Genomic DNA, 55,019 nt, shown 5'->3' with positions numbered 1-55,019 from the left:
ACCTCGTCGAGGCCGGCCACACGTTCGCCGAGGCCGCCGACATCCTGGGCGTCAGCCGCCAGGCCGTCGGCCAGCGGCTGACGGTCGCGCTCTGGCAGCAGGAACGCGACGCCCGGCCGGTCGTGGCTCGGCTGCTCCGGGAGGCCGTGTGACCGTCGCCGCGGTCGTCCTGCTCACCCTAGTCGGGGCTCTGGCGGCAGGACGCACGGCCGGGTCGTGGCTCGGTGGCCACAGGAGGCGGCATGACCGTCGTCGCGTCGTCGTGGTCGCCGCCGCGGGCCCGGCACTCAGCCGGGTCCTGACAGCAGAACCCTCGGCCCACCGGGATGCGGGCATCCCAGGAGGCCGCATGACGGTCGTCGCGAGCGCACGGCTCGCCCTGGCGGGCGTCGCCTGGCACACTGCTGCGCGCCAGCGGCAGATCGCTCGACCCGTCCTACTCCTGGAGGCCGCATGACCGTCGCCGCGGTCGTCCTGCTCGCCGTCGCGGGCGTGGCCGGAGCCGTCGCCTGGTACGCCGTCGAACACCGCCGGCCGGGGGCGTCGACCGCCGTGTGGCTGGCAGCGGCCGCCGTTCCGGTCGTGCTGGCGGGGACGGCGACGTTGTTCGGTCTACGCGGCTCGCCGGCCGGCGAGGGACTCCTGAACGTCGCGCGGGCGGCGGCGGTCGTCGCCGCGGTGACCGGCGGCAGCCTGGTCGCGACGGCGCTACTGCGGGTCGCCGACCGCGGCACCGGCGTCACCAGCGACGACGACACGACCGGCGACGCGTCGGAGGCCGTGTCCGATCCGCGGACGCTGCGCGGCGGCACGTCGATCGGGGCGCTGGAGCGGATCGCCGTCGCCGTCACGCTATTGGCCGGCTGGCCGGAAGGGCTCGCGCTCGTCCTCGGTGTGAAGGGGCTCGGCCGGTATCCGGAGCTGCGCCGGCCGGCCGCCGCGGAGCGGTTCATCATCGGGACGCTGGCCAGCGTGCTGTGGGCGGTCGCCGCGTTCGGGGTCGTCGTCGCCGTGCAGACGTGACGCTGCGCTGCCGGCGCCGTCGGCGCCGGCCGGAGCGGCGGCCGCGTGCCCGCGTGGACAATGTCGTACCGGACCGGGCATTATTCTTGGCAGTCGAGGGTTGAGAGTGCTAAGAGCCGTCGACCTCCGACGGCGACCCGGGAGGATCCACGCGTGCCCACCTACCAGTACGTCTGCACTGACTGCGGCGAGCCCTTGGAGGCAGTGCAGAAGTTCAGCGACGACGCCCTGACCGAGTGCCCCGCGTGCGGCGGCCGCCTGCGCAAGGTGTTCTCCGCGGTCGGCGTCGTGTTCAAGGGCTCGGGCTTCTACCGCAACGACAGCCGCTCCACCACGACGTCCAGCACGCCGGCGAGCAACGGCAACGGCTCGTCGTCGTCCTCCTCGTCGTCGAGCGACTCGGGCAAGAGCAGCGGCGACTCGGCGTCGAAGACCTCGAAGGACTCCTCCAGCACGAAGGCGTCCTCCCCCGCCGCCTGATCTGTCCACAGTCCGGTCTGTCCACAGCCGGGGCCGGCCCGAATCGGCCCTGTGGACAACCGGTTCGGCGGGTTCCGGAGCACCTAGCGTCGTCGGCATGGACGACCTCCGCTCCGCCCTTCAGCGCCTGCTCCGCACGGCCGGCTGGCATCGTCGGCTGCTCGCCGCCGGGCTGGCCGCTGCTGCCGTCGCGTTCGCGATCCAGGCCGCGTCGCCGGCGCCGCCCCGCACGGTCGACGTGGTCGTCGCGGCCCGCGACCTGCCCGGCGGCGTCGTCCTCGCCGACGACCAGGTGACGATGGCCGCGTTCCCGCCCGGCGCCGTGCCGGACGGGGTGGTGGAGCGGTCTCAGGCTCTAGGTGCGCTGCTGGCGGCGCCGGTGCGAGCCGGCGAGCCGATCACCGACCGGCGATTACTCGGGCCCGGCCTGCTGGCCGGGTGGGGTACGGATGTCGTCGCGGCGCCGGTACGGGTGGCCGACGCCGGCGCTGTCGGGTTGCTGCGTCCCGGCGACCGCATCGACCTGCTCGCGACCTCGGTCGACGGCGCCGGGGGTACTGACGTCGTCGCGGCGGGTGTGCCGGTGCTGGCGGTGCCGTCCGCCGGCGAGGCGATGCTCGCCGAGGGCGCGCTGGTGCTCGTCGCGGCGACGCCCGATCAGGCCGCCGGGCTGGCCGCTGCCGCCGTCACCTCACGCCTGTCGTTTACCGTCGGTGTGTCGTGATTTCCCCTGATCACGACGGTTCAGCGGCTAAGGTGTCCCGGGCCAGGCGTCCGTACACGGGAGAGAAGGGACAGCGGATGGTCAAGGGCTTCAGGGACTTCGTCAGCAGGGGGAACGTCGTCGACCTCGCGGTCGCGGTCGTGATCGGCGCGGCGTTCACCGCCATCGTGAACGCGATCGTCGAAGGCTTCATCAACCCGCTGATCGCGGCCATCTTCGGTGAGCCGAACCTCGCGGCCGTCGGCAACTTCACCATCAACGAGGGCGAGTTCTCGATCGGCCTGATCCTCGCCGCGGTCTTCAACTTCCTCTGCGTCGCAGCGGCCGTCTACTTCTTCATCGTCGTGCCGATCAACAAGATGCGGGAGATGCGGGCGAAGGAGCCCGAGTCCGAGGAGGAGTCCGTGCCGCCGGAGGAGATCCTGCTGCTCCGCGAGATCCGCGACTCGCTGCGCGACCGCGTCTGAGCCTTCGCGCACGTCAGGGGCGTCGTCCGCGGTGCGGGCGGCGCCCCTTCGCGGCGGTCACCAGTGCGGGCGGCGCCCCCTCGCCGCGGCGGTCACCAGTGCGGCGGGCGCTCCTCGAGCAGCCGCGCGTCATTGGTGGCGTCGTCGTCGCCCCAACCGGTGGGGCGTTCGTCGGTCGTGGTGTCGGGCAGGACCTCGAGGTCGTCCTCCCACCCGGATGCGCTGCTCATGACTGGTTCCTCCCCGTTGCTGGAGATCGCCCGGCCGGCCGCGCTGCCGGCCGCTCGATCAGGCGCTCAGTCCAGGTCGCCGGCCTCGACGCGGGCGAGACGGCGCTGCCGGACCAGGTTGTCGACGTCGATCTCCGGCACACCGGTCTGGTACCAGAGCGCCGCGAACACGCCGATGACGTCTCGCTGGCTGAGGATCCCGGCCAGCTTTCCATTCTCCACGATCGGCAGGTGCCGGATCCAGTGCTGCGCCATCAGCCGCGCCGCGTCGCGCACGTGTGTGTCCGGCTCGACGGTGATGACGTCGCGGGTCATGACCTCGGCGATCGGTGCCTGGTCCGGATCGGCGCCGCGGCCGACCGCCCGCATGACGTCGCGCTCGGTGACGATGCCCACGATCGCGTCGCCTTCGACGATGACCACCGACCCGGTCTGCTGCTTCCACATCTGCTCAGCTGCGCTGCGCAGCGTCCCGCTGGTCGAGTCGGTGATGGTGGCACTGGTCATGATCTCGGCGACGCGCACGGCTCTCTGCTCCCCCTGAACTTGCTCACTGCTGGAAGATCACCAGCGTAGAACACCCACCTGTGCGGCGGGCGATGGATTTCCCGGATCCACCGGCAGGGGCGTGGGCGCCCGTGGCTTGCCTCGGCGCGGGGCGGCGCGCCGAGGCTCGGCGTCGGGTGTCGTCGAGCGGCTCAGGTGGCCGGCGAACCGGCGCGGGCGACCCGGACGGCGTGACGCAGGACGTCGGCGGTGCGGGCGTCGTCGAGGTCGAGGGAAAGGTCGGTGGCGAGCAGCCCCACCACGTCGTCCACGCGGCGGGCGATGCCGTCGGACTCGGTCCAGCGGGCGAGGGCGGCCAGTTCGCGGCCCGTGTAGTCGCTGACCGGGCGGCCGCTGACGATCAGCGGACGGTTGCCCTGGCGCACCGGCTCGGGCTCCGCTTCGGCTGCGTCGATGGCGGTTGGTCCGCCCGAGGCCGGGCCGGACGTGGAATCGGCGGCGCCGGAAGCGGCGGTTCCCGGCGAACCCGCCGCAGAGCCGCCGGTCGACGGCGACCCACTCGAAGCGCCGGAGCCGGATGAGCCGGAGACCGAAGCCTGGCCGGACGCGGTGGACGATCCGCCGGCAGCGGACGCGGCCGAATCGGAGGCCGTGGATGGTCCTGCGGCGGACGCACCTGTGCCGGATCCCGCCGAACCGGACCCAGCGGACGCACCATCGGCAGCGGATCCGGCCGAGCCCGAACCCGATACCGCGGACGACCCACTGGCCGCGCCGGACGCCGGGTCCTGTGAGGCCGACGATCCGCCGCCCGAACCAGGCGAGCTGGATGCCGCCGCGCCGGCCGAACCGGCCGCAGTGCCGGCCGAAGCTGCCGTGGACCTGCCGGAACCAGCCGAGCCGGACGCCGGGCCTTGCGACGTCGACGATCCGCCGGCCGAACCAACCACGGGGCCGCTCGAACCGGCCACGGACCCGCCCGAACCAGCCGAGCCGGACGCCGAGTCCTGGGAGGCCGACGATCCGCCGGCCGAACCAGCCGCAGGGCCGCTCGAGCCGGCCGCGGACCCGCCGGAACCAGCCGAGCCGGATGCCGGGGCTTGCGAGGTCGACGTTCCGTCGGCCGAGCCGGACGCGGGTCCGGCCGAGTCAGTCGTCGCTCCGGCCGAACCGGAACCACGTCCGCCCGCGCCGGACGCCGCGGCCGCACCCCGCGCGCCCGCGCCCGCGCCGTTGGTGTCCGCCTCTCCGCCACCAGCCGATGCCCGGCTGTCGACCGTCCGGCGGCCGACCGGCGGGCGCTGACCAACCGACGGCCGCGGCGACGCGGCCGCGCCGCTGCCCTGCGCCGGCAGCGGCTCGTCCTCCGGCATGCCGGCCACGATGTCCGCCTCGGCCGCCGCGACCGCCCAGTCGTAGGCGTCGGCATCCTTGACCGCCTGCTCGTACGCCGCGAGCAACCGCTCGGTCTCCGCGTCCGGATCGGCCGCCCACGCCGCCGACCAGATGCGATGTACCGCCCAGCCCAGCCGCGTCAACTGCTCCTGCCGCAGCCGCTCCCGCTCGCGCGCGTTGCGCCGCGCCGCGTACGTCTCACCGTCGGTCTCGATCGCCAGCACGAACCGCGACCGCCGCGTCGGGTGCCGGACGGCGACGGCGACACCGCCGGGCCCGCCGTGGCCGAGCACGATCTCCGCAGCGACGCCGGCCTCCTGCAGCCGCTCGGCGACGGTCTCGGCCAGGACGCCGGAGCGGCCGGGCGCCGGCGTCGGGCCCTCGACCCAGTCCGGCTGCGGACCCTGCTGCACGTACGCCAGGAACTGCCCGAGCGCCTGCGCGCCCGGCGTCGTCAGCCGCCGCGGGCTGAGGTCGTCGGCGCCGAAGGTGGCGACGACGGTGAGCCGCTCGCGCGAGCACAGCGTCGCCGCGCTGAGCCGCCGCTCGCCGCCCGGCCGGCCCAACGCGCCGAACCGGTAGAGGATGCGTCCGTCGACCGACCGGCCGTAGCCGAGCGTGAGGATGATCGCGTCGCGCACGTCGCCGGAGACCCGCTCGACGTCCTTGATGAAGAAGGGCTCGACGCGGTCGCCGCGCAGGTGAGGGGCGACCTCGGGGGCTCGGATGAGCGCGTGCCGCAGCGCGACGTCCAGCCGCTCGGCGTGCCGCGGGCCGAGGGTCACGACGCCGAGGCTCTCGTGCGGGCGGGTGCGGACGTGGTCGAGGACCAGCTCGACGACGCGGTTGACCTCGTCGGACGAGCTGTCGACGGGGTCGTCGGCGATCGGGTCGGAGTCGACGATCTGCATGGTGACGCGGTCGGCGCCGCCCACGCCGGGGACGGTGGTGAGCCGGCCGGCGTGCGTCGTGCGGGCGGCGAACCCGACGAGACGGTCGTCGCGGACCCGGTGCTGCCCGGTGAGCTGCCGCTCCGGCAGCGCACCTCGCAGCAGGTCGACGACGGAGGGCGGCGGGTCCTGCGCCCACGGACCTTCCTGCGAGTCGGGGTCCGGCGCGGGCTCGACGGCGGTCGTGAACGGCGGCCGCGCGACGTCGTCGTCGCCGACGAGGACGACGCGTGCGCCGCGGGCCACGGCGGCGATCGCCTCGGCGACGGCGAGCCGCCCGGCGTCCTCGACCACGACCACGTCGAACAGCGGCCGCGGCGGCAGCAGTTCGGCGACGGTGAGCGGCGACGCCACCCAGCACGGCACCGCCGCCAGCGCCAGCTCAGGCGCCTCCTCGACGAGCGCCCGCGGCGACGCCGGCAGCGCGCTCTCCGGCGACTCCGTCAGCACCGCTGTCTGGCCCTCGTGCTGCTCGGCGATGTCGGCGAACCGGGCCCGCCGGGCCTCCAGCACCCGGCCGGCGGCCGCCCGCACCTCGACCATGTCGGCGGCGCGGAACTCCTCCAGCCGCCGTTCGTGCGCGTACCGGTCGAACCGGCCGAGCGCGGGATCGGTGGAGCGCCACAGGTCCAGCAGCGACGAGTACCACGCGTAGTCGAAGACCGCCTCGACCTGGTCGGCGCCGATGCCGCGACGGCGCAGCTCGGCGATGAGGTCGTCCAGCCCGGCCGCGGACAGCTCGGCCTGCAGCTCGTACAGCCGCGGCAGCGCCCGCAGGTGCCCGCTGTCGGCGATCAGCTCGTCCAGCCGCTTCGCGACGTCGGCGAAGGACAGGTCCTCCAGGTCCGCGGTGCGCGGGTTGCCGTCGGCCAGCGTGGCCAGCGCGTGCCGGACGCCCTTCGCGGCGTCGACGGCGTTGGCCAGGTGCGGGCCGGTGCGCGGCGGCTTGCCGTCACGGGACCGCTCCCGCCAGATGGTCAGCTGCCGCTCCGCGGCGATCAGGCCCTCGTGCTGACGCGAACGGTCCGGCCGGCCGGCCTTGCCGGTCAGGTCGGCGAGCCGTTTGCGCAGCTTGCGACGGGCGAGGAAGCCGGCACCGGCGCCGTGCGCGGACCGGTAGGCGCGGTCGCCGGTCGCGACCGCCAGCTCGCCGAGCGGCTCGTCCCAGATCTGCGCGCCGAGCGTCTCGACGGTGCGCCCGACCGACGCCAGCAGGTCGACCGTCTCCAGGCACTCGGCGACGGTGTTCGGCCCGGCGAGGCCGACCTCGACGGCGGCCCGGGTGGCGGCGTTCTTCAGCCGGGGCAGCGCCCTTTCGCGCAGCTCGGTGACGGTGCCGAGGAGCGCGTCGGCGGCCCGGATGTCGGGGACGTCGGAGCCGAACCACGGCGAGCCCGACTCCGTCAGCGTCAGGCCCTCGATGTTGGCGAAGTCGCGCAGCTGCAGCCGGACGTGCGCCGTGCTGCCGGCCCGGGCGAGCACGTCCGGGTCGACCCGCGCGGGCGTCCGGGCGAACTCCTGCGCGGTCGCGACCAGCACCATCGCCTCGTGCGCCGTCGAACCCCACGGCTGTCGGATCGCGTGGATCGCGTCGCGGTAGGCGTCCAGCTCGGCCGCCAGTGCGGCCGCGGTGCCGGGCGTGATGTGCTCGAACTCGCCGGGCCGGGCCTGCCGCAGCCGGCGGGCGGTCCCGGCGATCTGCTGGACGGCGGCGACGGCGGGCGTGCGCCCCGCGTCGAGGACGACGTCGCGCAGGCCGACGGAGTCCAGCCGCGTCACGAGGTCGTCGAGGACGGCGCGCTTCTCGCCCACCACGAGCACCCGCTGACCCCGTCCGACCAGCTCGGCGACCAGCGCGGCGACGGTCTGCGTGCGGCCGGTGCCGGGCGCGGCGGAGACCCGCAGGTGGCCGTCGCCGACGGCCGCGGCGACGACGTCGTCCTGCTCGCCGTCGGTGTCGAGGACGCGATAGCGCAGCTCGGCCGGGCTGCCGGACCGCGCCACGGCCGCCAGCGCGCCCGGATCGCCGGCCAGCGCGGCGACGACGTCGTGCCCCTGCAGGTCCACGCCGAGCGCGGCGAGGTCGCGACTCAGCGCCAGCGGGACCGTGGTGAACGTGGCGAGCACCGCCCGGTGCGCGATCGCGAATCCGTCGACGACGTGCGGCGGGGCGAACTCCCGCAGCCGCTCGACCACCGTCGCGTACCGCAGCCGGCCGGCCGGGTCGCGCAGGTCGTCGGTCGCGAACCGCAGGCCGAGCTGGGTGTCCAGCGCCCACAGCAGCACCGGGTTGACGAACGGGTCGTCGGCGATCGTGATCGTGAAGTCGGTCTCAGCCGGGTCGCGCGCCTCGACGACCGCCGGCCGGAGCATGACCGGCGCCGTCGGCCGGCGCGCGGCGAACGGGTTCGCCCAGGTCGCGATGCCGACGGCCAGGTGGCAGACGGCGAGCCCCCGCTCCTCGGCCAGCTCGCGGGACTTGTCGCGGATGGCCCGCACCGAGCGCAGCGCCGACGTGCGCAGCGGCTCGTACGGGAACAGCTTGGAGACCAGGACCGGCTCGCCCTCGAGCAGCTGCTTGCGCGCCTCGGGCTCGGCGGCCGCGAGATCGAGCGTCCCCACCTTGAGATCGCGGTAGGACAGCAGCGGGTCGCGCCCGCCGAGTGCGGCGAGCTCGCCGCTCCACCGCTCGACGGCGTCCGCGACCAGCTCCGCACGGGTCGGAGCCGGGCCGGCGACGGCGTCGCTGCGCATCGCGCTCACGGGCGCGGGAGCTGGGGAACCGGATGCCTCACACCCCGGAGGTTAGTTCCCGAAACCCGCGCAGGTGTGGAGGCGAGCCGAATCCGGCGTGGTGGTTTAGCCGCAGGCTGTTCGCGGTCGGCCGGCCGGATGCCACGCGCGGATCGGGGTATGTGGCGTACCGGACCCGCGCCATGGCCTAGAGTGGCGCCGGTCCACGGGGGGCGAGGGTTCCGGCACGACAACCGCTCGGAACCAGGTCAGGCTCGAAAGGTGTGAGTCGTGAAACTGCTCGAGGACGTCCCCTCGGCCGTTGCCCACCGTCCGCCCCCGCGTCGCACCAAGCTCACCCTCGCGGTGGCCGCGGCGTTCATGCTGGTCGCCGCCGTCGCCGGCGTCGTGCTGGTCGCGTCCAGCGGCGGCTCCTCGGACTCCGCGGCCGACCAGGATCCCCGTCCGTCCGGGACGCTCGCCGACTGGGCCGCCGGCGTCACCGACGCGTGCACGACGGTGGCGGCGGAGCAGCCGATCATGGCGCAAGGTCCGGAGGTCCGGCTGGACGCCGCCAACCTCGGCGCCGTTCAGGCAGGGACGGCCGCGCTGGTCGCGTCCGTGCATGACGTGCCGCTGCCGGCCGACGAGGCCGAGCAGGCGCAGGCCGGCGCCGTCGTCGCCGTCGGGGACCAGGCCGGACAGGCGTGGACGGCGCTGACCGACGGCTCCGCCGAGCCGACCCCGGAGCAGCTCGCGCAGGCCGCCGAGCTGACCGCCGGCTTCGTCAGCGGGATGACGCAGCTCGGGGTGAACTGCGCGCCGATCGGCTGACGCCGGCGCGGTAGGGTGGAGGGGTGAAGTCCCTCGTGCTGGTGTGGTGGCTGCCCTCGTAGGCGGCCCTGCTCAGCATGCTCATCGGCCGCCGCGACGGCGGCCGATCAGGTGACAGCTCTCGCGGTGGCCCGTCCACCGAACGGAGAGCGTCATGACCCTCACCCTCGAGACCCCGCTGCTGGCCGATCCGGCCCAGGTGGCGGCCGATCCGTCCCGCTACCGGGTGCTCACCGGCGACCGGCCGACCGGTCCGCTGCACCTCGGCCACTACTTCGGCACGCTGCTCAACCGGGTCCGGCTGCAGCGTCAGGGCGTCGAGACCTTCCTCGTCGTCGCCGACTACCAGGTGATCACCGACCGGCTGTCGCCCGGCGAGATCGCCGCGAACGTGCGCGAGGTGGTGCTGGACAACCTCGCCGCCGGCATCGACCCGTCGTCGACGACGGTGTTCGCGCACAGCTCGGTGCCGGCGCTGAACCAGCTGCTGCTGCCGTTCCTCTCACTGACGACGGTGGCGGAGCTGCAACGCAACCCGACGGTGAAGGACGAGGCCGCCGCGTCCGGTCTGGGGTCGGTCAGCGGGCTGCTGCTGACCTACCCGGTTCACCAGGCCGCGGACATCCTGTTCTGCCACGGCAACCTGGTCCCCGTCGGCGACGACCAGTTGCCGCACGTCGAGCAGACCCGGCTGGTCGCACGCCGGTTCAACGAGCGCTACGCCGGCGGGCGCGCGGTCTTCGGCGAGCCGCAGGCGCTGCTGTCGCCGGCGCCGCGGCTGCTCGGCGTCGACGGGCGGAAGATGAGCAAGAGCCGAGGGAACGCGATCGCGCTGAAGGCGACGGCGGACGAGACGGCCCGGCTGATCCGGCGGTCCGTGACCGACGCTCGTCGCGACATCAGCTACGACCCGGCCGGGCGGCCCGGCGTGTCGTCGCTGGTGGAGATCGCCGCGCTGTGTCTCGGCGTGGCGCCGGAGGAGGTCGCGGCGCAGGTCGGCGGGGGCGGGTCGGCGCTGCTGAAGGCGCTGGTCACCGACGTCGTGAACGAGGAGCTGCGGCCGGTGCGGGAGCGGCGGGCGGCGTTCGCGGCCGAGCCGGGGCTGGTGTCGTCGCTGCTGCGCGACGGCGCCGAGCGGGCGACGGCGATCGCGGAGGCGACGCTGGCCGACGTGCAGGACGTGCTGGGGATGTCCGCCTATTGAAGAGCCCAACGGGGCGCGTCCGGTGAGGGTGGGATCACCGGACGCACCCCAGAGCGGCCGACAGAACGTCAGGGCCGCTGTTCACCGAGCTGGGGCAGCTCGGTGGGCTGCCGATCCTCCGCTCCGGACGGAGGATCGGCGGGGTCGGCCGGCCGCTCGTCGGGGGAGACGGGCGGGTCGGCCGGATCGGTGGGCTGCTGCTCCGGCGCGGTCGGGTCCGCGCCCGGAAGGTCGTCGGGGCGGCCCGGGTCGTCCGGGCGGTGCTCGCCGGGCGTCGTCGGGACGGGGGTCGGCAGCGGGGGCAGCTCCGGGTCGCGGCCCGGGTCGTCGGGCCGGTTGCCCAGCTCCTGGGCGTCCTCGCTGACCTCCTGGCCGTCGACGCCGCCGTCCTGGGCGTCCTCGGCGACGTCCTGCCCGAAGTCGTTGGCCTCGTCGGGCGCGTCGAAGGTGATGGGGGTCACCGCCTCGACGACCGACTCGACGCGCTGCTGCGCGGCGTCGGGAAGGGCGCCGGCAGCGGCCACGCCGGTGAATCCGGTGAAGATCGTCGCCAGGACGGCGATCGCGCGGGTCCGCATGCTCATCGCCGCCACCCGCCTGCGGAATCGGGCCCGGACGGTGTGACCGTGGGCCGGCGGTGCCGGCGTGATGCCGGCGAAGTCGCCGAGAGCGATCCGGCGACGGAGCTCAGCCGTGGGGGGAACGGCCTCATCTGCGCTCCTTCGAATGGCTTCGACCGCGTCCGCCAGTGCCGCAAGGCCCTGCGGATCGTGGCCGCCCGGCGGCAGCACACCGCGCAGGATCGCCTCAGCCGTTGCGTCGTCAGGCACTGTTGTCTGGGTCATGTCAGTCCTGCCATCGCCGGCGCCGCTCATCTGGATACGCCTACCCGGTCGAGTTGTCGCCGCAACGCGTTCAGTCCCCGGCGCTGCAGCGCCTTGACCGCTCCGGCGGTCTTGCCCACGATGTGGGCCACGTCCTCGACCGCCAGGTCACCGATGACGCGCAGCAGGATCACCTCGCGCTGGTCGTCCGACAGGCCTGCGCACAGCTCGTGGACGCGGCGCTCGCCGAGCAGGTCGAGCGCGTCCTGCTCGGCGTCACCGCCCAGCAGCTCGACGATCTCCAGGTCGGCGTCCATGGTCACCGGGCGCCGGGACCGCCGGCGGCGCTCGTCGGTCACCCGCCGGTACGCGATCGTGAAGATCCAGGACCGGAACTGCTGCTCAGAGCCGGTGAACGAGGACAGGCCGGCGAAGACGCCCAGGAACACCTCGCTGGTGATGTCCTCGGGTTCCTGCGATCCCTGCAGGCGCGCGTAGCCGCCGACGACCGGCGCGAGATCGGCGTACAGGCGCTCGAAGGCCCACGGCGCGCCCGCGCGCGCCGCGGCGAGGATGCCGTCGAACTCCGCTCCGATGGTCAGGTGCCCCTCCCCATGTGCGCCACGCCTCACAGGCGTCATCGCACGAAGGGGCCGGAAGGGTACGGCTTTTGCGCTACGGCCGGCGCGGCGCCGGGCGGCGGCGACGCGGGGTGAGGCGCAGCGGCGGTAGCGGCGGCGCCGGGATCCTGGCCCCGTCGTGCCCGGCGACGGTGCCGAAGCGGTGCTGGTCCGGCCGCTCCCACTCCTCCCGCGCGGCGACGATGTCCTCATGGCTGCGGCCGACGAAGTTCCACCACATCACCAGGTCGTCGGGGAACGGCTCGCCGCCGAGCAGGAACAGCGTCGTGTCGTCGTCGTGCGCCTGCAGCGTCAGCTCGGTGCGTCCGGTGCCGAGGTAGAGCAGCGGTCCCGGCGCCAGCTCTGTGCCGGCCACGGTCGCGCGTCCCGTCAGCACGAGGACGGCGTGCTCGAAGTCGGCGCGCAGCGGCAGCGTCGCGGTGTCGTCGACGTCCAGCTGGGCGCCGAGCAGCGGACTGTACGCCGTCGCCGGCGACGTCGCCCCGGCGAGCTCGCCGACCACGACCGTCGCGCGCACCCCGTCGCCGTCGTACACCGGGAGGTCGGTGTGCTGCTCGAAGCCCGGTCTCGCGTCGGCGCCCTCCGGGAGCGCGACCCACAGTTGCAGGCCGTGCAGCATCGGCGCCTCGCCGAGCGAGATCTCCGAGTGCGCGATACCGGGCCCGCTCGTCATCAGGTTCAGCTGCCCCGGCCTCACGACGACGTCGCTGCCGACACTGTCGCGGTGGTGGATCTCGCCCCGGAGCGGCCAGGTGACCGTCTGCAGCCCGGTGTGCGGGTGTGGCAGCACCATCATGTCGGTGCGCTGCGGCCCGAACTGGTCCAGGAAGCACCACGCGCCGACGGTGGGCACCTCGCGGTGCGGCAGTGTGCGCGCCACCCGCATCGCCCGGATCCCGCCCAACGGCACGTCACGAGGCTCCAGCAGCACCGCCGCCGGGCCCGCGTGCTCGCCCGTCCGGCACCGCGTCTCCGCCGGGCGCGCATCGAGGTTGCTCACGCTGTCGAGCGTAGACGCCTACCGGCAGCGGCGGCCGGTCCGCGGCCGATAGAATGGCGCAGCCCGCCCTCGTAGCTCAGGGGATAGAGCATCCGCCTCCTAAGCGGAGGGTCGCAGGTTCGAATCCTGCCGGGGGCACCACACAACCTGGGCAACCGCCTGGAGCGCCGCGACGCTCGCCGCCCTCAGCCATGGCCGCGAGCTCGACGTGGGCGCGGCGCGAGACTTTCGCGCGCCGAAGGTAGCCTTGATAGTGAGATGACTGACTTAGACCCACGTCCAGGGAAGCGGGAGCGCCTCGTCGCCGGTGCCGCGGACCTCCTGCATCGGCAGGGTGTGCAGCGCACGACCCTGGCGCAGATCGCCCAGCACGCCGACGTCCCGCAGGGCAACGTCTACTACTACTTCAAGAGTCGCGACGAGCTCGTCGACGCGGTCATCGAGCACCGGCGGGCCATGGTCCGGGCCGAACTGGCGAGGCTCGACAAGCGACGGACGCCGAAGTCCCGGCTCAAGGGGCTGGCCGAGACGTGGACGCAGTCCAGCGACACGATCACCTCGCACGGCTGTCCACTGGGCGGCCTGTCCTATGAGCTCAACAAGTCCCACGACGGCCTCGCCGAGCATGCGGCGACGGTACTGCGCGAGATCCTCCACTGGGCCGAGGCCCAGTTCCGCGAACTGGGACGACGGGACGCGGCCGCGCTGGCCGTCGAGTTGCTCTCCGGCATCCAGGGCGCCGTGTTGCTGGCCAACACCTTCGGCGACGAGGCGCTGTTGATCTCGCAGGTGCGCCGCATCGAGCGCTGGCTCGACAGCCTCGGCTGATCCCCGGACTCAGGACCACCCCTCGAGAGCAGCCGCCGGCGGTGGCGGATCCGGTCGGGCGCCGGGCCCGCCACCCGCGACCAGGTGCGGTCAGTCGTCGGCGTGCTCGGCGACGGGTACCAACGGGGGTTGGTCCGGGCTGGGGACCGGTGGGCGCCGAAGCAGCAGCAGCGCGGACAGGATGCCGATGCCGGCCAGGATCGTCGCGGCGAGGAACCCGGCCTGGTGGCCTTCGACGAGCGCGACGATCGGCTCGCCGCCTCCGGCGACCACGTCGTCGGTCCGTGAGACCGCGACCGTCGACACGATGGCCACCCCGACCGCCGCGCCGATCTGGAACGTGGTGTTGCTCAGCCCCGACGCCAGACCCGCTTCGCGTTCGTCGACCCCGGCCAGGGCGGCGATCGAGCAGGTGACGAACGTGAGGCCGACGCCGAGCCCGCTGACGAGCAGGCCCAGGAAGATGTCACCGAAGTAGCTGCCACCGGCCGATACCTGGGTCAGGTAGAGGCATCCGATACCCAGCAGAGTCAGGCCCGCGGTGGCGACGAGCCGGAAGCCGGCCTTGAGGACCAGGCCCTGGCCGACGATGGCGGCGACCGTGACCGCAAGCGGGAACACGATCGAGCTGAGGCCGAACTCGACGGCCGAGTAGCCGAGCACCTGCTGGGCATACAGGGTGAGGATGAACGGCATCCCGAAAGCGATCGTGGAGAACACCAGCATCGTCACGTTCGCACCGACCAGCGTCCACGACCGCAGGATCCGCAGCGGGAGCAGCGGCTGCGCGACACGCGACTCGATCACCGTGAACAGGACGAACATCGCCAACGACGCGGCCAGCAGGCCGACCGTCTGCGCGCCGGTCCATCCGGCCTGCGGCGCTTCCACGACGGCGTAGACCATCAGCACCAGGGCCGCCGTCGCCGACAGCGCGCCGAGCGGGTCGAAGCCGCGGCGCTGCCCCTGGGCCCGGCTCTCGCGCAGCAGCCGCGGCGCCAGCGCCAGAGCCGTTACCCCGATGGGAAGGTTGATCAGGAAGATCCACTCCCAGCTGATGTCGGTGAGGGGACCGCCGATCAGCCAGCCGGCCGTCCCGCCGACCCCGCCCAACGCGCCCCAGATGCCCAGCGCCTTGTTCCGCTCCGGTCCCTCCTCGAACGTCGTCGTCACGATCGACAGCGCCGTCGGTGTCAAGACCGCGGCGCCCACCCCCTGGAACGCGCGCGCGGCGATCAGCGCCGCCGGCGACCACGCCAGGGCACACAGCAACGACGCCGCCGTGAACAGCGCCAGCCCGACCATGAACATCCGGCGCCGGCCCAGCAGGTCGGCCGAGCGGCCGCCGAGAAGCAACAAGCCGCCGAACGTCAGTGCATACGCGCTCAGCACCCACTGCAGATCACTCGGCGCGAAACCCAGATCGATCTCGATCGACGGCAGCGCGACGACGACGATCGCCGAATCGAGGATGACCATGAAGAACGCGCCGCACAGCAACGCCAGCGCCTTCCAGCGCCGCGGGTCGGGGACGGCCTGGACCATGAGAGACTCCAAGTAGCTTGATGAGTTAGTTGGCTAACTAACTCATCAAGCTACGCGTCCTCGCAAGCTCTGTTCACCAGAAGCTGAAGGGGCCGGCGGCGCGCCGGTGAGGGTCAGCGCGGAGTCAGGCACGGCGAGCAGTCACGCGCGTGCCATCTCTGGGCTGACGACATCACCTCGGCGTCACCCCTTCTGGCCCGTCATCGTGATGCCCTCGGTGAAGTAGCGCTGGCCGACGAGGTAGGCCATGAAGATGGGGACGAAGGCCACCACCGACCCGGCCAGGACGACGCTGAGCGGGACCTGCTCCGCGTTGAGCGACGCGAGCCCGGTGGTCAGCGTCCGCATCTCCTGCGCCTGGCCGACGATCAGGGGCCAGAGGAAGTCGTTCCAGTGCCAGAGGAAGACGAAGACGCCGAGGGTGGCGAGGATGGGCTTGATGAGGGGCAGCACGATCGAGCGGTAGATGCGCCACTCCGAGCAGCCGTCGATGGTCGCCGCCTCGAACAGCGAGTCGGGCAGGGAGCGGACGAACTGGCGGATGAGGAAGACGGCCTGGGCGTTGGCCGGCGTCGGCAGGATCTGGCACCAGTACGTGTTGACCCCGCCGGCCTGGGAGACGAGGAAGAGCACGCCCACCACCGAGACCACCGAGTAGACGAGCGTGTTCAGCGCCCAGCGCAGCACGTCGCGCACGCCGAGGATCTGGCCGAACGCCTCCGTGGTGAGCCCGGTCGGCGCGAGGCTCCCGGGGAATGTGACGGGGCCTACCGGCTTGAGCGACAGCACGACCATCACGTAGAAGGGGAAAAGGGTGACGATCGCGGCGAGCAGCAGCAGGGCGGCGCGGACGACACGGCCGGCGCGGCCGGGCCGGAACGTCTCGTAGGGGCGGCGCCCCGCGCGCCGAGGCTCGCCGCCGCCGGCGACCGGGGACGTCTCCGGGATCACCGCGGTCATCGGTCCCTCCCCACGGTGAGACGCTGGATGACGGCGACGGCCAGCGTCATGACGAAGAGGGCGACGCCGATCGCGCTGGCGTAGCCGAAGTCGAAGTACCGGAACGCCTGGTCGTAGATCTGGAAGACGACCATGTAGCTCGCGTTGGCCGGCCCGCCGCCGGTCATGACGTAGACGGTGTCGAAGACCTGGAACGAGACGGTCGTCTCGATGACGGCCAGGAAGAAGATCGCCCCGCGCAGCTCCGGCAGGACGACGTGGCGGAAGCGCTGCCACGGGCCGGCGCCGTCGGTCAGCGCGGCCTCCTCCAGCTCGCGCGGGATGTCCTGCAGGCGGGCCAGCAGGATGAGCATGCCGTAGCCGAACCTCGTCCACACGGCGACGACGACGAGCGCGGGAATGACCAGTGCCGGATCGGACAGCCACGACTGACCCGCAGCCCGGCGGCGCCCATCAACGACGACCACGGCCCGTGCGGCGCGAAGATCCAGGTGAAGACGATGCCGGCGAGGACCGGGCTGGTCACCACCGGGAGGAAGCAGATCGACCGGAACAGCCGCACGCCGCGAAAGGCCCGGCGCACGAGCAGCGCCATCGCCAGCGCGGCGAGGATCGACAACGGCACCGCGAGGACGGAGTACAGCAGCGTCGTCCGCAGCGCCCGCCAGAACAGCGGGTCGTCGGCCATGCGCCGGAAGTTCTCCAGCCCGGTCCAGCTGGTCTCCGCGCCGGGCTGGTAGTCGGTGAACCCCAGGAGCGCGCCGGCGATCGCCGGGCCGAACCGGAAGGCGACGAAGAACAGCAGGCACGGGAGCACGAACAGCAGGCCGACGCGGGCCTCGCGCCACGACACCCGCCGTCGCGACGCCGGGCTCGCCGGCGTCGCGACAGGCATCACCGTCCGAGTCGGCACGGGCATCGGCCTCCTTCGCCGGTGCGGGGAGGACCGCCCGCCGCGGTCTGCTGCCGGCGGCCCTCCGTATCCCTCAGCGCAGCAGCGGCTGCGCCGCCTCGGCGGCGTCGTCGAGAGCCTGCCGCGGTTCCTTGTCCCCGATGAGGACACTCTGGATCTCCGGTCCCAGCACGCCCATCACCTCGCGAGCGGACTCGACGAGAGGTCCGACGGTCGCGAACTCGGTGTACTTCTCCGACTCGCCGAAGATCGGGTCACCCTCGTAGAGCGCGCCGACGGACTCCTTGGTGGAGAAGAAGCTCGCCGCCGTGTCGTACTCGGCGGCGTTCTCGGCGTCGGTCACGAACTCGATCCAGGCGCCGGCCGCCTCCTTGTCCTCCGCGCTGCGCGGCATGGACAACGACCCCACGGTGCCGTAGGCCACCTGTTCGCTCTCGGTCAGCGGGGCAGCACCACCGTGTTCTCCTCGCCCCAGAACGCGGTGAGGTGCTGCGGCTCGACGTGCATCGTGCACGCGACCCGGCCCTGCGCGAACTGCGTCTGCTCCAGCGGCGGCTCGGTGACCAGCCGGTCCTCGGGCACGAAGCCGTTCTCGACGAGCTCGCGCACGAACTCCGGCGCCCGCACGCCCTCGTCGCTGTTGAACGCGACCTCGGTGCCGTCGTCGTCGTAGACGTCGCCACCGGCCTGCCAGAGCAGCGGGTAGAAGGAGAGGTTGAGCGAGCCGGCGGCATCGCCGCCGTAGGTGGTGACGTAGTAGCCCGCGTCCTTGAACACCGGCCCGAGCTCGAGGATGTCGTCCCACGTCGACGGGTACTCGGTGACGCCGACGGCGTCGAGCACCTGCTTGTTGCAGACGAGCGGGATCACCGAGGACAGGATGGGCGCACCCATCAGCTGCCCGTCGATGCTCACGGACTCGACGGCGTTGTCGAGGTAGTCGCTCCTGGCCTCCTCGCTGAGGTAGTCGTCGATCGGCTCGATGTTGCGGGCGTAGCCCGCGAGCTGGTCCGGGATCAGGTAGACGACGTCCGGCGCGCTGTTGCCGGCGATCGCCGTGGTCAGCGACACCTCCCCGAGCCGTCGCCTGAGCCGGCGCCGGAGTCGGAGTCGTCGCCGCCACAGGCCGCGACCAACGCCGTGGACAACGCGACGGCGGTCACCGCGGCGAGCTGCCGCCCTCTCATGGCGCCTCCTCCGACGGGTACCAGAGACTCTCGACCAGGCGGTTGTTGCCCTGGAGGAAGTACTTCGGGCCGACGCCGGTGGGCGGCGCCGCGAACAGGCTCGGCTGGGCCCGGACGTCGGGTGCGGTGTTGACCAGCGTGTCGCGGTCGATGCGCACGAACCTGCTCACGACGGTGCCGTAGAGGAAACCGTCGTGCGGGTCGAACACCAGGTTGACCGCCCGCGGCTGGAACCCGACCGTCGGCGGCCAGTTGTACGCGACGTACTCGGCCGAGCGGGTCACCTGGCGCGTGGCCAGGTCGAGCTCGAAGCTCTTGCCAGCGGTCAGGCCGAACAGCCGGCCCTGGTCGTCGAACGCCAGCCCGTTGACGCCGTGCTCACCCGGCATCGGGACGGTCTCCCAGAGCTTCTGGCCCGTCGCCGCGTCGAGCGCGAACACCCGGCCGTCCTGCTTCGACGGGCAGCAGCCCAGCGAACCGCCGTACACGATGCCGTCGCGGTAGGTCAGGGCACTGATCTCCTGCGGCCCGGCGATCCCCTTGAAGACGCGGTACGTGCCGTCGTCGGGGTCGTAGAGGGCGAGCGCCCCCTCGGTCTCGCTGTTCTTCGGCGACGTGCCGACGGCCAGGTAGTCGCCCGCGGAGACCAGCGTCCACGGCCGTTCCTGCCCGTAGGCCTTGAGGTCGAAGACCAGCTTCGGGTTGGTGTCGCTGAACGGAAGGGCCGGGTCGTAGGCGTAGATCTCGGCGTTCGGGTACACGCCCAGGTAGAGGATGCCGTTGTGCGTGGCCATGCCCTCGATCTGGTGGTGGAACTGGTACACCGACCACTCGGTGGTTCCCGGGTCCCACGCGACCAGGCCGCCGGAGAAGTAGCCGCCGCCGTAGACCCGGTCGTCCGGCCCGACGGCGAGCGAGCGGGGCGCCGTCGGCGTGCCGGTCAGCCCGTCGACGGGGCCGATCGAGCCCTCCCCGGTCTCGAGGTCGTACTGGAAGATCACGCCGGTGGGCTGCCCGCCGACGATCATCTCGTGGCCGGTGGCCGGATCGACCACCCGCTCGATGCCCTTGGCCGCGCTGAGCCCGCCGAGGTCCGGATTGCCCACGAACCCGGTCGGCCGGAACCGCCCGCCGTGCGGCTGGTACGCCGTCAGCTCACCGCCGCGCACCATGTACACCTCACCGTTGCGGGCCGCGCTGGTCACGGACTGGCCGGCGTAGGCGCCCAGGCTGCCGTGCCGGCTCCACTGCTGACGTGCGACGTCGTAGACCCAGCCGACGGCCGGCTCGATGCCACCGGCGAACAGCACGTAGAGGAATCCGCCCGCGTCGTCGAGCTGATAGGTGTACTTGTCGCCGGACACGCCGGGTGGCAGGGCGATCTCCGTCTTGGCGCCCGTCACCGGGTCGACGCGGTAGAACGCGGTGAACGGCCCGACACCGACGTAGAGCTGCCCGTCGACGTACTCGACCGAGCGGACGTAGGTGTACCGGTCGCCGAACGTGCCGTAGTCGCGGTACTGCCGGGTGTCCGGGTCCCAGCTCACCAGGTGCGCCGGCGGCAGTCCGCCGGTGGCGTACCCGTGATACGTGCCGATGTAGTACGTCCCGTTCTCGTCGGTGTCACCCTCCCAGAGGAAGCTCACGTCGGGCAGCGGCCGGCCGAGGTTCTCGATCGCGCCGCTCCCCCACGGCAGCCGGAACAGGTCGCCGTTGACGCTGGTGGCGACGTACACGTCGCCGTTGTCGGCGACCGAGACGCCCCACGCGCCGGACGCGTTCTCCATGGGGTACTTGTTCACCACCGTCCGGGTGAACGGGTCGATCTCGGCCAGGTAGGCCGGCACGCCGGCGGCGGGCAGGCCGGTCACGGCGAGCCAGGTCCGGTACGTGCCGTCGGGCATGCGGGCCGTCTCGCCGCCCGAGGTCGTCGTGGCTGTCAGCGGCACGGTGCCGCGGTCGGTGTACTGCGGGTAGGTGGTCTCCGCGGTGGCGGCCGTGACGGGGGCCAGGGCGGTGGCGGCGATCAGCGCCGAGACCGCCAGGAGCCACGAGGGTCGTTTCCGGAGGCGCATGCGCGTGCACCCTTCCTGTAGGGGGTTCAGGACGGCAGGACGAAAGCGTGGCTCATGTGGGAGTCGTGCGTGCCGCTCGAGCCGCGGGAGTCGACGAGGTCGGTCGCCGTGCCCTGGATCCCCGCCAGCTGACCGCCCAGCCATTCGGCCTTGACGTAGGCGTTGAACCGCGGGATGCAGCCCGGCGCGTCGCTGACCGCGAAGTCGGGCTTGTTCAGCGGCACGTACTTGTGATGCACCCAGTACGGCACGTCGTGCGTGATCTGGACGCTGCTGTCGGTCTTGCACAGCGTGCCGTCGGACCGCCACTGGTTGATGAACAGCGTGAACTTCACCTGCGAGGAGCCGTACTTGTCGCAGGACGTGCTCGGGTAGCAGATCATCAGCACGGAGTCGGCGACGACGTTGAGATTCGTGACGCCGGCCGGCATGGTGAAGTAGTCCAGCGCGGGCAGCCGCACCTCCCGGTGGGTGGCGTTCATGCCGTACACCCCCGCGCTGACGCCGGACTGCACCGGCTCGCCGAGCGCGTCGTTGACGACCGAGGTGTCGGCGAACTGGAGGTAGCCGCTCACGAGGTCGTAGGTGGCGTCGTCGTTGCTGAGCGAGTTGCCCCGGACGTTCGCGGTGCAGGTGACCGTGCCGGCGACCCCGGGGTGGACGAGGAACCGGGTGTAGAGCGTCACGTCCTGGTTCGGCGAGCCGGAGGTCCGGTCGTAGACGTTCTGGCCGATCACCATGTTCTCGGTCCAGCCGCCCGGCCCCGAGCAGACGACCTCGTTGTCGAACAGGCTGCGGATGGTCGCGTTGTTGACCCGCATCTTCGCGACGACGTAGGCGGTCTGCGACGCGGTCATGGTGAGCGAGATCGTGCCGACGGGCGTCACGTTCTGGTCGACGCCGCCGCCCTCCTCCTCGGTCGGCAGGCCGGGCGCGAGGATCGTGCGCGGCGTGAAGGACACGAACGTGGCCGCCTGGGCGGCCACGGGTTGGAGCAGACCGGCGGCCAGCGCGAGTACTGACGCCGCGGCCAGCGTGCGAACGTTCATGACGGCCTCCAACGGTGAGTGGATTCCGGTCTAGACCGCTAAGTTAGACGGTGACCGACCCGCTGACAAGGCCTGGGGCGACGTTCGGTGGCGATGACGGCGACGAGGCAGGGCGCCGGGATCACGGCGCGCGCGACCGCCCGTGGCGCACCACGGGCGTCGCTGCCACCGTCCACGCGGCGGCGGCGCTACGGCGCGACGGTCACCGGCTCACGCGCGGCCGGCAGCGCGTCGGCCAGGCGCGTGACCTGGTCGAGGCCGGCGTCGCAGGGGTAGAGGACCACGTCGGTGACGCCGGCGTCGTCGAGCCGGGCCAGCTCGTCGTGCAGCTCGCCGGCGCTGGTCGCGGTGTCGGCGCGGGCCGCCGTCCAGTACTCGCCGTAGTAGTGCCGCAGGTAGTGGTCGGCGACCGCCCCGCCGCCGCTGCCCAGGCTGACGTAGCGCCCGGTGACGATGCGCGGCTCGCCCGGGCGCGCGGCCCGCTCCCACGCCGTCCGGACCGCGCCGGCGCCGCGCACCAGGGTCTCGAGGCCGAACAGCGGCGCCACCCAGCCGTCGCCGAGGGTCGCGGCGCGGACGAACGCCGCCGGCACCAGGCCGCCGAACAGCAGCGCGGGACGCCCGGCCGGCAGCCGCCGCATGGGCCCGCCCTGGCCGGTCGGCTGCCCCGACCAGACGGCCCGCAGGGTCGCCACCGCCGCGTCCAGACGAGCGCCGCGGCCGCGCTCCGGCACGCCGCTGACCTCGTAGTCCTCCGGCCAGCCGCCCAGCCCGAGCCCGGCGGTGAGCCGTCCGCCCGAGAGCAGCTCGACCGAGGCCAGCTGCTTGCCGAGCAGGACCGGGTCGGCCCGCCAGCCGACGTTGAGCACCGTCGTGACCAGCTCGACCCGCGACGTGGTCGCGGCCGCCGCGGCCAGCGCGGTGAGCGGTTCGAGATTGTCGTAGACGAGCCGGTCGATGACGCCGAGCGAGGCGAACCCGGCCTGCTCGGCGGCCGCGGCCCACGGGCCGATGACGCGGGCGTCCACGCCCGGCACGGCCGCGGGCAGTCCGATGCCGATCCTCATGCCGTCCTCCTTCGTCAGAGCGGGAACGTGACCCGGAACGTGCCGTCCGGGTCGTACCGGTCCTTGAGCCGCCGCAGCCGGGCGAGGTCGTCCGGGCCGAAGCGGCGGCCGGCGCTCTCGGCGGTCGCGTCCTCGACGCCGCTGAAGTTCGGGTAGCTGCCGCCGGTGGACCAGGGCGCCATCGCGTCGAGCACCTGATCACGCGCGACACGGTGGGCGGCGTCGGGACCGGCGATCGCCAGCAGCGAGAACGCGGCGTCGCGCCCGGCGACGGCGTTGGGGACCGCCGGCGGTCGCGACAGCGCGCCGCCCCACGCGCGCAACTCGGCCAGGAACGGCGCGCCCGAGTCCGGCCCGGCGAGCTTGGCCAGCACGTCCACCGCGTCGTCGTCGAGCTCGCCCAGCAGGACGTTCCGGTCGAACGCGGCGACCGGCGTGGCCGTCGGCTCGTGGTGGATCGTGCCGACGTCGGCGTAGGGCATCGGCCGCACCGTGTCGACCAGCCGCGGCCCGACGGCGCGCAACCGGCCGGCCAGTTCCTCGCCGGCCGCGGGATCGGCGTCGCTGTAGGCCAGCCGCACGTGGGTCACGTGCCGGCCGCGCAGCCGCGGCGGCACCGCCGGGTCGTCCGGGTAGCGCAGCAACAGCACCGACGACGCCATGGTCTCGGGGACGGTCTGCGCCCACGCGACGTAGGCGTGCAGCGCGTCCTCACCGGCCTCCGGGCCGAAGCACAGCTCGCCGCCGTACAGCGTCGCGACGGGGAACAGGTCGATCTCCATCGCGGTGACGACGCCGAAGTTGCCGCCGGCGCCGCGCAGCGCCCAGAACAGGTCCGCGTCGTGGCCGGCGTCGACGCGCCGGAGCCGGCCGTCGGCGTTGACGACGTCCATCCAGCGCACGTGGTCGGCGGCGAACCCGTACCGCCGGGCCAGCAGGCCGACGCCGCCACCGAGCGTGTACCCGACGGCGCCGACGTCGGGGCTGGTGCCGTTGAGCGGCGCGAGCCCGTGCCGTGCCGCGGCCGCGATGACGGCGCGCCAGCGCACGCCGGCCTCGACCCGAGCCGTCCGGCGTATGGGATCGACGTCGACCCGGCTCAGCCGGCCGGTGCGGATCAGCACCGCGTCGTCGGCCGGCAGCGACGGGCCGTGCCCGGTGTTCATGACGCCCACCGGGCGGCTCTCGCGCACCGCCGCCGCGACCGCGCCGGCCACGTCGTCCGCGCTCCCGGCCTCGACGATCGCCGCCGGACGATGCGTCACGGCGAGGTTGAAGCCGGCCCGCAGTTCCTCGTAGCGGCCCATGCCGGGCCGCACACCCTCGATAGCCATACCTCCATCGTCCGAACGCGCCACGGCCGCGTCTTGAAGGTTTCGGACCTCAGGCGCGGGCGGAAGATCGGTTCGGACGGGCTCCGGCGAGGGCCGCCGCCAGGGCGAGGACGCCGCACGTGACACCGATCGCGGCGAGCGGAAGCCACGGGATGGTCATGGCCGGTTCGACGCCGGTGCCGGCGAGGTCGGCGGAGATGGCGCGGCGCGTGAGGATCCCGAGGAGGAGCGTGGTGAGCCCGCCGAGGGCGAGCCCGGCGCCGGTGATCAGCACCGCCTGCCAGATCGCGGTGCGGCGGAGCTGGTCGCCGGTCGCTCCCAGCAGGGCGAGCGTGCGGTGCTGGCGACGTCGTTGGGTCGCACCGATCAGGGTGGCGTTGACGACGGCGATGGCGGCGTAGAAGCCGGCCGGGCCCAGCAGGATCGTGAGGCCGAGGCTGTTGGCCCGCCGGGTCTCGGCGGTGACGGCGTCGATCCACTCGTCGGCGGTGCGGACCTGGCTGCCGGCGCCGGCCAGCTGCTCGGCCAGTCGCGCGCGCACCGCGGCCGGGTCGGCACCGGGCTCGAGGACGACGAACAGCTCGCTCGGACTGGTCCCGGCCAGCTGCCCGGCAACGAGATCCGTGGGCACGAGGAGCTCGCCGTAGAGGCCGGGGGCGTCGTGGACGACGGCGACGATGCGCAGGTCGACAGGGCTGCCGTCGATGCGAGCGGGCAGGTGGTCCCCGAGGTCCTGGCCGGAGTCGCTCACCCAGGTCTCGGTCACCGCGACGGTGGCGCCGTGCAGGTCGTCGAGGCTGCCGTCGACCGCCTCCAGCCCGCGGGCGACCGTGGCGGTGGCGACGTCGACGGCGTCGACCTCCTCGTCGCCGTCCGCGAGGGCGATGGCGGTGATGCGACGGGGGTCGGCCAGCCGCACGTCCGGGTCGGCGGCGATGGTGGTGACGGCCTCCTGCGCGTGCGCCGGGTCGGTCTGGACGACCAGCGGGGCATCGAGCCGGGCGCGGTCCTGTGCGGAGGTCCAGTCGGCGGTGAAGCTGAGCGAGAGGATCATCGAGCCGGCGATGGCGGAGATCGCGAGGACGGGCGCGGCGACCGAGGTGGTGGTGCGCACGGCGGCGCGCAGCTCGTCGCGGGCGATCCGGGCCGCGACGTCGCGGTGGACGAACGGCCGGCCGAGCAGGGCGGCGAGGCGCGGGATCAGGAGCGAGCCGAAGCACATGATCCCGATCACGACGACCTCGGGCAGCAGCATCGAGGCGACCAGCATGAACAGCGGGTCGCTGCGCTGGGCGAGAAGTGCGGCCGCGACCACCCCGGCCAGGCAGATCGTGCCGACGATCCACTGCGGCAGGCTGGGGCGGCCACGCTCGATCGATGCCTCTCGCAGCGCGGCGCTGGGCGAGACCTTGGCGGCGCGCCGCGACGAGCGCCAGGCGCCGAGCAGCGCCACGACCAGGCCGGTCGGCGCCGCGATGGCCCAGGCCAGCGACGGCGACGGCGCGATGAGGTGCTGGTCGGTGACCCCGACGTGCCGCACCAGCGCCAGGATCGGCGGGACCAGCGGGGTGGCGACCAGGCAGCCGGCGACGGAGGCGGCGAGCGCGACCGCCAGCGACTCCCCGAGGACGAGGCGTCGCACCTGCCTGCCCGTCGCGCCGACGAGGCGGAGCAGTCCGAGCTCACGGCGCCGGGTGGCGATCACGAACCCGAAGGTCGACCCGACCACGAACAGCGCCATGAACATCGAGACCCCGGACATGATGCCGAACATCGACGTCAAGCCGTCGAGCTGCTCGCGTTGCTCCTGGGTCGCGGCCGGGCCGAGGTGGGCCAGGGTGGCGTCGACGGAGGCGATCAGGTTCACGGTGGTCGCGATCAGGACCACGCCGCTGGCCAGGGCGACGAACGCGCCGAGGTAGGCCGCCCAGGACGTGCGGACGGTCTGCCGGGCCAGCCGGCTCATCGGACCGGTGACGGGGCTGGTGAGCGTGCCGGCGATGCTCATCGCTGCTCCAGTTCGCTCATGCGCTGCGCGATCGCGGTGGCGTCGGCATGCCGGAGCCGTCCGACGATCTGGCCGTCGGCGAGGAACAGCGTCTCGTCGGCGTACGAGGCGGCGAGGGGGTCGTGGGTCACCATGACCACGGTCTGCCCGCCGTCGGCCAGCGATCGGAGCAGGTCGAGGACGTCGCGGCCGGTGGTGCGGTCCAGCGCGCCGGTGGGCTCGTCGGCGAAGAGCACATCGGGTCGTCCGTAGAGAGCGCGGGCGATGGCGACGCGCTGTTGCTGACCGCCGGACAGCTCGGTTGGGCGCCGCCGGGCCAGGTCCCGCAGCCCGACCTGGTCCAGGGCGTCGTGGACGGCCCGGCGGTCGATCCGCTGGCCGGCGAGGCGGGCGGGAAGGGCGACGTTCTCGAAGGCGGAGAGCGCGTCGAGGAGGTTGTAGGACTGGAACACGAAGGCCATGGCGGTGCGCCGGAACTTCGTCAGCGCGTTCTGGCCGAGCCGGCCGAGGTCGGTGCCGCTGATGCTGACCTGCCCGCGCGTGGGCGTGTCCAGCCCGGCCGCGAGCTGCAGCAGCGTCGACTTCCCGGAGCCCGAGGGGCCCATGATCGCGGTGTAGGTGCCGGTGGCGAACGCATGGGTGACGCCGCGCAGGGCGTGGACGCTCTCGGCGCGCGACTTGTAGGTGCGGGTCACGTCGTCGAGGGCGACCGCCGGCGCCGCCACGGGCGGCCGAGGTGGCGTGGTGATCGTCGATGTCGTCATGCATCCAGTCCAGCCGCCGCGTCGCCGGGACACCCGGGCCCGCACGCGACATCACCGGTAGCGCCGGCGCTACCGCCGGCACCCCGGCCAGCCTTCTACGCTGGCCCCGTGACCCGCCCCGCGACGTACCCCGACGCATGGTCCGCCCTGCGCGGGCGGCCGTGGCGGTTCCTGACGTCGGTCTGGCCGTGGCGCTGCCTGGCCTACCTGGTGTCGACCGTCCCGGTGGGGCTGGTCGTGCTGGTGGCGCTCGCCGCGGTGATCGGGCTCGGTGCGCTGACCGCGGTCATCGTGGTCGGGCTGCTGCTCCTGACCAGCGTGCCGCTGATCACGACCGTCGTGGCCGAGGTCGAGCGGGCCAGGCTCCGCCTCGTCCTGCCCCAGGCGCACGCCACGACACCGGCCGGCGGGCCGGCGACCACGCCGCGGGAACGGCTGCGCGCCTGGCGGACGCTGCCGATGTCGTGGTCGGAGCTCGGGTACGCCGTCCTGCTCGCCACCGTGTTCTGGGTCGTCGACGGCCTCGTGCTGATCCTGGCGCTGGCCGTGCCGGGCGTGCTGATCCTGGCGCCGCTGCTGGTCCGGGTCGACACGATGGACGTCGCCGGGTGGCAGATCGACACCGCGGCCGAGGCCTGGCCGGCGTTCGGCATCGGCCTGGTCGCCGCGGCGACGGTGGCCTATCTGATCACCGCGCTGGCGTGTGGCCAGGCCGCACTCGCCAGGGTCCTGCTCGATCCCCTCGAAGCCCGGCTGGTCGACGCCGTCAACCAGCTGCGGCGGTCCCGGGCCGGGCTCGTGGACGCGTTCGCGGCCGAGCGCCGCCGCATCGAGCGCGACCTGCACGACGGCGCGCAGCAGCGTCTCGTGGCCCTCACCATGACGCTCGGCCAGGCCGAGCTGGAGCTCGACCGAGGACCCGGGCTGGACCTGGTCACGAAGGCGCACGGACTGGCGGAGGAGGCGCTGGCGGAGCTGCGCGCCACCGTCCGCGGCATCCACCCCCAGGTGCTGACCGACCATGGCCTGGCGGCGGCGATCCACGAGCTCGCCGGCCGCTCCCCGGTCCCGGTGGACACCGACCTCCACCTCGACGGGCGCCTGCCCGCACCGGTCGAGACGGCCGCGTACTTCGTGGTCAGCGAGGCGCTCACCAACACCGCCCGGCACTCGGGCGCCACGCGGGCACAGGTCCACGCCTGGGTGACCGGCCAGACGCTGACCGTGACGGTCATCGACGACGGCCGTGGCGGCGCCGAGCCGGCCGACGGGAGCGGCCTCGCCGGCCTCGCCGCGCGGCTCGAGGCGATCGACGGCACCCTGGAGGTCACGAGCCCGCCCGGCGGCCCCACCACCGTGAGGATGACATGCCCGACGACCTGACCGCCCCGGCCGCGCCCGGCCGGACCGCGCTGCGGATCGTGCTCGCCGAGGACTCTGCCCTGCTGCGCGAGGGGCTCGCCGGCATCCTGGAGAAGGCCGGTCACCAGCTGCTCGCCGCGGTGGCCGACGCCGACGCCCTGCTGGCCTACACCGCGCGGCACGAGCCCGACGTCGTCGTCACCGACATCAGGATGCCGCCCACGCACACCGACGAGGGGCTCCGGGCCGCGGTCGCCATCCGCGCGCGGCACCCGGGCATCGCGATCGTGCTGCTCTCGGCCTACATCGCCGAGGCCTACGTGGCCGACCTGCTCGACTCGACGGCCGCCACCAGCCAGGCCGGCATCGGCTACCTCCTCAAGGACCGCGTCGGGCACGTCCGCGAGTTCCTCGACAGCCTCGACCGGGTCGCCCAGGGCGGCACCGTCGTCGACCCCGACGTCGTGCGCCACCTGCTGGCCCGGCGGCGCAACGACGGGCCACTGACCGCGCTGACCGAACGCGAGCACGAGGTCCTCGCCCTGATGGCCGAGGGCTACACCAACCCCACCATCGCCGCGCGCCTGTTCGTCAGCGAGGCCGCGGTGCGCAAACACGTCGGGAACATCTTCGCCAAGCTCCACCTCGATCCCGACTCCGACCGTCGCGTGACGGCGGTCCTGACCTACCTGCGCGGAAGTTCCTGAGCCACGAGCTCGCCTGCTCGCGTCATCCCGCGCGGCACGTTGCATCCGGCGGGGAGCCGGCCGGACTGACCTCGGCTCGCGGTGGCGCCGGGCGCGCGCGTCCCGGCGCCACCGCACGCCGTCAGGACGCCTGGAGCAGCTCCTCCATCCGCGTGATCTCCGCCTGCTGCGCGTCGACGATCGTCTGCGCGAGCGCCTGCGCCTCCGCGTCGGCGCCGTCGGCCAGCTCGGTCCCGGCCATCGCGATGGCGCCCTCGTGGTGCTCGATCATCATGGTGAGCCACAGCCGCTCGAACTCCGCGCCGGTGGCCGCGGCGAGGGCGTCCATGTCCTCGGCGGACATCATGCCCTCCATGCCGGCTGTGTCGCCGCCGCCGTGACCGGCGTGGCCGCCACCGCCGCCTCCCGTCGGGGCGGCGTCCGCGCCCCAGCGGTCGAGCATGGCGGTCAGCTGGTCGATCTCGGGCTGCTGGGCCGCCTCGACGGCGGCGGCGAGCTCGGTCAGCTCGGCGCTGACGCCGTTGGCGGGCACCATCCGGGCCATCTCGACGGCCTGGGTGTGGTGCACGATCATGGCCTGCGCGAACTCGACGTCGGCCGCGTTCGACGACGCCGTCGTCGCGCTGTCGCCGGGCGCGACGGTGCCGCCGCCGGTGTCGTCGCCGGAGTCGCTGCCGCAGCCGGCCAGCACGGCGCCGGCCAGCGCGATCGCGACGATGGGCAGGGTGAAGCGCTTGCGGTGCATCGGGTGTTCCCTTCAGTGACGTGAACCTGCGAACCTGCGGGTCGGACGGATCCGACCGGCTAGGTCCGCATCACGCACAGGGACACCAGGAGCGCCGAGCCGTGCGGCCGCGGCGGGCCTCGCTCGGCCCGCCGCCACGCGCCCGGCCGCCACTCGCGGGGCAGGACGGCGATCGGGCGGGTGGCCAGCAGCAGCCACCCGGCCAGCGCCGCCGCGGCGGCCGTCAGCACCGCCAGGCACAGGTGCAGCAGGCCGTGACCGGACGGCTGGTCGTGGTCGCCCGCGCCGGGCGGGCAGTCGCAGCCGGGGTCGGCCTGCGGGCTCATGCTCATGCTCATGCTCATGCTCATGCTCGTGCTCATGCCGGCGGACGGCTGTTCGCTCGCGGCCGCCTCGTGCCCGGACCGGGCGACGTGGTGCATCAGCACGATGCCGAGGACCAGGGCAGCGACGGCCAGCAGCCGTATCGCGTGCCGTCGGATCCTCACCGGACCCACCCTAACCGGCCACCGTGTGGGCCCGGCTCTGCCGTGCTCCTGTGACGGAAGCGACCCCTGGGGAACCGGCGGTACCCGCGAAACCGGCGGATGCGCGCCACACAGCCAGGCTCCTGGCCCGCGTCGGTTTGTGTCCGGCGGTTTCGCGGGCATCGGCCGTCATCGCGGGTACCGGCGCCCGGTGTGGGATCGCTGTCATAGGCCGCCCGGTCACATCACCCGGGTCAGGGCGCGGCCGGTGACCAGCGGGGCGTCCGGGCGCTGACAGCCGCAGTCGTCGCCGGCGTCGAGGTGGGCGGCGACGCGGGCGGCCTCGGGGAGGGAGGCGGCCCGGTAGCGCTCGCCGGCGCGGGCCCACAGCTCGCGGGCCGCGGCACGGTCGCCGCGGGCGCAGGCGACGGCGGCGAGCCCCTCGTCCGCAGCCGCCACACCGAGCTGGTCGGACAGCTCGGTGGCGACGGCCCGGGCGGTGGTGAACGCCTGCTCCGCGTCGTCGAGGTCGCCGCGGTAGCGGGCGGCCACGCCGGTGGTGTGGTGGACGTGCATCTCCAGCCCACGGTCGCCGAGCTCACGGGCCAGCGCGAGGGCGGCCAGGCGCCGGCCGGCGGCCGCGTCGAACTCGCCCGACGCCGTCAGCGCCTCGGTCAGGCTCTGCTCGAGGTACGCCTCGCCGACGCGGTCGCCGAGCCGGCGGCACAGCACCAGCCCCCGCTCGGAGTGCTCGCGGGCCGCGGCGAAGCGGCCGAGCTGCAGGCAGGCGGACGCCGCGTTGGTGAGCGCCCACGTCTCGCGGTCGTGCTCGCCGTTCTCCCGGCAGGTGGCGATCTCCCGCTCGAAGTGGGCCAGCCCCTCGGCCAGCTCGCCGGCCTGGACCTGGGTCAGGGCCAGGTTGTTCGCGATCACCCGCACCTGCCGGTCAATGCCGTGCCGGCGGAAGATCTCCTGGGCGGCCCGGAACCCGTCGGCGGCCTTGTGCAGGTCGCCGGACTCGGCGTCGATGATCGCCAGCGAGCTGACCGCCTGGGCCACGCCCAGCTCGTGATCGGTCTCGGCGAACCGGGCGGCCGCCTCGGTGAGGTGCCGGCGGGCGGCGGCCAGATCGCCGATCCGCAGCCAGGTCCCGCCGAGCTGACGTTCGGTCAGCGCGATCACGACGGGATCGCCGTGCCGCTCGGCGGCGTCCCGCGCCCGCAACTGCAGATCGAGCACGACCTGCAGATCCGCCCGCAGCCGCAGGTACGGCGCGAGCGTCAGCACCAGCGCCACGGTCGCCTCGGCGTGCGAGGCGGCGGCCTCGCTCTGGATCAGCGCGACCAGCGTCGCCGCCTTGGCGTCCAGCCACGCCAGGGCCGCGGCTCGGTCGGCCGGCGCGGGCGCGACGGGATCCGCCGGGTCGCGCGCCAGCAGCGGCAGCCCGACCGAGTCCGGATCCGGCAAGCCGAGCTCGGCGGCCATGGGCGCGGCCGCGTGCCGGTAGTGGGCGAGCAGCCGGGCCACCGCCGCCGACCGGTCCGACGGCCGATCCTCGTCGACGGACAGCGCGATGAGCTGCGCCCGGACGAGGTCGTGCAGGTCGTAGGTGCCGGGTCCGCTGCGCCGCAGCAGGTAACGGCCGGCGAGGAACGCCAGCCGGTCGACCGCCTCGGCAACCGGCACATTGGCCAGCGCGGCGGCCGCCGGCGCGTCCAGCAGGTGCGCGGGATGAAGCGCGAGCAGCCGGAGGAACCGCTGGTCGTCGCCGGACAGCGCCCGGTACGACAGCGCCAGCGACGCCTCGACGTCCGGCTCCAGCCGCAGCCCGGCGAGCCGCTGCCGCAGCTGCTCGGCGACCTCGGCCAGCGTCCAGTCGGCGCGCTCGGCGATCCGCCGGGCCGTGATGCCCAGCGACAGCGGCAGCCGGCCGTTGGCCCGGACGATCTCCAGCGCCGGCTCAGGCTCGGTGTCGATCCGCTCCGCACCGGCCAGCCGCCGGAACAGCTCCAGCGCCTCGTCGTCGGTGAACGGCTCGAGTTCGACCCGCTGCACCGGCCTGCGCGCGCCGGCGCCGCCGCCCGGCAGCGTCAGCCGGCTCGTCACCAGGACCCGGGCGGGCGTCGTGGCAGCCAGCAGCGGCGCCAGTTGCCGCTCGTCGCCGGCGTTGTCGAGGACGACCAGGGCGGGCCGGTCCGCGAGCCGGCGCCGGCACTGCGCGACCAGCTCGTCCAGGTCGCCGGCCTGCCAGCGATGGTCCGGCTCGCCGAGCAGCCGCAGGACGCTCACCAGCACCGCGCCCGGTGCGAGCGGCGCGGCGCCGTCGGGCTCGAAGCCGCGCAGGTTGACGTGCAGGACGCTCCGGCCGGGCCGCAGCACAGCGGCCGACCGGAGCGCCAGCTCGGTCTTGCCGACCCCGGCCATCCCCGTGATCACCGTCGCGGTGGTCGGCGGCGCGGACCTGATCGCGGCCAGCTCCGGCCCACGTCCGGTGAACTCCGGCACCGCGTCGGTCAGCGTCTCGGCGACGAGCGCCAACTGGTCCGGCGCCGAGCCCATCGCCCGGCCGGCGGCCAGCCGCCAGGTCAGCGCCTCCGCCTCCGGCAGCCCGAGTGCCGCGACGATGTCGCCGACCAGCTCGGCGTCGACCCGGCGCCGGCCCGGCTGGAAGGCGTCATAGACGGTGACGCGGCCGGGACGCGCGGCCGCGGCGGGCACCCCACGGGCATCCCGCAGCTCGCCGATCCGCCGGGTGATCTGCGCATACGACGGCGAGCCGGCCCAGACCCGGAGCCGGGTCAGCCCGGCCGCGAGGTCGTCGAGGCTCCACAACCCAACCGCCTGCGGGCGGTCCTCCCCCATCGACGCTCCCTCGGTTGTTCGGGGTCGTTCGGACTCCGTCCACGGCGGGCGGTCCGGCGGCCGATCGCGGTTAGCGTGCCAGTGGTCATTGTCCACTGTCTGGAAGTACGGAGCGTGATGGCATGCGTCGAGTGATCGTGAGCGCCCTGGTGGGTATCGGCCTCGTGGGGGCGGGAGTCGTCGCGGCGGCGCCCGCGAACGCCGTGCAGGCGGGCACCTGCGTCGGACACCACTACTTCTTCATCGACACCGAGACCGGCGGCTACGGCACCTGGTACAACTCCGACCGCTGCGACTACTGGCCCTGATCGGGCAGCACCTGCGCGCCGTAGCGCGAGTGTGAGGGCCGCGTGGTGGCTCGGCCGCCACGCGGCCCACGGCGACGCCGGCATGGTCGGCGTCAGCCCTCACGGGGAACGTCGCCGCGCCAGGCGCCGGAGGCGAGGCCGCGCGACTCGATGAACTCCTTGAAGTTCGCCATGTCCCGCTCGGCGGCCATCGAGACCAGGCCGGTCTTCTCGCCGACGGTCTCCGCCACGCCCTCGGGCTCCATCTCCAGCTGCAGCGTCACCCGCGTCGTCTCGGCATCCAGCTTGTGGAACGTCACGACGCCGGACTGGTCTACCCCGGTGGTGGCGCGCCAGGCGATCCGCTCGTCGGGGTGCTGCTCGGTGATCTCGGCGTCGAACTCGCGCTCGACCCCGGCGATCTTCACCGTCCAGTGCAGGTGCCGGTCGTCGAGCTGGCGGACCGTCTCGACACCGTCCATGAACTGCGGGAACTCCTCGAACTGGGTCCACTGGTTGTAGGCGGTCGTGATCGGGACGTGCACGTCGACGAACTTCGTAGCCGTGGCCATCGGGTGCTCCTCTCATCGGTCGGTTGTGCGGTCTCTCGGCCCGTACCCGGCTGCCCAGCCCGGTAACAACGTGTGCGGCCGGCCCGGATCGGGTACGAACGGCCAGCACGAAGGGGAGGGGTGGATGCGGCTGCGACGATGGGACCCCGCCGGGCCGGCGATCCGGCGGCGCCGCCACGGCAGTGGCTTCGGCTACCTCGACGTCGACGGCGAGGCGCTGCGCGACGAGGCGACACTGGCCCGCATCCGGGCCCTGGTGATCCCACCGGCCTGGGCCGACGTCCGGATCTGCCCGTGGCCGCACGGTCACCTGCAGGCCGTCGGCACCGACGACGCCGGCCGCAAGCAGTACCTGTACCACGAGGCCTGGCGCGTGCAGCGGGACCGCGAGAAGTTCGCCCGCGTCCGCGAGTTCGGCCGGACGCTGCCGAAGGCCCGCGCCCGCATCGCCGCCGACCTCGCGACGCGCGGGCTGAACCGGCGCCGCGTCCTGGCGACGGCCGCCCGGCTGCTCGACATCGGGTTCTTCCGGATCGGCGGCGAGGCCTACGCACAGGAGAACGGCTCGCACGGCTTGGCCACCGTGCTCCGCTCGCACGTCGGCCTCGCCCGCGGTGGGTCGGTCGTGTTCGAGTACCCGGCGAAGTCCGGCCAGGAGCGCGTCCAGGCGGTCGCCGACGCCGACGTGGTCGCGGTGGTGCGGGCGCTGCTGCGCCGGCGCGCGCCGGAGGAGCGGCTGCTCGCCTACTACGAGGGCCGGTCCTGGCACGACGTCCACTCGGCCGACGTCAACGAGTACCTGCACGAGATCTGCGGCGACGACAACAGCGCCAAGGACTTCCGCACCTGGCACGGCACCGTGCTCGCCGCCGTGGCGCTGGCGACGGTGTCCGACGATCCGGCCGGGCTCAGCCGGACCGCCCGCCGCCGGGCCGAGACGCGCGCCATCAAGGAGGTCGCCGAGTACCTCGGCAACACCCCGGCCGTATGCCGCTCCGCCTACGTCGACCCCGCGGTGATCGAGGCGTTCGAGCAGGGCGTCACGGTCCGGCCCACGCTGGAGCGGCTCGGCGCGGACGAGGTCCTGGTCGCCGACGCGGACCGGGAGCGCGTCGAGCGCGCCGTCCTCGACCTGCTCGACGAGTTCGCCTAACGGCGGCCCGGCACGAGGTCCTGGGCCTTCGCCTTCACGCCCTGGACCAGCACGTGCCAGGCGTTCGGATCGCCCCTGAGCAGCGCCTCCGTCGTCTCCTTCAGCTGGTCGAACGTCGCGTGCGGCGGGATCGGCGGCACCTCGGGGTCGCAGCGGACGTCCAGCAGGACGGGGCCGCCGGCGGCCAGCGCGTGGTCCCAGGCGTCGCCCAGCTCGGACGGGTCGTCGACGTTCAGGGCGTCGAAGCCGAAACCGCGCGCCACCGCCGCGTAGTCGATGTCGGGAAGGGACTGCGACTCCTCGAACTTCGGCGCGCCGCCGAGCGCCCGCAGCTCCCACGTCACCTGGTTGAGGTCGTTGTTGTGGAACACGCAGACGATCAGCCGCCGGTCGGTCCAGCGGTCCTGATAGCGGGTGATCGTCAGCAGCTCGGCCAGCCCGTTCATCTGCATCGCGCCGTCGCCGACGAGCGCGACGACCGGGCGGTCCGGGTGCGCGAACTTCGCGCCGATCGCGTACGGCACCGCCGCGCCCATCGTCGCCAGCGTGCCGGACAGCGAGCCGCGCATGGTGCCGCGCATCCGCAGCAGCCGTGCGTACCAGTTGGTCGACGAGCCGGAGTCGGCGGTGACGATCGCGTCGTCGGGGATGCGCAGCGACAGCTCGTGCACGATCCGCATCGGGTTGAGCGGCGCCGCGTCGACCGACGCCTGTCGCTCGACGGTGTCCCACCAGTCCGCGACCGACGACTCGACCCGGGCCCGCCACGACCGGTCGGTCACCGGTCGCAGCAGCGGTAGCAGCGCCCGCAGCGTCGCGCCGGCGTCGCCGATCAGGTTGACCTCGGTCGGGTACCGCAGCCCGGCCATGCGCCCGTCGATGTCGATCTGGACCGCGCGGGCCTGGTCGAAGCCGGGCAGGAACTGGCTGTACGGGAAGCTGGAGCCGACGATCAGCAACGTGTCGCAGCCGTCCATCAGCTCGTAGCTGGCCCGGGTGCCGAGCAGCCCGATCGACCCGGTGACGTACCGGAGGTCGTCGGTGAGCACGTCCTTCCCGAGCAGCGCCTTCGCCACGCCGGCGCCGGTCGTCTCGGCCACCTCCATGATCTCGCCGGCCGCGCCGCGGGCGCCCTGCCCGACGAGGATCGCCACCTTCGAGCCCGCGTTGAGCACCTCGGCCGCCGCGGCCAGCTCCGCGTCGGAGGGGACGGCGACGGACGAGGGCTCGTCCGGCGGGCCGGACGGCACCTGCCGGAACACGTGTGCCGGCGCGCTGTAGTCCAGCTCCTGCACGTCGGCCGGGACGATGACCGCCGTCGGGGCGCGCCGGGCCAGCGCCGTCCGGAAGGCCCGGTCGACGACGTTCGGCAGCTGCTCGGGGACGTTCACGTCGGCCAGGTACTCGCTCGCGACGTCCTTGAACAGCGCGTGCAGGTCGACCTCCTGCTGGTAGTGCCCGCCCATCGCGGCCCGGTCGGTCTGCCCGACGATCGCCACCACCGGCACGTGGTCCAGCTTCGCGTCGTAGAGGCCGTTGAGCAGGTGGATCGCGCCGGGCCCGGAGGTCGCGACGCACACGCCGGGCCGGCCGCTGAACTTCGCGTACCCGACCGCGGCCAGCGCCGCCAGCTCCTCGTGCCGCGTCTGCACGAACCGCGGCCGGTCGTCCGCCGCGCCGAACGCGGCGACGATCCCGTTGATCCCGTCGCCCGGATATCCGAAGACCTGCTCGACGCCCCACTCGCGCAGCCGTCCCAGCAACCGGCCGGCCACCGTCTCGGCCATGATCCCTCCTCGCTCGGCGTGCCTGTCCTCGGCCCGTACCCGACGAGGCGCGAGTCAGTCGCCTAGGGGGTGGCTGACGGATATTGGCGGATGCGGGCGGCGTCCAGGCGTCGATCCAGCAAGGCGCCGGAGGAGATCGATGCGGTGTCATCGGGCGACGACGGCAACGCAGCTGGTCGGCGTCTGGGCGTCGATCCGCGCCGCCGAAGATCCGTCAGCCACCCCCTAGCAGGGAGCCGAGCGGGCCGAGGTCGATGTCGAGGTCGCGGACGGTCAGCCCGTACCGGCCACGCAGCTCAGCCATCGCGGTGTCCAGTCGCAGCAGCGCCTGGCCGAGCGCCTCGACCTGTGCGTCGCTGAGGTCGCCCTCGTCGACGCGGCGCAGCGCCTGGCGCTCCATCAGCTGGCGGATCAGCTCGATGACGGTGAGGACGAGCTTGAACAGGTCCCGTTCGACGGAGTCCGCGTCGGCGTCGATGCGGGCCGGCAGGGCGTGGACCGGCGCGGTCACCGTCGCTCCTCGGCCCGGATCGAGCGGATCAGCGCGCGCAGCCGGACCTCGACCAGGTCGACGCCGGCCAGCGAGATCACGATGTCGCCGGACAGCACGACGCCGGCGCCGAGCAGCCGGTCGAGCAGGTCGACCAGCGCGATCTGGGCGCCATCCGGCCGCACCGGCGCGACCGTCACGGCTCCTCCACGGTCACGAACGAGTACGCCGGCCACGGCCCGGCCAGCTCGAACCGGCAGTCCGGGTACCGCTCCCGCAGCTCCTCGACGGTCGCGACGAACGCGTCCGCTCCGGCGACCGGGACGAGGTAGGCGCCGTTGAGGCTCATCGGGGTGTCGGCGCCGGTCAGCCGCTGGTCCTGGACGGCGAGCCGGCGCGCGTCGGTGGCGTGCCGGGCCAGCTCCTCGTGCACCTGCCCGGCGACGGCGGAGGCCCGGGCCAGCGCGTCGTCGCGGGCGGTGGCGACGGCCTTGCGACGCAGCAGGTAGGCCGCTCCGGCGCCCGGCGCACCGGCCGCCGGCTGCGGGTCGGTGTCCGGATCCGCCGGCTGCGGCGCGTGCACCTTCACGCTCCACTCCGCGTGCCCGGCGATCTCGTCCAGCGTGCGACGCAGCCCGTCCTGCCAGCGCTCCAGTCGGTCGCGGACGCCGTCGTCGTCGGCCACGATGGTGGCCAGCCGCAGCGGCGCGGCCGGGACGGCACGCGCCACCCCGTCGATGACGGCGTGGTGGGCCCGCGCCACCGCCGCCAGCCAGCCGGCGTCAGAGAGATTCTGCGCCAGCGCCTCCTCGCCGAACGGGCCGTCCGGGCCGATGTCGACGGTCCCGACGACCGCGACGAGGTCGCGGTGCCGCACGGCGCGCACCGGCTCGTCCGCCACGCCGCGCAGCCCGCCGAGGACGTCGTCGCCGACCGGCGCCGCGATCGCGTACAGGTAGCTACCGGTCTGCGTCATCGCGCTCCCTGTCGCCGTTGCGGTCGCCGTTGCCCGACAGCATCGGATCGCGGCGCCACCAGTCGATGCCCATCTCCTGCGCCTTGTCGACCGACGCCACCAGCAGCCGGATCCGGATCGTCAGCAGCTCGATGTCGAGCAGGTTCACCCGGATGTCGCCGGCGATGACGATGCCCTTGTCCAGCACCCGTTCCAGGATGTCGGCGAGGTTCGCCGGCTGCGGCGGCGCCGCCAGCGCCGACCCGTACGGCCGGGTCAGCGGCGCGCGCTCTCTGCCCTCCGTCATGCGTCAGTCCTCCCTCGACGCGCCGCGCGAGTAGCGCCGCACGCGCCGGTAGCCGGTCAGGTCACCGTCGGAGTCCAGGTCGACGGCGTACTCGGCCATCACGTCGGTCGAGTGCGGGATCCGCTCCAGCTCGAGCACCTCGACCCGCACCTGCCAGCCGTCGTCGCTCCGCTCGATGCCGATGACGGACTCGGCCGTGCGCCCGCTCAGCTCCTCGAGCTGCTCGACCGCCCGCGCGACCGCCTCCGTCGCCTTCACAGCAACCGCCCGATCAGCTCGTCCTCCATCGCCGCGGCCTCCTCCTCGGACAGCAGCCCGGCGGCCCGGTCCGCGTCCACCTGCTCCAGCGCCGCGCGGATCGCGACCGGGTCGTGGTACTGCCGTTCGGCCTCCTCACCGATCAGCCGGGCAATCGCCACGACGCCGCGGACCGGCGCCAGTGGCCAGGTGACCAGCCCGGTCAGGAGACCCATCGGTCGTCGCCCGGCACGAAGTCGTACGGCGCCATCGGCCCGACGAGCCGGACCCGGCCGCGACCGGCCAGGTCACGCGCCGCCTGCTCGGCGGCCTGCTCGAACGCCTCCAGCTGCTCGTCGGCGACCAGGAACGCGACGTCGACGAGGTGGTCCACCTCGCCGGCGGCCCGGATGTTCCAGGCGCCGCAGTGCGGCACGAGCAGGTCCAGCAGGGCCGCGCTGTCGATGTCGCGCTTGATCTCCAGCGCCCGGGCCACCAGCTCGCCGAGCCGGAGCCGCTCGGTCCAGCTCGCCTCGACGGCGAGGTCGCGAGTGTGGTCGCGCAGCGCGGCGATCTCCGGCTCCTCCCGGACGATCTCGGCCAGAACGGCCTCCTCGTCATAGCGGGCCCGGACGACGTACTGCCGGTGACCGGCCAGATCGTCGAGCACGTCCGCGAAGTAGTCCACGTTCGGCGCGAGCAGCTCGCCGACGACCGCGTCGGTGTCGGTGACGACGGCGCCAAACCGCACCGGGATCAGCGCGCACCGTCCCGCCAGCGCGTCCGTGACCCGGCTGTGCGCCAGCAGGTCGTCGCGCAGGCCGAAGGCCCGATCCGTCTCGACCTTGCCGACGACGGCGGCCACGGGGCCGTGCGCGATCAGCTCGATGCCGTTGTCGTCGATCCCTGTCAGGTCGTCCGGCACGGACGTGCCGGCCGGAACGATCGCATACACGTACTGCGCCGTCAGCGCGGCCGGGCCGGCCGTACGGTCGTCCATCGTGGCTCCCGAATCCGTCAGGGTCATTCGCTCTGGCTCCTTCGGCGGCGAGCCGGCGCCTTCTTGGCCGGCCGGCGCCGTTCCTCGTCCTCCTCCTCGTCGCCGCCGCCGGTGAAGGCCTCCTTGATGCCCTCGATGGCGCCGGAGGTCTTGCCCCTGGCGGCCTGGTGCACGCCGTCACCCATCAGCTCGGTGAGGTCCTTGCCTCCGTGCTCGTACAGGTCGAGCCGGTTGGTCGCCTCCGCGAAGCGCAGGTAGGTGTCGACGCTGGCGACGACGACGCGGGCGTCGATGGTCAGCAACTCGATGCCGACCAGGGAGACCCGCACGTACGCGTCGATCACCAGACCCTTGTCCAGGATGATGTCGACGACGTCGGCCAGCCCGCTGGACGAGGGCCGTTGCAGCTGACCCCCTCCGGAGCGTCGTTGGTTGACCATGGTCATGCCATCACCTCTCGCTCTCGTCGTCCTCGGCCGGTTCTTCCTCGTCCTCGTATTCCTCTTCGCCGAGGTCCTCGGCCTCTTCGGGCTCCTCCTCGGGCTCCTCCTCGGGCTCCTCCTCCTCGTACTCCTCGTCGGCGAGGTCCTCGGCCTCCTCGGGCTCCTCCTCCTCGTACTCCTCGGCCTCTTCCGCCTCGGCGGCCTCGCGCTCGCGCGCCTCCTCGTCGGTCTCCTCGACCTGGCTGTCGTGGATCTCGCCGCGCCAGCCCTCGACCTCGTCGGGGTCGCGCAGCAGGTGCACCATGACGTGGCGGCGGAAGTGCTTGAGCTCCAGCCGGGCCCGGCGGCCCTGCGCCCGCCATAGGTTTCCGGTGCGCTCGAACAGGCCCTGCGGGTAGTACTCGAGCACGATGACGACCCTGGTCAGCCGCGGCGCCAGCTCGTGGAACGTCACCGCGCCGTCGACGTGACCCTTGTCGCCGCTCGAGCGCCAGACGATCAGCTCGTCCGGCACCTGCTCGAGGATCGTCGCCGACCAGGTGCGGTGTGACCAGAGCACCTGCGCCTTGAAGTCGACCTTCTCGTCGCTCTTCTGCTCGACGCTCTCGACCTTCTTCATGAAGCCGGAGAAGTCCTGGAACTGCGTCCACTGGTTGTAGACGACGTCGACCGGCGCGCCGATGTCGATCTCCTCGACGATGTTGGTCGAGCGGGTCGCCCTGTCGCCCTTCGTGCCCTCGTTCGAGCTCCGCGAGAACGCGCCGACGACCTTGTCCTTGACGCCGCCGACGGCGCCCTTGACCGCGCCGGGCAGGCCGCCCTTCGCCGCGCCCGCCAGCGCGGCGGCGCCGATCGGGCCGCCGGCGGCGATGTCGTCGAGCTTGTCTGTCGCCCTGCCGATGCGTTCGCCGGCGGACTGGATGGCCCATTCGCCGAGCGACGTCAGCCCATGCTTCGCCTCGTCCTTGAGCCGGTCCAGCGGCAGCTCGTCGAGCAGTCCGCGCATGCTCTGGTCAGGACGGGCGTCTGTGTCGGTGCGCGCCATGGGTCACTTCCTCGATCCGGAGCGGGACCGGCCGGACGTGCTCTTCTTCGCCGTCCGCTTGCGGGCCGGCGCCTCCTTGCGGGCCGGCGCCTCCTTGCGGGCCGGGGCCTCCTTGCGAGCCGACGCCGAGCGCTTGGCCGGCACCTTCTTGGCCGCCCGCTTGCGGGGCCGCGGCCGCTCCTCTTCCTCGGGCTCCTCGGGCTCCTCGCTCCGGTCGGAGCCGCCGACGGGTACACGCTCGGTGAGCGCGCCGGTCAGCCGGTCCGAGCGGTCGCGGATGGAGTCACTGAACTTGTCGATGCGCTGCCCGACGACGCCGGTCGCCGCGCCGCGGGCGGCCGTGTACAGCGTGGTCCGGACCTGGTCGGAGAGCTTCGCCAGCTCGGGGCGGCTCTCGACGAACTCGCCGGCCTGCCGCACCATGCCGCGCGGGTCGGTGGCCAGCCGCTTGCCGGCCAGCATGCTGCCGACCGCGATGGCCAGCTTGAGTCTCTTTCTCCGGCCCAGGACGTAGCCGGCGGCCGCCGCTGCGGCGACCCGGGTGGCCGTGTTCATGACGCGCTCCCTTTGTAGGGGTTTGTAGATCTTTGTGGGTATTCGCTGCGCGTACCCGGAGGAGGCTGTCGCAAACGACGGCCGCCCAGCGCCGATGCCGGTCAGGCGGCCAGCCGCAGCAGCCGCTGGAGCATCGGAATGCTCGGGTAGTAGTCCTCGTCGACGCGCTCGATCAGCAGCGCGACATAGTCGGCGACGTCGTCGTCGGTGAGCAGCGCCTCGATGTAGTCGAGCATCGTCGCCGACGGGTACTGGTCCGCCGCGACCTTGCGCATGAGCGCCTCGACGACGGCCTTCCGGATGGCTTCCCGTTGGTTCGGCATGACCCCTCCTGCACGGCCGAGAACTCGACTCTGATCGGTTACCACCTGGCTCTCGCCGCAAACGGGCCGGAACCGGACTTTTCCGGCGTCCTCGCCGGTGAGCAGGCGCGCACGCGGCGCAATCCCTTCGATCCGGTTTCGCGTACAACAACTCGCCGGGGGAGACGGTCGGAGATCGGGTGGAGCCGTGAAGGTGATCGGGGTCGGGGTCGGACGCACGGGCACGCTCTCGCTGAAGGCCGCGCTGGAGCGGCTGGGCCGTGGGCCGTGCTTCCACGGCCGGCACCTGCTTGACCATCCGGGCCGGCTGCCGCTGTGGGAGGCCGCGGCGGCCGGCCGGCCGGTGGACTGGACGGCGGTGCTGGCCGGCTACCGGTCCACCGTCGACTGGCCGGCCGCGGCGTTCTGGCGACAGCTCACCGAGGCGTTCCCGGAGGCGCGGGTCGTTCTGACGGTGCGCGAGGCGGAGGCCTGGTACGACAGCGTCGAGCGGACGATCTACCGGATGTTCGGCGACGGCCCGGCCGACGAGCGCGTGTCAGCGGCGCGGCGCACCGTTCCCGGCCTGGACGTCTTCACCGACCTGCACCGCAAGGTGATCTGGGACGGCTTCTTCGGCGGCCGGTTCGCCGACCGGGCGGCCGCGATCGGCAGGTACGAGCGCCACAACGCCGCTGTCATCCGCGACGTCGACCCGGACCGGCTGCTCGTCGTCACGCCCGGCGCCGGCTGGGGACCGCTGTGCGACTTCCTCGGCGTCACCGTCCCAGCCGAGCCGTACCCGCACCTCAACGACACGGAGAGGTTCTGGGCCGGCATCGGCGCTCAGCGAGCCGGCTCCACGTAGCCGACGTCGAGGAAGCCGGCCGCGTCGTCGCCGTCGGTCCAGCACCACAGCCGGCCGGTGCGCCACCCGTCCGGCAGTGCGGTGCGCAGCAGCACCGGCTCGCTGAGCGCGAACGGCTCGGCGGTCAGCGGCGCGGACTCCAGGTCCGGCTTCGTGTCGGCGCCGGGACGGGGTGCGCCGGCCGGGGCCCACGCGGCCCGGACTGTGGTGTGCAGCGACCCGGGACCGTGGTGCGACACCCGCACCGGGACCTCGAACTCGGCGTCGCCGGGCGCGAGGTCGGTGCCGGCGGCCAGCGGCTCGACGTCGAAGACGAGCGTCGTGACCGCGTTGACGATCGCCGGGTCGAAGCCGCCGAGGTCCTTCGCCGACCGGTCCGCGGCCAGCAGCCCGGCGCTCTCGTGCTCGACGTCGGCCAGCTCGGTGTAGACGTAGCCGGCGATGCGGTCGTGCCGTCGCAGCTCCTGCGTCTGCCAGCGCAGGTGCCAGCCGCGCTCCAGGCTGGTGAAGCCGCCGCCGTACTCGCTGTTGAGGAACGGCACGCCGGACCTCGGCACCGCGTCGGAGGCGTAGATCGCCTTGTGCTCGACGTGGTCCGGGCCGAGCCGGACGGGGAAGTCGGCGCGCTCGCCGGCCGCCAGGGCGGCGACGGTCCGCGCCCACGAGACCGGGTCCTCGTCGTAGTGGTGCCAGTCCACCAGGTCGGTGCGCACGTGCGTCCAGCCGGAGTTGTCGACGATCGGGCGGGTCCGGTCCAGCGCGGCGAGCAGGTCGTAGGCGCGGCGGACGGCCTCGCGCTTGCGCTCGTCGCCGGGGATGTCCCAGTCCAGCCCCCACTCCTCGTTGTAGAGGCCCCACACGACGATGGACGGGTGGTTGCCGTCGCGGCAGACCATCGCGGCCAGCTGGTCCTCGAACGCCGCGCACGCGGCGTCGGTGAACCGGCTCGTGCTGGCGGGCTCGGCCCACACGAGCATCCCGGCGCGGTCGGCCTCGTGCAGCCAGCGCGGGTCCTCGAACTTCAGGTGCTTGCGGACGAGGTTGTAGCCGGCCGCGGCGGCCAGCCGGAGGTCCGCGCGCAGTGCCTCGACGTCCGGCGCCGTGAGGCCGGTGCCGGGCCAGTAGCCCTGGTCGAGGACGCCGCGGACGTAGAGCGGCTCGCCGTTGAGGGTCAGCCGCGTCCCGTCGGAGCCGACGCGGCGCAGGCCCGTGTGCGCGGCGAGCGTGTCGACGCCGCCGGCGGTGCGCAGCGTGACGTCGACGCGGTACAGGTGCGGGTCCGCGGGCGACCAGAGGCGGGGCGCGTCCAGCGCCAGCCGGCCCCGGGCGACGCCGGTCGCGTCGCAGGTCAGCTGCGCGACGACGCTCTCAGTGTGCAGGGTGACGACGGCGCCGGCGGCGGCCGGACCGGTCGCCGTGACCGTCACGTCGATGCCGGTGAGCGAGTCGCCGCGCAGCTCGACGGCCTCGACGTGGGTGGCCGGCCGGCGCTCCAGCCAGACCGGCTGCCAGATGCCCGACGTCGGGGTGAAGCTGACGCCGTCGTAGTCGTCGCGCGGGATGGAGCGCTGCTTGCCGTGCGGGATCTCCCGCTTGTCCGCCGGCGCATGCACCCGTACGACGATCTCGGCCCGCTCCCCCGGCGCCGCGACGTCGCCGAGCCCGAGCTCGAACGGCGTGTAGCCGCCGGTGTGCCGGCCCACCGGCACGCCGTTCACCCACACGAGCGCCTCGTGGTGCACCGCGCCGAAGCAGAGGAACGCCTGCTGTCCGGCCCACGCGGCCGGGACGGTCACCGTCGTCCGGTACCAGGCCGTCTCCAGCCAGGTCCGGCCGACGCCCGACGCCGGTGTCTCCCAGGCGAACGGCACGACGATCGACTCCGCCCACGGGCCGGACGGCAGGTCGTCGGGGCCGCTCGCCTCGGCGGTCTCGTCGGGCCGGAACTCCCACCGTCCGTCGAGCGGGAGCCAGGCCGCCGAGCGGTCGCGGTCCGGGCGGGGGAACTCGTGCGGGTGCGTCACGGGTCGGTGCCTTTCGTCGAGCGGTCGGGCGCGGTCAGCCTTTGACCGAGCCGGCGAGGATGCCGTTGATGAAGTGGCGTTGCAGCAGCACGAACACCACGAGGAGCGGGATGAGCGCGATCGAGCTGGCCGCCAGGAGCTCGCCCCAGACGGTGGCGAAGTCCGCGCCGATGCGGTTGCCGGTGATGTTCTGCGCCAGCGTCGCCAGCACGACCTGGAGCGTCTGCATGGACTCCTGCGAGGTGACCACGACCGGCCAGACGAAGTCGTTGTAGATGTTCATCACCGTCAGCACGGCGAGGCCGGCCAGCCCGGGCCGGATCACCGGCAGCACGATCGAGACGTAGATGCGGAACTCGCCGCACCCGTCGACCCGGGCCGCGTCCAGCAACTCGTCCGGCACGGCCGCGATGACCTGCCTCATCCAGAAGATCGCGAACGCGTCGACGGCGCCGGGCAGCACCAGCGCCTGGTAGGTGTTCACCCAGCCCAGCTCGCGCATCTGCAGCAGCAGTGGCACGACCAGCACGATCGTCGGCAGCATGAGCGTGAGCAGGACGGCGCCGAAGATCACGTTCTGCCCGGCGAACCGGTATTTGGCGAACGCGAACCCGGCGAGCGGTGCGAAGAACAGCGTCAGCCCGCCCTTGAGCACCAGGACGATCGCGGTGTTGAGGAAGCCGGAGCCGATCGGGACGTCCTCGAACATCGCCCTGTAGTTGCCGAGCGTGAACGACCCGGGGTCGACGCCGAGCGGGTCTGTGATGATCGTCGCCGGCTCCTTCAGCGACGACAGCACCGCCCACACGACGGGCGCGAGGAACGCCGCCGTCAGCACGATCAGGAACACGTGCGACCCGATGGCGGGCCGGCTCGCCCGCCGCATCAGTCCCGCTCCCGCAGCAGCCGGACGAACAGCAGGGAGATCAGCATCACGAGCGCCACCAGCAGGAACGAGTTGGCCGAGCCGGTGCCGAGGTCGGACCGGCCGAGATGTTCGTAGAGGTAGAGGCCGGCGGTGGTCGTCGAGCCGTACGGGCCGCCGCCGGTGACGACGTAGGGCTCGGCGAACATCTGGAACACCGCCAGCGTCTGCATGACGACGAGGAACAGCACGACCCGGCGGACCAGCGGCACGGTGATGCTGACCAGCTGCCGGGTCCGGGACGCGCCGTCGAGCTCGGCCGCCTCGTACACCGACGCCGGGATCGACTGCAGCCCGGACAGCAGGATGACGATCGCGAACCCGGTCGTCTTCCAGAGGAACAGCAGCGCCAGCGTCGGCTTGGCCCACGTCGTCGACGTCAGCCAGTCCAGCTGCGGCAGCCCGGCGGCGCCGAGCAGCCGGTTCACCGCGCCGTAGTCCGCGTCGAAGACCACGATCCAGATCTGCGCCATCGCCACCAGCGGCGTCACGAACGGAACCAGCGCGACCGTCCGGTAGAAGCCGCGCATCCGCAGCTTCGCGTTGTTCAGCAGCACCGCGGCGATCAGCGCGATCACCACCTGGGCCGGCACGATGAGCAGCCACAGCACCGCCGAGTCGGCCAGTGAGGACCAGAACGCGTCGCTGCCGAGCAGGTACGTGTAGTTGTCCCAGCCGACCCACTGGGCCGGCCCGGACCCGCTCCACGAGGTGAAGCTGAGCCGGAACGTGTAGATCAGCGGGTAGACGCCGAACGCGAGGAACAGCACCACGAACGGGAGCACGAACGCGTACGGCGCCAGCCGGCGGCCGGACGGTCGCCGGCTGGCCGTCGGCCTGCGGCCGGACGGTCGCCGGGCCGGCGCCGCGCTGCGGGTGATCGTCACGACGCGCGGTCCACCAGGTTGGTCTGGATCTGCTCGGTGGACTCGGCGATCACCTGCTCCGGTGTCAGCTCGCCGTCGAACATCCGCTGCAGGTTGTCGCCGAGGTAGTCCACGGCGCCGGCCCACCAGCTCGGGATCGGCGTCCCGCCGGGGATCTGCTCACCGGCCTCGATCGCGACCGGCCACAGGTCCTGCCCGCCGAGCGCGGCCAGCGGCCCGAACAGCGGCGTGGCCGGGTCGGCCGCCGGCGCGTAGCTGGGCACCGACGTGTTGAGGCCGTCCGGGTAGATCGCGTTGGGTCCGTAGACGGCCTGGAAGCCCTCCGGGTCGAACACCAGGAACTCGTAGAACAGCCACGCCAGCTCCGGGTTCTGCCCGTCGCGCGGGATGACGAAGCTCGACCCGCCCATGGCGCCGCTGCGAGCGCCGCCGTCGGTCCACGCCGGCAGCGGCATCGCCCGCCACTGGCCGGTGGTCTGCGGCAGCAGCTGCTGTGGCGCGAAGTCCCACCAGATCGCCCACGGGACGAACACCTGCTGGCCGCTCTCCAGCGTCGCGAGGTCGGCCGGGCCGAGGTACTCCGCGCGGGTGCCGAGGCCGGCCTTGTTCACCTCGTCAAGCCAGGTGAGGATCTGCAGGTACTCGGGCGAGTCCAGCCGCAGCTCGCCGTCCTCGTCGGCCAGGCTGGTGCCCAGCTGGCTGGCGAACATCTCCAGCCAGAGCTGGCCGAGGAACGGCTCCTTCTCCAGATGGATCGGCGCGGCGTCCGGCCGGGCCGCCTTCAGCTGCTCGGCGGCGGCGAACAGGTCGTCGTAGGTCTCGATGGACGCCGGGTCGATGCCGGCCTCGTCGAGGATGTCGGCGCGGTAGTAGAGCAGGCCGGGGTTGAGGTCCCACGGCACGCCGTAGATGCGCCCGTCGACGGTGTTGACCTCGGCCTTCTGCGCGGCGATGTCGCCGAGATACGGCTCCAGCACGGCCGACAGGTCGTAGAAGTGGTCGGACAGGCCGGCGACCTTGGCGTCGTCGAGGAACACCCCGTCCGGCACGTCGGCGCCGGCGACCAGCGTGGTCGGCAGCTTGGTGTCGATGTCGACGGCCTCGTGGTGCACGACGATGTCGGGGTAGCGCTCGTTGAACCGCTCGATGACGCCGTCGAAGACCTCGAACAGGTCGCCGGAGCGGTCCCAGATGGTGATCTCGCCGGACGGCGCGTCGGTGTCCGGCGCGGCCAGCGTGCCCTCGGACGGGCCGGTGCCGGTGCCGCCGGACTCCGGCCCGGAGCTGACGTCGGGGCCGCAGGCGGCCAGCACGACCGCCGTCAGACCGGCGGCGGCCGCGACGGCCCGCCGGCGGAGCTGGGTGCGCTTCATGACACTCCTTTGTGTGAACCACCAGCAGATTTGCAACGTGGCAAAGAATGTAGCGCAATTTTCCACGTGGCAAAAGCTATCCTTGTCGGGATCATGGACGGCGGCGGTCGAGCGGGAGGTCGGGGATGAGCCAGGTCACCGTGAAGGACGTGGCCCGGCTGGCCAAGGTGTCGCCCCGCACGGTGTCGAACGTCGTGAACGACTACACGCACGTCAGCGCCGACGTCCGGCGCCGGGTCCTGGCCGCCATCGACGAGCTGGGCTACCGGCCCAACCTCGTCGCACGCAACCTGCGCACTGGGCGCACCGGCCTGCTCGCGCTGATCGTCCCCGAGATCGACGTCCCCTACTTCAGCGAGCTGGCCCGGGCGGTCATCGACGTCGCGTCGGCGCACGGCTACCGGGTGATGATCGACCAGACCGGGCACGACCACGAACGGGAGCGGCAGCTGCTCACCGGCAGCGATCGCACCATGCTCTTCGACGGCATCCTGTTCAGCCCGTTGGTCACGCAGGACGAGATCGACGGCATCGACGCTGCCACCGTCCTGCCGATGATCCTGCTCGGCGAGCACACGTTCACCGGCCGGTTCGACCACATCGCCATCGACAACGAGCGGGCCGCACACGAGGCCACGACGCACCTGGTCGCGACCGGACGGCGCCGCATCGCCGCCGTCGGCGTGCAGCCGCGCGAGACGTACCGCACGCCCCGGCAGCGCACCGCCGGCTACCTGCGCGCGCTGGCCGACGCCGGCCTCCAGCCCGACGACGACCTCGTCGTGCCGGCCGCGCAGTACCACCGCCGCAACGGCTACGACGCGGCCCGCCGGCTGCTCACGCTGGACACTCCGCCGGACGCGATCTTCTGCTACTCCGACCTGCTCGCGATGGGCGCGATGCGGGCGGTCCAGGACGCCGGCCGGCGCATCCCCGACGACGTCGCGATCGTCGGCATCGACGACATCGAGGAGGGCCGGTACGCGATCCCGTCGCTGAGCACCGTCGCCCTGGACAAGGACGTCATCGCGACCAAGGCGCTGGAGCAGCTGGTCCGGCGGATCGAGGAGCCGGACCGCCCGGCCACCCAGATCGTCGTCCCGCACACGCTGATCGAGCGGGACAGCACCCGGGTCGCGGACCGCACCGGCTAGGGTCGCGAACCGTGCGCACCCCATACGACACGTGGTTCGGTCCGGACGCCTTCGACGCGACCTACGGCTACGACCTCGACGCGCTGCTGGCCGCCGGGGCGCCGGACGAGCCGGACGGGTTCGCCGAGTTCTGGACGGCGCTGTACGCGCGGGCGCTCGCGGTCGACCCGGAGCCGGTCGTCCGGCCGGTGCCCGGGCGTCCCGGCTGGCACGACGCCGAGTTCACCTCCCTCGACGGCGTGCGGCTGGGCGGCTGGCTGTGGCTGCCGCCGGACGGCGTCGTCTCGCGCGCTGTCGTCGTTGGGCACGGCTACGGCGGCCGGGACGAGCCCGACGAGGACCTCGCGCTGCCCGGCGCCGCCGTCCTCTTCGCCGCGTCGCGCGGGCTGCCGTCGCGCGGTCTGGTCCCCGGCATCCCGGCCGTCGGCGCCGAGCACGTGCTGCACGGGATCGGGTCGCGCGACACGTACGTGCACGGCGGCAGCGTCGCCGACGTCTGGTGCGCTGCGTCAGCGCTGCTGACGCTGGTGCCGTCGCTGTCCCGGGTCGGTCATGCCGGCGCCAGCTTCGGCGGCGGGATCGGCGCGCTGGCGCTGCCCTGGGACGACCGGTTCGACCGCGGCGCGCTGACGGTGCCCAGCTTCGGCAACCACGACCTGCGCCTCACGATGCCGTGCACCGGCAGCGGCGAGGCCGTCCGTCAGCACGTCGCCCGGCATCCGGAGGCGCGCGAGGTGCTGCGGTTCTTCGACGCGGCGACGGCGGCGCGGCGGCTGCGGATCCCGATGCTGGTGGCACCGGCGCTCTGGGACCCCGCCGTCCCGCCTCCCGGCCAGTTCGCCGTCCACAACGCGATCCCCGGCCCGAAGCAACTGGTGGTGCTGGGCGCCGGCCACACCGAGTACCCGGACCAGGCCGCCGACGACGAGCGGCTGCGCGCCGCGCTGCGGACGTTCCTGCTCGCCTGACCCGGACGCTCGTCGCTGGTGATGCAACCGCCGGCGCTCGGCCGGTGCCGGCGGCCGTGACCGGCTGCCCACGCCGCTCACCCGACGCCGCTCAACGGCCGTCGCCTCCGCATCCGCCGTCGCCGGTTGCCGCGTTCGTGGCGGCCGCCACGGTCGCCACGCACGCCACTGTCGGTGCCCGCCCATAGGGTTGGGTGACCCACCCAGCCGGACGGGGTCCACCTACCACCACCGGTCGCCGAAAGTCACGCGGCCTGCAGCTCACCGGCTCGGCGCCACCGGCCGCCGTCCAGCACCCACGGGGCCCGCGCCCCGCGCCGCCGCGCGTGCTGCTCGACGTCGAACGCCGTCCCCACCACGGCCGCCGCGATCGCCACTGTCGGTGCCCGCCCGTAGGGTTGGGTGACCCACCCAGCCGGGCGGGGTCCACCTACCGCAACGGTCGCCGAAATTCACGCGGTCGTGCAGCTCACCGAACCGGCGCCACCGCTCGCACGTCCAGCATCCACGGCGCCCGCGCCCGTGCCGGCGCGTGCAGCTCGACGTCGAATGCCGCGCCCACGACGGCCGCCACCTCTGTCACGTCGCGCGGTTCCTCCGGCTCCTCGCTGAGCAGCCGGGCGACCCGGCCGCGGGCGGCCTTGGCGGCATGCGGCGAGCCGGGCACGCGCAGCAGCACCCAGCGCCCGGCCAGCTCCGGCCCCGGCCGCCACACCGGCGTGTAGCTGCTCGATCTCAGGTCGACGACGACGCCGTCGCCGGCCGCGTCCGTCAGCACCGGGCCGAGCCGGCCGCGCCAGAACGCCTCCAGCCCCGGCGCCTCCAGCCCGTCCAGACGCGCGCAGATTCCCAGCCGGTACGCGGGCACCCGATCGCTCAGGCGCAACGCCCCGAACAGCGACGACACGATGACCACTCGCCGCGCCGCCTCCCTGGCCAACGTCGCCGGGTCGAACGCCGCGTACAGCACCCCCCGGTACAGGCGCCCGGCCGCGACGGTGGGCGCCGTCCACACCCCCACGTTGCGGGCGACCTCCGCCGCCGCACCGGCCGGCGCATCCAGCCGGCGCACCGCGTCCGGCAGCCGGCTCGTCCGCACCATCGCGTCGAGCACCTGCCCGCGCGCGGACGTCAGCTCGGGGAACGACAGCCCCGCCAGGTCGAGGCCGGCGCCGCTCTCCGGCCACGCCTGCGTCTCCGACGGCGGCAGCACGATCAGCACGTTGACCAGCGTAGGACCGGACGTGTTCGCCGACCGTTCGCTCACCGGCCACGCGGGCGGCAAGATTGCGGGAGCAGGCTCCCGATCATGCGCCGATCCGCCGCCCTCGCCGCCGTCGCCCCGCTCCTCTTCGCGCTCGTGCCGCAGCCCGACGTCGTCACCACGGACAACGAGACGCCCGTGCTGTACGACGACGATGAGGGCGGGAACGCGTCCGGCGACGACCCGGCGATCTGGGTGCATCCGAGCCGCTCGGACCGGTCGATCGTCGTCGTGACGGCGAAGGAGGGCGGGCTGCGCGTCTACGACCTGGACTCGCGTGAGCTGCAGTCGCTGCCGGCGACACCGGCGCCGCGCGCCGACGGCGTGGACGGGCGGTACAACAACGTCGACATCGCCTACGGGCTGAGCGTCGGCGGCCGCACGGTCGACGTCGCGGTGGTGTCGGACCGGTACAACGACCAGCTGCGGTTCTTCACCATCGACCCGGCCGGGTCCCGGGCCGCGACGCCGCTGCGCGAGGTCACGGCTTCGGAGCAGGAGTTCCTGTTCAGCCCGGACCGCGCGACGGTCGACGACGAGCAGACGGCGTACGGCGTCGCGGTGTGGCAGCCCAGCGAGGCCGAGACGTACGCCGTCGTCACGCAGGAGGGCGCCACGACGATCGCGACGGCCCGGATCACTCCGCGGAGCGACGGCACCGTCGCCTACACCGGCGTCGAGCACCTGGAGCTGCCCGGCAGCTTCCCGCTCCCCGGCGGCGGCACCTGGACGCCGTGCGAGGAGCCCGGCGTCGAGCCGCAACTGGAAGGCGTCGCCGTCGACCAGCGCACCGGTGTGCTGTACGCGACGCAGGAGGACGTCGGCCTGTGGCGGATCCCGCTGCCGCTGGGCTCCGGCGAGCCGCGGCTGATCGACACGGTCGCCGACTTCGGCGTCCATGACGTGTACGACCAGGAGACTGAGGAGTGCGTCCCGGCCGACCCGGACCAGCCCGGCCTCGGCGGGCCGAACCTGGTCGCCGACGCGGAGGGCGTCGACGTCTACTACGGGCGCGGCCGGGTCGGCTACGTCATCGTCTCCAGCCAGGGCGACGACCGGTTCGCCGTCTACTCCACGCTGGGTCACAACCGCTCGCTCGGCACCTTCCGCGTCGAGGGCGACGGCGTCGACGACGTCAACGGGTCCGACGGCCTCGCGGTCACCAACCGCGTCGTCGGCGACTACCGCGAGGGCCTGCTGGTCACCCACGACGAGCCGGAGACCGGTCCCGGCACCGACCCCGAGCGCGACGCCACCAACTTCTCCTACGTCGACTGGGGCCAGGTGGCCGACGCGCTCGACCTGAAGATCAGCACCGAACCCGGCAACGATCCGAGGTACTGACATGATCCTCCGTCGTCTGATTCCCCTGATGATCGCGGTCGCCGTCGCGCTCGCGGGCCAGAGCACTCCGGCCGTCGCCACGACCCCCACCGAGGCCTGGACCGCCCCCGGCCAGTCCTGGGCGCTCTTCTCCGACGACGGGACCCTCGTCCTGTCCGCCGGGAACACCGCCGCCGGGGGTCGCCTCGAGCTCCGTCAGGCCGGCACCGGCGCCGTCGTCCGCGTCGTGACCAGCCCGTTCAAGTTCCACGCCGTGGCGCTGTCGGCGGACAACCAGACCATCGCCGCCACCGTCACCGACACCAGTTCCGGGGCGACCGTGCGGACGATCCGCCTCTACCGGGTCTCGACCGGCGCGCTGGTGCGGTCCATCCCGACGTCGGCCGCCCGGGAGCTGGACAGCCTGCACTTCGCGCCGGACGGGCAGACCATCGCGGCGATGGACGCCCGGTCCTACGAACGCGGCGGCCAGGTACACGTCCACCGGGTGTCCGACGGCGCCCGCGTCAGGCTGCTGACCGTGCCCGCCACGACGGCCGGGGTGCGCTTCTCGCCGGACGGGCGGTTCCTCGCCGCCAACGACCGCGTCGTGGCCGACGGTCGCGCGGTCCCCGGAGTGCGGGTGTTCCGCACCGACACCTGGGCCTCCACGCTGTCGCTGGCCGACGGCAACCTGCTGGTCCGCTGGACGCCGGACGGCGCCGGGCTGTGGACCAAGCGCATCCTGCCCGGTGTGCCCACCGGGATCCGGCTGGTGAGCATGCCGAGCGGCGCCGTGCAGCGCTCGCTCGACCTGGACCTCTACGACGGCGTGTCCGACGTGACCGACGACGGCACGCTGGCGCTCACCCACCGGCTCGTCGCGCCGCGCCGGACGCTGACCTTCACCAGCACGCTGACCGGCGCCGACGTCGCGACGTACGAGTTCGGGCAGGACGTGTTCCCCGGCGACATCAGCCTGGACGCCACGCTGTTCACCTACGCCCGGACCACCGCGCCCAGCGCGTTCGACGTCCACGTGGCGCGGACGCCCACGTCCTAGCCGGCCGGGCGGCCGAACTCGGCGTACAGGGTCTCGCCGGACTCCAGCGCCAGCAGTGCGGTCGCCAGCCGGCGGGCCATCGACGGACGGAGCCGGCGACTTGCCTCGTCGAGCGGGAGGAACACGAGCCCGCGGACCTCGACCGGGTCGGCGGTGATGCGGGCGGTCGTCGCGGCGTCCAGCACGCCGCCGTCGAACACGAAGACGATCTTGTCGAGCCAGGGGCCGCTGGCCGGGACCCAGTCGACCACCAGCGCGCGGCCGACGGGAAGGTCGACGCCGAGCTCCTCGCGCACCTCTCGGCAACAGGCCCGCAGCGGCGACTCGTCGGCCTCGCAGTTGCCGCCGGGGATCTCCAGCGTGGGCTTGTAGGTCGGCTCGAGGAAGAGGATCCGCCCGGCCTCGTCGCGGAACAGCGCCCCGCCGGCCGCGGTCTTGCGCGGTAGCCGTGCGGCGACACCGGCGTGGAACTCACGCTCCGGCTCGCCCTCGGCACGGACGTCCTCGTCGAACTGAGCGTCCGTCATCGGCCGGCTTCGAGCAGCCGCTTGAGCCGGGCGAGGTCCTTCTCGTTCGCGCGCCGCATCGCCGCCGCCAGCACCGGGCCGGCGACCTTGGCGAACCCGGCCGGCTCACCACGGTTGCGCAGCGTCATGCGGGTCCCGCCGTCGCCCGCGGGCTCCCACGTGTAGGTCGTCTCCATCGGGAACGGTCCCTGCGCCGTCCGCATGACCAGACGCCCCGGGCCGTGCTCGACGACCTCGTAGGTGTAGGCGAGCGTCCGGCCGAGGAACCGGGCGACGAAGTCCAGTCGCGATCCCACGCCCACCGGCGGCGGGGTCTGCCAGTGCACCGAGTCGATGTTCGCGTACCACTCGGGCGCGTTCGACGGGTCGCCGGCGTAGGCAGCGACCTCGTCCGGCGGCCTGGCGATGACGACCTCGGTCACGACGTCGACGCCCATGCCGCCAGTATCGCCCATACGCCCCGTCCTCCCATGATCATCAACCTTCTGGGTCGCCCTGGGCAGGCTCAAGTGGTGGTTGCAACGAGCAGCTGGTTGAGCCGCTGGGCTGGAGTCTGCCAGTTCAGGGTGTGGCGGGGGCGGGTGTTGAGTTGGTCGGCGACGGTGTCGAGGTCGGCCTGGGTGAG

At 73.3% G+C, this 55,019-nt stretch carries 59 protein-coding genes, 1 tRNA gene and 1 pseudogene (1 of these 61 running past the window's edge); 18 read left to right on the top strand and 43 right to left on the bottom strand.

What is annotated here, in order from left to right:
• From C1I92_RS10735 to mscL, 5 genes are all read left to right on the top strand, one after another.
• Positions 1–152, top strand: the 3' portion of a protein-coding gene (locus C1I92_RS10735) for a hypothetical protein (RefSeq protein ID WP_111254658.1). It extends 436 nt beyond the left edge of the window; only the last 152 of its 588 coding nucleotides appear in the window; its start codon lies off the left edge, out of view; its stop codon occupies positions 150–152.
• A 301-nt stretch (positions 153–453) separates the two neighbouring features.
• Positions 454–1,023, top strand: a complete 570-nt coding sequence (locus tag C1I92_RS10730) for a hypothetical protein (protein WP_111254657.1) — start codon at positions 454–456, stop codon at positions 1,021–1,023.
• Positions 1,024–1,176: 153 nt separating this feature from the next.
• Positions 1,177–1,503 (top strand): FmdB family zinc ribbon protein, encoded by a 327-nt coding sequence (locus tag C1I92_RS10725; RefSeq protein ID WP_111254656.1) that lies wholly within the window; start codon positions 1,177–1,179, stop codon positions 1,501–1,503.
• A gap of 97 nt (positions 1,504–1,600) precedes the next feature.
• Positions 1,601–2,227, top strand: a complete 627-nt coding sequence (cpaB, locus tag C1I92_RS10720; protein ID WP_111254655.1) for a Flp pilus assembly protein CpaB — start codon at positions 1,601–1,603, stop codon at positions 2,225–2,227.
• Between the two features lie 77 nt (positions 2,228–2,304).
• Complete coding sequence (gene mscL / locus C1I92_RS10715; protein WP_111254654.1) at positions 2,305–2,694, top strand: large conductance mechanosensitive channel protein MscL; 390 nt, start codon at positions 2,305–2,307, stop codon at positions 2,692–2,694.
• A 92-nt stretch (positions 2,695–2,786) separates the two neighbouring features.
• Here mscL and C1I92_RS34385 read toward each other — a convergent pair whose 3' ends face one another.
• The 3 genes from C1I92_RS34385 to C1I92_RS10705 form a co-directional block, all read right to left on the bottom strand.
• On the bottom strand, positions 2,787–2,924 hold the full coding sequence (locus tag C1I92_RS34385) for a hypothetical protein (protein ID WP_199521122.1): 138 nt from the start codon (positions 2,922–2,924) through the stop codon (positions 2,787–2,789).
• A gap of 66 nt (positions 2,925–2,990) precedes the next feature.
• The gene (locus C1I92_RS10710; RefSeq protein WP_111254653.1) at positions 2,991–3,449 is read right to left on the bottom strand and encodes a CBS domain-containing protein; all 459 of its coding nucleotides are present in this window, start codon (positions 3,447–3,449) and stop codon (positions 2,991–2,993) included.
• A gap of 173 nt (positions 3,450–3,622) precedes the next feature.
• Positions 3,623–8,530 (bottom strand): PDDEXK-like endonuclease domain-containing protein, encoded by a 4,908-nt coding sequence (locus C1I92_RS10705; protein WP_111254652.1) that lies wholly within the window; start codon positions 8,528–8,530, stop codon positions 3,623–3,625.
• Positions 8,531–8,800: 270 nt separating this feature from the next.
• Between C1I92_RS10705 and C1I92_RS10700 the strand changes: the two genes are divergently transcribed.
• Together C1I92_RS10700 and trpS are read left to right on the top strand one after the other, a co-directional pair.
• Positions 8,801–9,343: a hypothetical protein gene (locus C1I92_RS10700; protein WP_111254651.1), complete on the top strand. Its 543-nt coding sequence runs from the start codon at positions 8,801–8,803 to the stop codon at positions 9,341–9,343.
• Between the two features lie 154 nt (positions 9,344–9,497).
• On the top strand, positions 9,498–10,547 hold the full coding sequence (gene trpS / locus C1I92_RS10695) for a tryptophan--tRNA ligase (RefSeq protein WP_111254650.1): 1,050 nt from the start codon (positions 9,498–9,500) through the stop codon (positions 10,545–10,547).
• Positions 10,548–10,615: 68 nt separating this feature from the next.
• Here trpS and C1I92_RS10690 read toward each other — a convergent pair whose 3' ends face one another.
• The 3 genes from C1I92_RS10690 to C1I92_RS10680 all read right to left on the bottom strand — a co-directional run bounded on the left by C1I92_RS10690 (position 10,616) and on the right by C1I92_RS10680 (position 13,012).
• Entirely contained in the window at positions 10,616–11,131 is a 516-nt protein-coding gene (locus tag C1I92_RS10690) for a hypothetical protein (RefSeq protein ID WP_146605094.1), read from the bottom strand.
• A 287-nt stretch (positions 11,132–11,418) separates the two neighbouring features.
• Positions 11,419–12,003, bottom strand: a complete 585-nt coding sequence (locus tag C1I92_RS10685; protein ID WP_158564086.1) for an RNA polymerase sigma factor — start codon at positions 12,001–12,003, stop codon at positions 11,419–11,421.
• Positions 12,004–12,046: 43 nt separating this feature from the next.
• Positions 12,047–13,012 carry a pirin family protein gene (locus tag C1I92_RS10680; protein ID WP_111254647.1) on the bottom strand — a complete coding sequence of 322 codons (966 nt, stop codon included), beginning with the start codon at positions 13,010–13,012 and terminating at the stop codon, positions 12,047–12,049.
• A gap of 65 nt (positions 13,013–13,077) precedes the next feature.
• Between C1I92_RS10680 and C1I92_RS10675 the strand changes: the two genes are divergently transcribed.
• Positions 13,078–13,153, top strand: a tRNA-Arg gene (locus C1I92_RS10675).
• A gap of 117 nt (positions 13,154–13,270) precedes the next feature.
• Complete coding sequence (locus tag C1I92_RS10670) at positions 13,271–13,840, top strand: TetR/AcrR family transcriptional regulator (RefSeq protein WP_111254646.1); 570 nt, start codon at positions 13,271–13,273, stop codon at positions 13,838–13,840.
• 90 nt (positions 13,841–13,930) lie between these two features.
• Here the strand turns inward: C1I92_RS10670 and C1I92_RS10665 are convergent, their stop codons facing one another.
• From C1I92_RS10665 to C1I92_RS10620, 12 genes are all read right to left on the bottom strand, one after another.
• Positions 13,931–15,385, bottom strand: a complete 1,455-nt coding sequence (locus C1I92_RS10665; protein ID WP_111254645.1) for an MFS transporter — start codon at positions 15,383–15,385, stop codon at positions 13,931–13,933.
• A gap of 183 nt (positions 15,386–15,568) precedes the next feature.
• Positions 15,569–16,345, bottom strand: a complete 777-nt coding sequence (locus tag C1I92_RS10660) for a carbohydrate ABC transporter permease (protein ID WP_111254644.1) — start codon at positions 16,343–16,345, stop codon at positions 15,569–15,571.
• Positions 16,342–16,746, bottom strand: coding sequence for a carbohydrate ABC transporter permease (locus C1I92_RS34380; protein WP_325048140.1), 405 nt, complete (start codon positions 16,744–16,746; stop codon positions 16,342–16,344). The genes C1I92_RS10660 and C1I92_RS34380 overlap by 4 nt, the downstream gene beginning before the upstream one ends.
• Entirely contained in the window at positions 16,638–17,264 is a 627-nt protein-coding gene (locus tag C1I92_RS34850; RefSeq protein WP_233506904.1) for a carbohydrate ABC transporter permease, read from the bottom strand. Before C1I92_RS34850 ends, C1I92_RS34380 begins: the two co-directional genes overlap by 109 nt.
• A gap of 67 nt (positions 17,265–17,331) precedes the next feature.
• On the bottom strand, positions 17,332–17,652 hold the full coding sequence (locus tag C1I92_RS34370) for a type 2 periplasmic-binding domain-containing protein (RefSeq protein WP_199521119.1): 321 nt from the start codon (positions 17,650–17,652) through the stop codon (positions 17,332–17,334).
• Between the two features lie 44 nt (positions 17,653–17,696).
• Positions 17,697–18,329, bottom strand: a complete 633-nt coding sequence (locus C1I92_RS34365; protein WP_199521118.1) for an ABC transporter substrate-binding protein — start codon at positions 18,327–18,329, stop codon at positions 17,697–17,699.
• A gap of 112 nt (positions 18,330–18,441) precedes the next feature.
• Positions 18,442–20,520: a PQQ-binding-like beta-propeller repeat protein gene (locus C1I92_RS10645; RefSeq protein ID WP_111254643.1), complete on the bottom strand. Its 2,079-nt coding sequence runs from the start codon at positions 20,518–20,520 to the stop codon at positions 18,442–18,444.
• Between the two features lie 26 nt (positions 20,521–20,546).
• Complete coding sequence (locus C1I92_RS10640) at positions 20,547–21,569, bottom strand: hypothetical protein (protein ID WP_111254642.1); 1,023 nt, start codon at positions 21,567–21,569, stop codon at positions 20,547–20,549.
• Between the two features lie 188 nt (positions 21,570–21,757).
• Entirely contained in the window at positions 21,758–22,636 is an 879-nt protein-coding gene (locus C1I92_RS10635) for an LLM class flavin-dependent oxidoreductase (protein WP_111254641.1), read from the bottom strand.
• Positions 22,637–22,650: 14 nt separating this feature from the next.
• Positions 22,651–23,970 (bottom strand): FAD-binding oxidoreductase, encoded by a 1,320-nt coding sequence (locus C1I92_RS10630; protein ID WP_111254640.1) that lies wholly within the window; start codon positions 23,968–23,970, stop codon positions 22,651–22,653.
• A 49-nt stretch (positions 23,971–24,019) separates the two neighbouring features.
• Positions 24,020–25,978, bottom strand: a complete 1,959-nt coding sequence (locus C1I92_RS10625; RefSeq protein ID WP_111254639.1) for an FtsX-like permease family protein — start codon at positions 25,976–25,978, stop codon at positions 24,020–24,022.
• Entirely contained in the window at positions 25,975–26,742 is a 768-nt protein-coding gene (locus C1I92_RS10620) for an ABC transporter ATP-binding protein (RefSeq protein WP_111254678.1), read from the bottom strand. Before C1I92_RS10620 ends, C1I92_RS10625 begins: the two co-directional genes overlap by 4 nt.
• Positions 26,743–26,850: 108 nt before the next feature.
• On the opposite strand from C1I92_RS10620, the gene C1I92_RS10615 reads away from it, so the two are divergent.
• A complete protein-coding gene (locus C1I92_RS10615; RefSeq protein WP_199521117.1) occupies positions 26,851–28,125 on the top strand; it encodes a sensor histidine kinase in 1,275 nt (424 codons plus the stop codon).
• Positions 28,110–28,811 (top strand): response regulator transcription factor, encoded by a 702-nt coding sequence (locus C1I92_RS10610; RefSeq protein WP_111254637.1) that lies wholly within the window; start codon positions 28,110–28,112, stop codon positions 28,809–28,811. The genes C1I92_RS10615 and C1I92_RS10610 overlap by 16 nt, the downstream gene beginning before the upstream one ends.
• 121 nt (positions 28,812–28,932) lie before the next feature.
• On the opposite strand, the gene C1I92_RS10605 is transcribed toward C1I92_RS10610, so the two are convergent.
• The 3 genes from C1I92_RS10605 to C1I92_RS10595 form a co-directional block, all read right to left on the bottom strand.
• Positions 28,933–29,556: a DUF305 domain-containing protein gene (locus tag C1I92_RS10605; protein ID WP_111254636.1), complete on the bottom strand. Its 624-nt coding sequence runs from the start codon at positions 29,554–29,556 to the stop codon at positions 28,933–28,935.
• 59 nt (positions 29,557–29,615) lie between these two features.
• Positions 29,616–30,044: a DUF6153 family protein gene (locus C1I92_RS10600; protein ID WP_111254635.1), complete on the bottom strand. Its 429-nt coding sequence runs from the start codon at positions 30,042–30,044 to the stop codon at positions 29,616–29,618.
• 219 nt (positions 30,045–30,263) lie between these two features.
• Positions 30,264–32,885 carry a tetratricopeptide repeat protein gene (locus tag C1I92_RS10595; protein WP_111254634.1) on the bottom strand — a complete coding sequence of 874 codons (2,622 nt, stop codon included), beginning with the start codon at positions 32,883–32,885 and terminating at the stop codon, positions 30,264–30,266.
• Positions 32,886–33,007: 122 nt separating this feature from the next.
• On the opposite strand from C1I92_RS10595, the gene C1I92_RS33350 reads away from it, so the two are divergent.
• Entirely contained in the window at positions 33,008–33,193 is a 186-nt protein-coding gene (locus C1I92_RS33350) for a hypothetical protein (protein WP_146605093.1), read from the top strand.
• 92 nt (positions 33,194–33,285) lie between these two features.
• On the opposite strand, the gene C1I92_RS10590 is transcribed toward C1I92_RS33350, so the two are convergent.
• On the bottom strand, positions 33,286–33,744 hold the full coding sequence (locus C1I92_RS10590; protein ID WP_111254633.1) for an SRPBCC family protein: 459 nt from the start codon (positions 33,742–33,744) through the stop codon (positions 33,286–33,288).
• Positions 33,745–33,868: 124 nt separating this feature from the next.
• On the opposite strand from C1I92_RS10590, the gene C1I92_RS10585 reads away from it, so the two are divergent.
• Positions 33,869–34,897, top strand: coding sequence for a DNA topoisomerase IB (locus tag C1I92_RS10585; RefSeq protein ID WP_111254632.1), 1,029 nt, complete (start codon positions 33,869–33,871; stop codon positions 34,895–34,897).
• Here C1I92_RS10585 and C1I92_RS10580 read toward each other — a convergent pair.
• The 12 genes from C1I92_RS10580 to C1I92_RS10525 all read right to left on the bottom strand — a co-directional run bounded on the left by C1I92_RS10580 (position 34,894) and on the right by C1I92_RS10525 (position 42,039).
• Complete coding sequence (locus C1I92_RS10580) at positions 34,894–36,684, bottom strand: thiamine pyrophosphate-requiring protein (protein ID WP_111254631.1); 1,791 nt, start codon at positions 36,682–36,684, stop codon at positions 34,894–34,896. The genes C1I92_RS10585 and C1I92_RS10580 overlap by 4 nt on opposite strands.
• Positions 36,685–36,898: 214 nt before the next feature.
• On the bottom strand, positions 36,899–37,195 hold the full coding sequence (locus C1I92_RS10575) for a gas vesicle protein K (protein ID WP_111254630.1): 297 nt from the start codon (positions 37,193–37,195) through the stop codon (positions 36,899–36,901).
• Positions 37,192–37,374: a gas vesicle protein gene (locus tag C1I92_RS10570; RefSeq protein WP_199521116.1), complete on the bottom strand. Its 183-nt coding sequence runs from the start codon at positions 37,372–37,374 to the stop codon at positions 37,192–37,194. The genes C1I92_RS10575 and C1I92_RS10570 overlap by 4 nt, the downstream gene beginning before the upstream one ends.
• Positions 37,371–38,150, bottom strand: coding sequence for a GvpL/GvpF family gas vesicle protein (locus tag C1I92_RS10565; protein WP_111254628.1), 780 nt, complete (start codon positions 38,148–38,150; stop codon positions 37,371–37,373). Before C1I92_RS10565 ends, C1I92_RS10570 begins: the two co-directional genes overlap by 4 nt.
• Positions 38,134–38,436, bottom strand: a complete 303-nt coding sequence (locus C1I92_RS10560; RefSeq protein WP_199521115.1) for a gas vesicle protein — start codon at positions 38,434–38,436, stop codon at positions 38,134–38,136. Before C1I92_RS10560 ends, C1I92_RS10565 begins: the two co-directional genes overlap by 17 nt.
• Before the next feature lie 3 nt (positions 38,437–38,439).
• On the bottom strand, positions 38,440–38,694 hold the full coding sequence (locus C1I92_RS10555; protein ID WP_111254627.1) for a gas vesicle protein GvpO: 255 nt from the start codon (positions 38,692–38,694) through the stop codon (positions 38,440–38,442).
• Positions 38,691–38,909 carry a gas vesicle protein GvpG gene (locus C1I92_RS10550; RefSeq protein WP_111254626.1) on the bottom strand — a complete coding sequence of 73 codons (219 nt, stop codon included), beginning with the start codon at positions 38,907–38,909 and terminating at the stop codon, positions 38,691–38,693. Before C1I92_RS10550 ends, C1I92_RS10555 begins: the two co-directional genes overlap by 4 nt.
• A complete protein-coding gene (locus C1I92_RS10545; protein WP_158564085.1) occupies positions 38,897–39,673 on the bottom strand; it encodes a GvpL/GvpF family gas vesicle protein in 777 nt (258 codons plus the stop codon). Before C1I92_RS10545 ends, C1I92_RS10550 begins: the two co-directional genes overlap by 13 nt.
• A 23-nt stretch (positions 39,674–39,696) precedes the next feature.
• Complete coding sequence (gene gvpJ, locus C1I92_RS10540) at positions 39,697–40,119, bottom strand: gas vesicle protein GvpJ (RefSeq protein ID WP_111254624.1); 423 nt, start codon at positions 40,117–40,119, stop codon at positions 39,697–39,699.
• Positions 40,120–40,123: 4 nt separating this feature from the next.
• Positions 40,124–41,161, bottom strand: a complete 1,038-nt coding sequence (locus C1I92_RS10535; RefSeq protein ID WP_111254623.1) for an SRPBCC family protein — start codon at positions 41,159–41,161, stop codon at positions 40,124–40,126.
• 3 nt (positions 41,162–41,164) lie between these two features.
• Positions 41,165–41,716 carry a hypothetical protein gene (locus C1I92_RS10530; protein WP_111254622.1) on the bottom strand — a complete coding sequence of 184 codons (552 nt, stop codon included), beginning with the start codon at positions 41,714–41,716 and terminating at the stop codon, positions 41,165–41,167.
• A gap of 101 nt (positions 41,717–41,817) precedes the next feature.
• Positions 41,818–42,039, bottom strand: a complete 222-nt coding sequence (locus tag C1I92_RS10525; RefSeq protein ID WP_111254621.1) for a hypothetical protein — start codon at positions 42,037–42,039, stop codon at positions 41,818–41,820.
• 187 nt (positions 42,040–42,226) lie between these two features.
• On the opposite strand from C1I92_RS10525, the gene C1I92_RS10520 reads away from it, so the two are divergent.
• Positions 42,227–42,886 (top strand): sulfotransferase family protein, encoded by a 660-nt coding sequence (locus C1I92_RS10520; protein WP_111254620.1) that lies wholly within the window; start codon positions 42,227–42,229, stop codon positions 42,884–42,886.
• Here the strand turns inward: C1I92_RS10520 and C1I92_RS10515 are convergent.
• From C1I92_RS10515 to C1I92_RS10500, 4 genes are read right to left on the bottom strand one after another with little or no spacing between them, the layout of a single operon-like run.
• On the bottom strand, positions 42,865–44,910 hold the full coding sequence (locus C1I92_RS10515) for a glycoside hydrolase family 2 protein (RefSeq protein WP_111254619.1): 2,046 nt from the start codon (positions 44,908–44,910) through the stop codon (positions 42,865–42,867). The genes C1I92_RS10520 and C1I92_RS10515 overlap by 22 nt on opposite strands.
• Before the next feature lie 34 nt (positions 44,911–44,944).
• The gene (locus C1I92_RS10510) at positions 44,945–45,796 is read right to left on the bottom strand and encodes a carbohydrate ABC transporter permease (protein WP_111254618.1); all 852 of its coding nucleotides are present in this window, start codon (positions 45,794–45,796) and stop codon (positions 44,945–44,947) included.
• Positions 45,796–46,722: a carbohydrate ABC transporter permease gene (locus C1I92_RS10505; RefSeq protein WP_199521114.1), complete on the bottom strand. Its 927-nt coding sequence runs from the start codon at positions 46,720–46,722 to the stop codon at positions 45,796–45,798. Before C1I92_RS10505 ends, C1I92_RS10510 begins: the two co-directional genes overlap by 1 nt.
• Positions 46,719–48,095, bottom strand: coding sequence for an ABC transporter substrate-binding protein (locus C1I92_RS10500; RefSeq protein ID WP_111254617.1), 1,377 nt, complete (start codon positions 48,093–48,095; stop codon positions 46,719–46,721). Before C1I92_RS10500 ends, C1I92_RS10505 begins: the two co-directional genes overlap by 4 nt.
• Positions 48,096–48,220: 125 nt before the next feature.
• Here C1I92_RS10500 and C1I92_RS10495 point away from each other — a divergent pair, with 125 nt between their 5' ends.
• Both C1I92_RS10495 and C1I92_RS10490 read left to right on the top strand, forming a co-directional pair.
• Positions 48,221–49,249: a LacI family DNA-binding transcriptional regulator gene (locus tag C1I92_RS10495; RefSeq protein ID WP_111254616.1), complete on the top strand. Its 1,029-nt coding sequence runs from the start codon at positions 48,221–48,223 to the stop codon at positions 49,247–49,249.
• 11 nt (positions 49,250–49,260) lie between these two features.
• Positions 49,261–50,217 carry an acetylxylan esterase gene (locus C1I92_RS10490; RefSeq protein WP_111254615.1) on the top strand — a complete coding sequence of 319 codons (957 nt, stop codon included), beginning with the start codon at positions 49,261–49,263 and terminating at the stop codon, positions 50,215–50,217.
• A gap of 245 nt (positions 50,218–50,462) precedes the next feature.
• On the opposite strand, the gene C1I92_RS35265 is transcribed toward C1I92_RS10490, so the two are convergent.
• A complete protein-coding gene (locus tag C1I92_RS35265) occupies positions 50,463–50,594 on the bottom strand; it encodes a hypothetical protein (RefSeq protein ID WP_267896735.1) in 132 nt (43 codons plus the stop codon).
• 92 nt (positions 50,595–50,686) lie between these two features.
• Positions 50,687–51,439 carry a YaaA family protein gene (locus C1I92_RS10485; RefSeq protein ID WP_158564084.1) on the bottom strand — a complete coding sequence of 251 codons (753 nt, stop codon included), beginning with the start codon at positions 51,437–51,439 and terminating at the stop codon, positions 50,687–50,689.
• A gap of 87 nt (positions 51,440–51,526) precedes the next feature.
• On the opposite strand from C1I92_RS10485, the gene C1I92_RS10480 reads away from it, so the two are divergent.
• Positions 51,527–52,825 (top strand): phytase, encoded by a 1,299-nt coding sequence (locus tag C1I92_RS10480; protein ID WP_111254614.1) that lies wholly within the window; start codon positions 51,527–51,529, stop codon positions 52,823–52,825.
• A 28-nt stretch (positions 52,826–52,853) separates the two neighbouring features.
• Positions 52,854–53,867, top strand: coding sequence for a WD40 repeat domain-containing protein (locus C1I92_RS33760; protein ID WP_158564083.1), 1,014 nt, complete (start codon positions 52,854–52,856; stop codon positions 53,865–53,867).
• Here C1I92_RS33760 and C1I92_RS10470 read toward each other — a convergent pair.
• The 3 genes and pseudogenes from C1I92_RS10470 to C1I92_RS34845 form a co-directional block, all read right to left on the bottom strand.
• Positions 53,864–54,394, bottom strand: a complete 531-nt coding sequence (locus C1I92_RS10470) for an NUDIX domain-containing protein (protein WP_111254612.1) — start codon at positions 54,392–54,394, stop codon at positions 53,864–53,866. The genes C1I92_RS33760 and C1I92_RS10470 overlap by 4 nt on opposite strands.
• Positions 54,391–54,831, bottom strand: coding sequence for an SRPBCC family protein (locus C1I92_RS10465; protein ID WP_111254611.1), 441 nt, complete (start codon positions 54,829–54,831; stop codon positions 54,391–54,393). The genes C1I92_RS10470 and C1I92_RS10465 overlap by 4 nt, the downstream gene beginning before the upstream one ends.
• 68 nt (positions 54,832–54,899) lie before the next feature.
• Positions 54,900–55,019 (bottom strand): annotated as a pseudogene (locus C1I92_RS34845) (IS30 family transposase); the annotation flags it as partial.

It is taken from the genome of Jiangella anatolica (assembly GCF_003236295.1).
GTDB lineage: Bacteria > Actinomycetota > Actinomycetes > Jiangellales > Jiangellaceae > Jiangella > Jiangella anatolica.
This window is presented reverse-complemented; position numbering and strand designations above follow the sequence as displayed.

Bases quoted from the DNA above. Each gene is read 5' to 3' on its own strand.
- C1I92_RS10730 (WP_111254657.1), top strand. From the start codon at position 454: ATGACCGTCGCCGCGGTCGTCCTGCTCGCCGTCGCGGGCGTGGCCGGA.
- cpaB (WP_111254655.1), top strand. From the start codon at position 1,601: ATGGACGACCTCCGCTCCGCCCTTCAGCGCCTGCTCCGCACGGCCGGC.
- mscL (WP_111254654.1), top strand. From the start codon at position 2,305: ATGGTCAAGGGCTTCAGGGACTTCGTCAGCAGGGGGAACGTCGTCGAC.
- C1I92_RS34385 (WP_199521122.1), bottom strand. From the start codon at position 2,924: ATGAGCAGCGCATCCGGGTGGGAGGACGACCTCGAGGTCCTGCCCGAC.
- C1I92_RS10705 (WP_111254652.1), bottom strand. From the start codon at position 8,530: ATGCGCAGCGACGCCGTCGCCGGCCCGGCTCCGACCCGTGCGGAGCTG.
- trpS (WP_111254650.1), top strand. From the start codon at position 9,498: ATGACCCTCACCCTCGAGACCCCGCTGCTGGCCGATCCGGCCCAGGTG.
- C1I92_RS10690 (WP_146605094.1), bottom strand. From the start codon at position 11,131: ATGAGCATGCGGACCCGCGCGATCGCCGTCCTGGCGACGATCTTCACC.
- C1I92_RS10670 (WP_111254646.1), top strand. From the start codon at position 13,271: ATGACTGACTTAGACCCACGTCCAGGGAAGCGGGAGCGCCTCGTCGCC.
- C1I92_RS10665 (WP_111254645.1), bottom strand. From the start codon at position 15,385: ATGGTCCAGGCCGTCCCCGACCCGCGGCGCTGGAAGGCGCTGGCGTTG.
- C1I92_RS10660 (WP_111254644.1), bottom strand. From the start codon at position 16,345: ATGACCGCGGTGATCCCGGAGACGTCCCCGGTCGCCGGCGGCGGCGAG.
- C1I92_RS34850 (WP_233506904.1), bottom strand. From the start codon at position 17,264: ATGCCCGTGCCGACTCGGACGGTGATGCCTGTCGCGACGCCGGCGAGC.
- C1I92_RS34370 (WP_199521119.1), bottom strand. From the start codon at position 17,652: ATGCCGCGCAGCGCGGAGGACAAGGAGGCGGCCGGCGCCTGGATCGAG.
- C1I92_RS10645 (WP_111254643.1), bottom strand. From the start codon at position 20,520: ATGCGCCTCCGGAAACGACCCTCGTGGCTCCTGGCGGTCTCGGCGCTG.
- C1I92_RS10640 (WP_111254642.1), bottom strand. From the start codon at position 21,569: ATGAACGTTCGCACGCTGGCCGCGGCGTCAGTACTCGCGCTGGCCGCC.
- C1I92_RS10635 (WP_111254641.1), bottom strand. From the start codon at position 22,636: ATGAGGATCGGCATCGGACTGCCCGCGGCCGTGCCGGGCGTGGACGCC.
- C1I92_RS10630 (WP_111254640.1), bottom strand. From the start codon at position 23,970: ATGGCTATCGAGGGTGTGCGGCCCGGCATGGGCCGCTACGAGGAACTG.
- C1I92_RS10625 (WP_111254639.1), bottom strand. From the start codon at position 25,978: ATGAGCATCGCCGGCACGCTCACCAGCCCCGTCACCGGTCCGATGAGC.
- C1I92_RS10620 (WP_111254678.1), bottom strand. From the start codon at position 26,742: ATGACGACATCGACGATCACCACGCCACCTCGGCCGCCCGTGGCGGCG.
- C1I92_RS10610 (WP_111254637.1), top strand. From the start codon at position 28,110: ATGCCCGACGACCTGACCGCCCCGGCCGCGCCCGGCCGGACCGCGCTG.
- C1I92_RS10605 (WP_111254636.1), bottom strand. From the start codon at position 29,556: ATGCACCGCAAGCGCTTCACCCTGCCCATCGTCGCGATCGCGCTGGCC.
- C1I92_RS10595 (WP_111254634.1), bottom strand. From the start codon at position 32,885: ATGGGGGAGGACCGCCCGCAGGCGGTTGGGTTGTGGAGCCTCGACGAC.
- C1I92_RS33350 (WP_146605093.1), top strand. From the start codon at position 33,008: ATGCGTCGAGTGATCGTGAGCGCCCTGGTGGGTATCGGCCTCGTGGGG.
- C1I92_RS10590 (WP_111254633.1), bottom strand. From the start codon at position 33,744: ATGGCCACGGCTACGAAGTTCGTCGACGTGCACGTCCCGATCACGACC.
- C1I92_RS10585 (WP_111254632.1), top strand. From the start codon at position 33,869: ATGCGGCTGCGACGATGGGACCCCGCCGGGCCGGCGATCCGGCGGCGC.
- C1I92_RS10580 (WP_111254631.1), bottom strand. From the start codon at position 36,684: ATGGCCGAGACGGTGGCCGGCCGGTTGCTGGGACGGCTGCGCGAGTGG.
- C1I92_RS10565 (WP_111254628.1), bottom strand. From the start codon at position 38,150: ATGACGCAGACCGGTAGCTACCTGTACGCGATCGCGGCGCCGGTCGGC.
- C1I92_RS10560 (WP_199521115.1), bottom strand. From the start codon at position 38,436: ATGACGGAGGGCAGAGAGCGCGCGCCGCTGACCCGGCCGTACGGGTCG.
- C1I92_RS10550 (WP_111254626.1), bottom strand. From the start codon at position 38,909: ATGGGTCTCCTGACCGGGCTGGTCACCTGGCCACTGGCGCCGGTCCGC.
- C1I92_RS10545 (WP_158564085.1), bottom strand. From the start codon at position 39,673: ATGGACGACCGTACGGCCGGCCCGGCCGCGCTGACGGCGCAGTACGTG.
- gvpJ (WP_111254624.1), bottom strand. From the start codon at position 40,119: ATGACCATGGTCAACCAACGACGCTCCGGAGGGGGTCAGCTGCAACGG.
- C1I92_RS10535 (WP_111254623.1), bottom strand. From the start codon at position 41,161: ATGGCGCGCACCGACACAGACGCCCGTCCTGACCAGAGCATGCGCGGA.
- C1I92_RS10530 (WP_111254622.1), bottom strand. From the start codon at position 41,716: ATGAACACGGCCACCCGGGTCGCCGCAGCGGCGGCCGCCGGCTACGTC.
- C1I92_RS10525 (WP_111254621.1), bottom strand. From the start codon at position 42,039: ATGCCGAACCAACGGGAAGCCATCCGGAAGGCCGTCGTCGAGGCGCTC.
- C1I92_RS10510 (WP_111254618.1), bottom strand. From the start codon at position 45,796: ATGCGGCGGGCGAGCCGGCCCGCCATCGGGTCGCACGTGTTCCTGATC.
- C1I92_RS10500 (WP_111254617.1), bottom strand. From the start codon at position 48,095: ATGAAGCGCACCCAGCTCCGCCGGCGGGCCGTCGCGGCCGCCGCCGGT.
- C1I92_RS10495 (WP_111254616.1), top strand. From the start codon at position 48,221: ATGAGCCAGGTCACCGTGAAGGACGTGGCCCGGCTGGCCAAGGTGTCG.
- C1I92_RS10480 (WP_111254614.1), top strand. From the start codon at position 51,527: ATGCGCCGATCCGCCGCCCTCGCCGCCGTCGCCCCGCTCCTCTTCGCG.
- C1I92_RS33760 (WP_158564083.1), top strand. From the start codon at position 52,854: ATGATCGCGGTCGCCGTCGCGCTCGCGGGCCAGAGCACTCCGGCCGTC.
- C1I92_RS10470 (WP_111254612.1), bottom strand. From the start codon at position 54,394: ATGACGGACGCTCAGTTCGACGAGGACGTCCGTGCCGAGGGCGAGCCG.
- C1I92_RS10465 (WP_111254611.1), bottom strand. From the start codon at position 54,831: ATGGGCGTCGACGTCGTGACCGAGGTCGTCATCGCCAGGCCGCCGGAC.